We start from the raw sequence: 57671 nt of genomic DNA, 5'->3' as shown, positions 1-57671 counted from the left end.
CTCACCCTGGAGCTCGACGCGCACCCGCCCCGCGCCGTCGTCGCCGGCACCCACGTGTGGGTGCATCCCCTGTCGACCCGGCACGCCGAGGTGCTCCTGCTGCTGGCCCGCGCGGGGCAGGCGGGGATGGACGCGGCCGCGCTCAGCACGGCGCTCTACGGCCACGTCGGCAGCTTGGTGACGATCCGCGCCGAGGTCTCCCGGCTCCGCAAGGCGATCGGCGGGATTCTCCTGGCGCGGCCGTATCGGGTGGCGCCGGAGGTGGAGGTCGTGCTGCCGGACCTGACGACGAGCCCGTTCGCGGCGGCGTCGACGGCTCCGGCGGTGCGGGCGCTCGCCCGGGCCTGACCTTCCGCAGGGCTGCAACATCGCTGCAACCCTCGTCGGCGCGCAGCCCGGCGGGTGAACTGCTGGTGTGAGCGCAGTCACGAGGACCCCGGTGGTCGCCGGCTCTCGTTCCACCCAGCAGGAGGTCCGATGAAGGCAGCACGGTTCCACGGTCCCGGCGACATCCGCATCGACGACGTTCCCGAGCCGAAGGTCGGGCCCGGCCAGGTGAAGGTCGACGTCGAGTGGTGCGGCATCTGCGGCACCGACCTGCACGAGTACCTCGAGGGCCCGATCTTCATCCCGCCCAAGGGCTCGCCGCACCCGCTGACCGGCGAGGAGATGCCGGTGGTGATGGGCCACGAGTTCGCCGGCGTCGTCTCCGAGGTCGGGGCCGGGGTGACGAACGTGAAGGAGGGCGACCGGGTCGCCGTCGAGCCCTACGACGTCTGCGGTGAATGCTCCGCCTGCACGATCGGTCGCTACAACATCTGCCGCAAGCTCGGCTTCGTCGGGCTCGACGGCCAGCAGGGCGGCTTCGCGGAGAAGTGCGTGGTCGGTGCCCGCTGGGCGCACCCGTTGGGCGACATCCCGACCGACCTGGGCGCCCTGGTCGAGCCGTTGGCGGTCGCCTACCACGCGGTGCGGCTCTCCGGGATCAAGCCCGGCGACACCGCCGCGGTGTTCGGCTCCGGTCCGATCGGCCTCGTCACCACGGCCGCGCTGAAGGCCGCGGGCGCGTCGAAGGTGTTCGTCGTCGAACCGGCCGCCGTCCGCAAGGCCAAGGCCCCCGGTGCCGGCGCCGACGAGGTCCTCGACCCGACCGAGGTGAACGTGCCGGACGCGATCCGCGACCTCACCGGTGGCGCAGGTGCCGACGTGTCGTTCGAGTGCGCGGGTGTCGACGCCGTGCTCGGGTCCGCCGTCGCGTCGGTGCGTCCGGGCGGCACGGTCGTCAACGTCGCGATCTGGGGCCACAAGGCCGAGTTCGCGGTGAACGAACTGGTGTTCTCCGAGATCAACCTCATCGGCACGCTGGCCTACTGCGGCGACCACCCGGCGACGATCGGTCTCCTGCAGGACAAGAAGGTCGACGCCACGCAGTTCATCACCGGGCGGATCGCGCTGGACGACCTCGTCTCCAAGGGCTTCACGGAACTGATCGACAACAAAGAGGAGAACGTGAAGATCCTCGTCACCCCGAAGGATCTCGTATGAGCAACGTCGTAATCACCGGAGCTGGACGGGGGATCGGGCGCGGCATCGCGCTCCGGCTGGCCGGCGACGGTCACGCCGTCGCCGTCAGCGACGTCAACAAGGCCGGCGCCGAAGCGGTCGCCGAGGAGATCACCACGGCGGGTGGCCGGGCTCTCGCCGTCTCGACCGACGTCACCGACCGCGACGCCGTGTTCGCGCTCGTCGACCAGGCCGCCGACGAGCTGGGCAGTGTCGATGTCATGGTCGCCAACGCCGGGATCGCCCAGGTCAAGCCGCTCCTCGACGTGACACCCGACGACCTGCGGAAGATCTTCGACGTCAACGTCTTCGGCGTCGTCTACAGCATGCAGGCCGCGGCCGAGAAGATGATCGCCCAGGGCGACGGCGGCAAGATCATCAGTGCCGCGTCGATCGCCGCGCACGGCGGGTTCGACCTGCTCGGCCCCTACTGCGCGACCAAGTTCGGGGTCCGGGCGCTCACCCAGGCCGCCGCAAAGGAGCTGGCGAAGCACAAGATCACGGTCAACGCCTACTGCCCCGGAGTCGTCGACACCGACATGTGGGAGCTGATCGACGAACAGATGGGCCCGTACCTCGGCACGGCCAAGGGGGAGGCGAAGGCGCAGTTCGGCGCGGGCATCGCGCTCGGCCGCCTGCAGACGCCCGCCGACGTCGCCGCGCTCGTCTCCTACCTCGCAGGACCCGATTCGGACTACATGACCGGACAGTCGATCATCATCGACGGGGGGATGGTGTACTCGTGAGCTGTCGGCCACCGGCACGGTGACCTTGCCCCGGCCGTGCTGCTGCGCCACGCTCGACGGTGGGGCGCAGTCCGGGGGGATGCGTCCGGGGGACGGAGCGGGCGCATGCGGGCAGGACGATGGTGCGGGGTTCTCCCGGCGATGGTGGTCGCCGCACTTCTCGCCGGGTGCGGAGGCAGTGGCTCTTCCGCACCGCCTGCCGCCGCCGGGTCGTCCGCCGCGCTGTCGGTCATTCCGACGCCGGTTCCCACGCCGGAGGCCTGGACCGAGTCGGTGTGTGCCGCGCTCGTTCCGGTCATCTCCCGGCTCACCGCGGCTCCGGGACTCGACCTGAACGCTCCCGAGGCGACGAAGCAGGCGTACCTGACCTACCTCAACGAGGGCGTGGCGGTGACGGACCAGGCCCGGGCGCGGCTGGCGGTGGCCGGCGCCGCCCCGGTCCCCGACGGTGACGTGATCGCCGAGCAGGTCCGCGGCGAGGTCGCCGACCTGCGAGTGGACCTCACCGCCGCCCGCGACCAGGTCCAGCGCACCGATACCAGCAGTGCCGTGGCCATCGGCCGCGCAATCGTCGGTGTCTCCCGTGTGGTCGGCGCGCTGCTCAACGGCGCCCAGGTGGCTGCGACGATCAACCGCGACCCGACGCTCGCCGCCGCCTACACGGTGTCGCCGTCGTGTGCGCAGCTGCAGCGTTCGGGCGCACCCGCCACGGCACCCCCGACGGCGGCCGTCGTCCCGACCCGGTGACCCGCCCCGCCGTCAGCTCGTGATGTCCTTGCGCCCGAACCGCCACACCGCCGCGGCGAAGAACACCGCGGCGAAGGCGACGGCCGAGAACGCGCCCCGGGTCATGTCGCCCCAGTCGATCTGGTCGGCCAGCAGCCCGGCCCATGCCGTGCCGTAGTGGGTGGGCAGGTAGTCGCGAAGGTCGTCGAGCGCGGTGATCTGGTCGAGGATCTGCGAGACGATCGACGCCATCACCGCGCCTCCGACGGCGCCGAGCGGCGCGTCCGTCGACACCGACAGCAGCATCGCCAGGCCCGCGACCCAGCACAGGTGCACCGCCACGTAGAGCGCCCCGAGCAGCACGCGACCGGCTCCGGCGCCGAAGGGCAAGGACTCGCCGGTGGGACTCACCAGGTCGTTCGCCCCGTAGGCGAGGGTGCCCACCAACAGCGCCACGACCGGCAGCAGGAGCAGCGCGGCGAACGAGAGCAGGCCGGCGACGATCGCCTTCTGCCGCAGCAGGCGGGCTCGGGGGATCGGCGCGGCGAGGAGGTAGCGCAGGCTCGACCACGACGCCTCGGCCGCCACCGTGTCGCCGAAGAACAGCGCCACGACCACGACCAGCAGAAACCCGGCGGAGGCGAACAGCGCGAACACCGCGAAGTTCGCCCCGCTGCCCTTGGCGAGGTCGACGAGGTTCGGCGCTCCGCCGGGCGGCCCGTCGTCGCCCAGCTCGAACGCGATCCAGAGGATCACGGGCAGCAGGGCCACCAGCGCGAACGCCACCTGCGTGCGGCGACGGCGCAGCTGGCGGACCAGTTCGACGCGCACCGGCAGCGTGCGCCCCGGACGGTACGGAGCGTGCTCCACGAGCGCGAGGGCGCCGACGTGCCCGGCGACGGTCGACGGCTCCTGCACCGCGTCGCGTCGACCGCGCCTGCCTGCCGGCTTGCGCTCCCTGGAGGGCGGGTTGGTCATCGGTGCGGCTCCTCTCCCACGAGCTGCAGGAACGCGTCTTCGAGGCGCCGCCGCGGGCCGGCCGAGCGCACCTCGACCCCGGCGGTGACCAGCGCGCGGACGGCGGAGGCCCGGGGGGTGCCGTTGAGCTCGGCGTGCACCGCCTCGCCGTCGACGGCCACCGCGCGCACACCGTCCAGGCCACCGAGCACGACGGCAGCCCGGGCGGGCTCGTCGACGGTGAAGCTGGCCGCGCCGCCTCCGGCGATGATGTCGTCGACCGTCCCGGCGGCCACGACCGTGCCCTGGTGCATGACGACGACGTGCGAGCAGGTCTGCTCCACCTCGGCGAGCTGGTGGCTCGACACCAGCACCGTCCGCCCGGCCGCGGCGTAGCGCTGCAGGACCTCGCGCATGGCGTGGATCTGGGGCGGGTCGAGCCCGTTCGTCGGCTCGTCGAGCACCAGCAGCTCCGGCAGCCCGAGCATGGCCTGGGCGATCGCCAGGCGCTGGCGCATGCCCTGGCTGTAGGTCCCCACCCGGCGCCGCACCGAGCCGCCGAGCCCGGCGATCTCCAGGGCGTCGTCGAGATGCGCCTCCTCGTTCGGACGGCCGGTGGCGGCCCAGTAGAGCCGGAGGTTGTCCAGACCGGACAGGTGCGGCAGGAAGCCGGGGCCCTCGACGAACGCCCCGATCCGGGCCAGCACCGGCGCCCCGGCGCCCACGGGCTCGCCGAAGGCGCGGATCGACCCGGCCGTCGGCCGGATCAGGCCCATGAGCATGCGGAGCACGGTCGTCTTGCCGGCGCCGTTCGGACCGAGCAGGCCCAGCACCATGCCGCGCTCGACGTCGAAGGACACTCCGCGCACGGCCTTGAAGCCGCCGCGGTAGGTCTTGGCGAGGTCGCGGATCTCGAGCGGCCGGGGTGCGGGGAGACCGCTGCCGTCCGCGGTGCCGTCGGTCCCGTCGACCGGCGCCCCGTCCGGGCCGGACGGGGCCCTGTGGCCGACCCGACGGCGGTACAGCCGGGCGACCACGGTCGCGAGCAGCGCCGCGGCGAACACGCCGGCGATGCCCAGCAGCGGCCCCGCCGGCACCGTGTTCGCGGTGACGGCCTCGCCCGGAACGACGGGCACGGTGAGCGCCCCACCGGCTTCCGCTCCGCCGAGCCCGATTTGCCAGACCGCGGGCGTGGTGGTGCCGGCGAAGCCCTGGTCCGTGGTGCCCACCGACACCATCAGCCGGTTGCCCGCCTCGACCGGCGCGACGACGCCGGGCAGCGTGACGGCGACCTGCGCCGAGGAGCCGTCGGCAGGGACGGCGACCCGGACGGGAGAGACCGCGCCGCCGAGCAGCGTGCGGGTGCCGTCGGAGGCGATCTCGTAGACCTTCGCGAACAGCACCGCCTCGTCCGGGGCCGGCTGGCCCGGCACCCGGGCGATCGCCAGGTCGACCCGTGGGGCGCCGGCGACGAGCAGCGGGGCGGCGACGGGGGCGGTGCGGAACACGGCGGACTGCCCGGGGAGTTCGGCGGTGAAGGCGGCGACGCGGTTGCCAATGTTGCCCAGTGCCCCGCCCAGTCCGGGCAGCGAGGTGATCGCGGCGGGGTTGCCGCCGGCAGGCACCAGCGCGACCTGGGGATCGCCCTCCAGCGGGAGCGGCTCGGTGGAGACGGCCGGGGCCCCGCCGAGGCCCGGGTAGGCGGGCGCCTCCACCGTGCGGCTGGTGGGCGTGTCGCCGCCCGTGCGCACCCCGCTGGCGACCGTGTAGCCGAAGTCCGTGGCCGGAGGGTCGCCCTTGCCGGCGAGCCAGTGGTCGAACCACGTGCCGATCGCGTCGCGCACGCGCTGGTCCGGCGCGCCGCCGTCGTGACCGCCCGCGTACCAGAGCATGCGCACCGTGCCGCCGGCGGCGGCGATCTGGCGGGCGGTGGCGTCGGCCTGGTCCAGCCCGAACAGCGTGTCCGCCTCGCCCTGGACGACCAGCGTCGGCGCGGCGATCCGGTCCGTGACCGACGCGGGGGAGGAGCGGCGCAGGAGCTCCGCGGTGGCGGGGGAGAGCCGACCGGTGGTGGCGGCCTCGGTGTAGGCGGTACAGACGGCGGCGGTGAAGCGGCCGCAGGTGGCAGGCACGTTGGGTGCCGTGGGCGCGCCGGTGGGTGCTGGGGTCGCGGCTTCCTCCGCCGGATCCGGCGCTCCCTCGACCGCCCCGCCGGGGCCGCCTCCCGGGGCGAGACCGGCGGAGAAGAACACCCCGGCCCAGCCGCGCTTGAAGACCCCGTCCGGGGCGAAGGCGCCGCGGGCGGGTGTGTCGGCGGGCAGCGCCCCCGGTGCGGCGGCGGCGTTCGGGAACAGCGCCTGACCCAGGTCGTTCCAGGTGATCACGGGCGCCAGCGCGTCGATCCGGGAGTCGTAGCCGGCAAGCAGCAGCGCGAGCGCCCCGCCGTACGACCCGCCGGTGACGCCCGCCCGGGGATCACCCGGACCGTCTTGCACCACGTCGGGATTCGCGGCCAGCCGGTCGACCAGCGCGCGGGCGTCCGCCACCTCGAAGTCCGGGGAGTCGAGCGCGATCTGCCCGCCGCTGGCGCCGAAGCCGCGCGCCGTCCACGTGAGCACGACGAACCCGCGGTCGACCAGCGCCCGGGCGTCGGCGTCGACCGAGGCCTTCGTGCCGCCGAAGCCGTGCGCGACCAGGACCGCGGGCGCCGGGGTGGTCGCCGGCAGGTACAGCGTGGTGTCGAGGGGGATCGTGTCCGGCAGCCCGGGGCCGGCGGGCACCTCGACCGTCTCCTCGATCGTGCGGGTCGGCGTGGCGGCGTGCGCGGCTGTTCCCGGCGCGAGCAGGGCGCCGGTGGCGGCGAGGATCGTCGCGCCGAGCAGGGCGACCGGCAGCCGCAGGCGGGCAGCCCGGGTCCGCCTGCCGGTCGGGGATGTCATGACCGCGACGGTAGGGCAGTGCACCGACAGGTCCGCGCGGGCCTCAGCCGGTTCTCAGGGGCCCGGGACCCGGTGTACTCCGTCACCATGTGACTCCCCCCGCTGGCGTCGTCGTTGCCCTTCCGAGACAATGGAGTCACCGGAGGGGAGTATCCCGCCTGCGGTGACATCGTCAGCACGGTCTCCGCCCGCTCAGGGCGGGGTACCCGGTGTCACCGGTCGACCGAGACGTCGTTGTACGTTTTGTCCGCGTCGACGGGAGAGACCTCGGGCCGCTCGACGCCGCCCGAACGACCTCCTCCGGAAGGATTCCGCGTGAACGTGCCCCTGTGGCTCTGGTTGGCCACCATCGGTGGCCTGGCCGCCATCATCCTGGCCGACCTGTTCCTCGTCGACCACAAGCCGCATGCGGTCACCGCGCGCGAGGCCACCCGATGGGTGCTGTTCTACGTGGCTCTCGCCGTCGCGTTCGGCATCGGGCTGTGGTTCTTCGCCGGTGGCCAGTCCGCCGGGGAGTTCTTCGCCGGCTACATCACCGAGTACTCGCTGTCGGTCGACAACCTGTTCGTCTTCGTCATCATCATGGCGGCGTTCAAGGTCCCGGCCGTGCACCAGCACCGCGTGCTGCTCGTGGGCATCGTGATCGCGCTGGTGATGCGGGGCATCTTCATCGCGGTCGGCGCCGCGGCCATCCACGCCTTCAGCTGGGTGTTCTACATCTTCGCCGTCGTGCTGATCGTGACGGCGGTGAACCTGGCGCGGCAGGGCACCGAGCACGACGAGGAGTTCAAGGAGAACTTCGCGCTGCGGGGGCTGCGCCGGGTGTTGCCGGTGACGCCGGAGTTCCACGGTGCGCGCTCGTTCGTCAAGATCGACGGCAAGCGCTGGGTCACCCCGATGCTGGTGGTCATGTTCGCGATCGGGTCGACGGACCTGCTGTTCGCGCTCGACTCGATCCCCGCGATCTTCGGCCTGACCCAGGAGCCGTACCTGGTCTTCACCGCGAACGCCTTCGCGCTGATGGGGCTGCGGCAGCTCTACTTCCTGCTCGGCAGCCTCCTCACCAAGCTGGTGTACCTGTCCTACGGGCTGTCGGTCATCCTCGGCTTCATCGGCGTCAAGCTGGTGCTCGAGGCCCTGCACGAGAACAACCTGCCGTTCCTCAACGGCGGGGAGCCGGTTCCGGTGCCGACCATCGGGATCGCCGTCTCCCTCTCGGTGATCGTCGGCGTGCTGGCGATCACCACGGTGCTCAGCCTGCTCAAGGTGCGGCGCGACGCCGCGGCGGCCCCGGCGCCTGCTGCCGACGAGGTCGCCGACGACGACCGCCCGGCTCCCGCCGACGTGCCCACCACCGCCCCGGTGCCGGCGGGCGGCCGACCGGATTCCTCACACTCCTGACCGCTTCGGCGCCCGGGGCTGCAGGTGATGCAGCACCACCGCGTCCAACCGGCCGTCGACCGCCGCCGCCGTCATCCACGTGAACGTGGGTTGGCGGCGGCGGTCCGTCGGTGACCCCGGGTTGAGCAGCCGCAGGGTCGAGCCGTCCGCGCGCGTCGCGGTGGTGTCCCAGGGGATGTGGCTGTGCCCGAAGATCAGCACGTCGACGTCCGGGTACGCCGCCGCGCAGCGGCGCTCACGCCCGGCGGCGGCGCCGGTCTCGTGTACCACCGCGACCCGGACGCCCGCCAGCTCCACCCGGGCCACCTCGGGCAGCCGGGCCCGCAGCGGCGGCCCGTCGTTGTTGCCGTAGACGCCCACCAGCCGCGTGGCGCGCGCCTCGAGGGCGTCGAGCAGGTCGACCGAGACCCAGTCGCCGGCGTGCACGACCACGTCGGCCGCGTCGATCGCCGCCCACAGCGGCTCCGGCAGGTCACGCGCCCGACGCGGCAGGTGGGTGTCGGACGTCAGGACGAGCCGTGTCAGCTGACACCCAACAGGTCGACGACGAACACGAGCGTCTCACCCGGCTTGATGACGCCGCCCGCCCCGCGGTCGCCGTAGCCCAGGTGCGGCGGGATCACGAGCTTGCGCCGGCCGCCGACCTTCATGCCGGCCACGCCCTGGTCCCAGCCGCCGATGACGCGCCCGGCGCCGAGCGGGAAGCGGAACGGCGCGCCGCGGTTCCAGGAGGCGTCGAACTCCTCGCCGGTCGAGTGCGCGACGCCGACGTAGTGCACGGTCACGGTCTGCCCGGGGACTGCTTCGGGCCCGTCGCCTGCGGTGATCTCCTCGACGACCAGGTCCGTCGGGGGCGGCCCGTCGTAGGGGTCGACGTCGGGACGCTGGGGTGCGGTCACGGGAACCTCCGGGGAACGAGACGAACGGGCCGGGCCAGCCTGCCAGACCGGACGATGCCGCCCGTCACGGCGTGAGGCTCCGGGCGGGTGGGTAGCCGGATGTCGATGATGACGTGTGTGAGGCCAGTGCCGTGTGCCCGAACCGCTCCGAGGACGCGTTGAGCGCGACGGAGGAGCGGCAGGCGGGCACCGACCCGGACGAGTACACCCCTGATCCGCGGCGCTGGCGGGCCCTCTCGGTCACGCTCACCGCGGGATTCATGAGCCTGCTCGACGTCAGCATCGTGGCGGTCGCGCTGCCCTCGATGCGCGAGGGACTCGGGGCGTCGCCCGCCGCGATCCAGTGGGTGGTGTCGGGATACGCGTTGACGTTCGGACTCGCGCTGGTGCCGGCCGGCCGGCTCGGCGATGCCGTGGGGCGGCGGACGATGTTCCTCGCGGCGCTGGCGGGCTTCGTGGTGTGCAGCGCCGCGGCCGGAGCGGCGCAGACCGTCGGGATGCTCATCGCGGCCCGCCTCGCACAGGGCGTCGCGGCCGGGGCGCTCGCCCCGCAGAACTCGGCGCTCATCCAGCAGCTGTTCCGCGGCGCGGAGCGGGGGCGGGCCTTCGGCTTCTTCGGCGCCACGGTCGGGATCTCCACCGCAGCGGGCCCCGTCGTCGGCGGTCTCATCCTGGCGCTGGCCGGCGGCCCTGGCGGGTGGCGCTGGATCTTCTTCGTCAACGTACCCATCGGGATCCTCGCGCTCGTGCTCGCGGCCCGGCTCCTGCCCCGCGGAACGCCGGGGAAGCGGGGACACGTCGACGTCGCCGGGGTCGCGCTGCTCGGCGGCGGGGTCCTGGCCCTGATGCTGCCGCTCGTGCAGGCGGAGTCGGGCGGACTGTCGCGGCTGTGGTGGCTGTTCCTGGTCGGGGCCGTGCTGCTCGCCGCCTTCGGGTGGTGGGAGCGACGGGTCGTGCGCCGCGGCGGTGATCCGCTGCTGGACCCGCGCCTGGTCACGCAGACTCCCGGCTACGCCTCGGGGGCGGCGCTGGGCACCGTCTACTTCATCGGGTTCTCCGGGATCTGGCTGGTGTTCGCGCTGTTCTTCCAGACCGGGCTGGGCTGGACGCCGCTGCGGTCCGGGCTCGCGGTCACCCCGTTCGCGCTGGGGTCGGCGGTGTCAGCCGTGTTCGGCGGCCAGCTCGTCGACCGCTTCGGCAGGCGGCTGACGGTGATCGGACTGATCGGTGTGCTGCTGGGCATCGCGGCGGCGGCGGTCGTGCTGCGTCTGGCGCCGACCGAGTGGGTCTTCTGGGCCGTGGCGCCCGCGCTGCTCCTGGGCGGCGTCGGCGGCGGCCTCGTGATCTCGCCGAACGTGACGCTGACGCTGCGCGACGTCCCGGTGGAGATGGCGGGTTCGGCGGGCGGGGCGCTGCAGACCGGGCAGCGGTTCGGTGCGGCGATCGGCACGGCCACCCTGCCCGCGCTGTTCTACCTCGTGCTGGCGTCGACGGGGAACGACTTCCGGTCGGCGATCGCCGCCGCCCTCGCCGCTGCGGTGCTCGGCCTGGCGGCGGCCCTGGTCGTCGCCGTGATCGAGTGGCGACGCGAGGTGCACCGCGAGCGGCGCGAGGCCGCCGGCGACCACCCGGCTGAGCAGCACCCGTGATCGCTCACCCCGCGGCGGCCGGGGCGGCGAGGGCCAGGGCGTCGCGGAGGAACTCCACCTGCAGCAGGAGGAGGTTCTCCGCCACCACCTCCTGGGGCGTCATGTGGGTGACGCCGGACAGCGGCAACACGCTGTGCGGACGCCCGCCCGCGAGCAGCGCGGACGACAGCCGCAGGGTGTGCGCGGCCACCACGTTGTCGTCGGCCAACCCGTGCACCAGCAGCAGCGGACAGGTCAGCTTCGCGGCGTCCGGGAGCAGTGACGTCCGGGCGTAGGCGTCGGGGTGCGTGTCGGGACGGCCCAGGTACCGCTCCGTGTAGTGCGTGTCGTAGAGCGTCCAGTCGGTGACGGGCGCCCCGGCGACCGCCGCGTGGAAGACGTCCGGACGGCGCAGCACTGCGAGCGCGGCCAGGTAGCCGCCGAACGACCACCCGCGGATGCCCACGCGTGTCAGATCGAGATCGGGATGGTCCGCGGCGAGCGCATGCAGGGCGTCGACCTGGTCGTCCAGCACCGGCCCCGCCAGATCGCCCCACACCGCGCGCTCGAACGCCGGGCCCCGCGCCGGGGTGCCCCGGCCGTCGACGACAACGACGGCGAAGCCCTGCTCGGCGAACCACTGGCTGGTCAGATGGGCGCCACGAGCGGCGACGACGCGCTGGGCGTGCGGGCCGCCGTAGGGGTCCATGAGTACCGGCAGCGGCGTCCCCGGCCGGTGCCACGACGGCAGCAGCAGTGCGGTGCGCAGCCCCCGCTCGCCGCAGGTGTGCAGGGTGACGCGAGGCTGCAACCCGGGCGACTCGGCGTGCGAGGTGATGATGCGCTCGGCACCGCTCGCGGGCCGAACGGTCGTGAGCGTGCCGTCGGTGTCGAGCGACTGCCGCGTGACGACGAGCGTTCCGCCGGTCAGTCGACCGCCGTGCACCCCCGGCTCCGGCGTGAGACAGCGCAGCCCGTCGGCCGCGGACCAGGTCCACAGCGCGACGGAGACCGGGTCGTCCGAGGCGCTGAGCAACACCGTGTCGTCGTCGACGTCGAGCACGGCGCGGACCTGCAGCGTCGGCGGCGTGACCGGCTCGCCGTCGACCAGCAGGCGGCGTGCGTCGCCGTCGTCGGTGATCCACAGCAACGCGCCGGACGTGGTGCGGGCCGGCACTCCGGGGACGATCTCGACCCAGTCCGGGTCCGTGTCCTCGTGCACGAGGACCGTGGCCCCGGTCGCCGGGTCGACCCGCAGCACCCGCAGCGCGTGCTGGTCGCGGGGCTGCACGACGACGAGGAGCTCGTCGGCGGACCACACCACGTGGGCCAGGTACTCGTCCCGGACGGCGTCCCAGGCCACGTCGACCCGGATCCCGTCGAGCCCGACGACGACGAGCGAGACCCGTGCGTTGGGGGTGCCCGCGGCCGGATAGGCGACGACCGTCGGCTCCCGGTCGGGATTGGCGGGGTCCGCGATGTACCAGCGGCGCACCGGGGCGTCGTCGACCCGCGCGACCAGCAGCGATCGGCCGTCCGGAGACCACCAGTACCCCCGCATCCGGCTCATCTCCTCGGCCGCGACGAAGTCGGCGAGCCCGTAGGTGACGGTGTCCGATTCGGGGGTGGCGAGGGCGGTGGCGGAGCCGCTCGCGAGGTCGTGGACGTGCAGCGCGCCACCGCTGACGTAGGCGATGCGGGACCCCGTGGGGTCGGGACGGGGATCGACGACCGGGCCGGCGGACTCGAGAAGGCGCGGCGCCGCGCCGTCGGCGAGGTCGACCGCACACGGCCGGCCGGAGAGGGCGAAGGCAGCGATGGCACCCGCGCGGTCCGTGGCGTAGGCGACGATCCCGCCCGCCTGCTCGCGCGCCCGCTCGCGCCTGGCCCGCTCCTCGGGCGGCAGGTCCTCGTCGCCTCCGGTCTCGAGCGTGCGCGGGTCGGCGACCAGGCGTTCGGTACCCGTCAGCGGATCGAACGTCCACAGGCAGGTGACGGCGTCGGTCCCCCCGCGGGTGCGGAGGAACGTCACGCGCGTCCCGTCGGGGGAGATCGCGACGCCGCGGGGCGCGCCGAGCGTGAAGCGGCGGGTCCGGGCCTGCCGGCGGGGGAACGAGTCCGTCACGGTCGACAGTCTGCCTGCGACGGGCGGGGCGGCCGAGCTCCGGTTGTCGGGTGGCGGTATCCGGAGCGGGTCCGAGTCGTTCCTCCCTACGAGGGAGAGAGGTGAGCATCGATGATCACCATGTACCTGTCGGCCCGCTCGTTGGAGGCGGCCCGCGCCGTCGACCCGTACGTCTCGCCCGCCGCCGTGCACGCGGCGGTGGAGGTGGCGGTCGCGGAGCAGCTGCGGGCCGTCGCTGACCGGGGCCCGGACGAGATCCGCGCCCGCGCCGCGGCGATCGACCACGGCGCGGACGAGCGGCGTTGACGGAGGTCAGTCGACGCAGGTGACCCCGGCGGCGGAGATGCCGCTGGTGGGGGCGGCCGACGGTTCAGCGGACGCTGACGCGGTCGATGCCGCGGTGGGCGTCGGTCTCGTCGGCGGGCTGCTCGTCGGTGCCGCCGCAGTGTCGGTCGCGGCGATGGTGTCGCGGACGAAGGCGCGGACCTCGGCCGTGTCCACCTGCACGGCGATGCCGTCCACGGGCGTCTCGAGCGCCGGGGTGCCGGTCGGGATCGTGACGAAGCGGATGTCGCCACCGGACATCCGGCCGAACTGCACGACCAGCCTGTCCAGGTCCCACCCGCGGTCGAGCACGACGTTGCGGGTGACCGCGTCCACGAGGCGGCGGACCGCACCCGGGTCGGACAGCGTCCCGGTCGACAGCATCCGGCTCGCCATGCCGGCGAGGAACGCCTGCTGGCGGGCGATGCGGTCGAAGTCGCCGTCCTCCAGACCGTGGCGTTGCCGGACGAAGGCGAGCGCGTCCGGGCCACGGACCGTCTGCGGACCCGCGGGGAGGTCGACCCCCGACCGGACCTCGCGTTCGGGCCGCCGGAGGCAGACCGGCACGCCACCGATCGCCTCGGTCATCTCCACGAAACCGGCCAGGTTGATCTCGGCGTAGTGGTCGACGGGAAGTCGGGTGAACTTCTCGACCGTCTCGACCAGCGCACGACGCCCCGCGTCGCGCGACCGGCGGTCGAGCTCGGCACCGGTGACACCCTGCTTCTGGAGAGCGGCCTTGGCCACGTCGGTGGCGCGCCCGTACGCGGAGTTGATCTTGTGTGGGCCGCTGCCGTCGGCGAGAGTCACGAAGGAGTCGCGCGGGATCGAGATCGCGACGGCCCGCGCGTCCGGCCCGGCGGGCACGTGCAGCAGGATGATCGTGTCGGTGTGCAGCTGGCCCTCGTCCACACCGGCGCGCAGGGCCGCCAGCAGCTCCGCCGGGAGCGGGTTGCCCGACGCGTCGGTACGGCTGTCCAGCCCCACGAGGAGCGCGGTGAACGGCTGCTCGGGCTCAGGAGCGGCCGTCCGGGTCGTGATCACGTCGCTCGTGACGACGCGGTCGGTCAACGTGCGCTGGACCGACCAGCCGTAGCCGGTGCCGACCAGCAGGGCGAGCGACAGGCCCGCGGCGACCGTGCGCCCGAGCACCCCCGCGGCCAGGCGCACCACGCGGGCGGTTCCGCTCATCCGCACCCCGTCCCCGACGGACCGCCCGCGCGGAGGAGCACGACCGGTCCGAGGGGAATCGTCACCCGCGGAGCAGGGCGGACGCCACTCGAACCCGACGGCGACGCGCGGACAGGGGTCACCGCTTCATGATCGACCAGCACGAACGCCCGTGTCGATCACCGTCGAGTGATCGTTACCGACGTCCGTCACGCTCTGCTGCACCGGTTCGGCGGTGCTGGTCACACTCAGCGAGCTGACCTACGCTGCGGAACCACGGCATGCTCGCTGTGGGCACCGACTCGGCCGCGGCCGTGGACCACATCCCAACGACGGGAGGACACCGTGGCCGATCTCGTGCTCGGCGTCGACTGCAGCACCACAGCGTGCAAGGTCGTCGCCTGGGACCGTGCCGGCAAGGCGGTCGCCGAGGGCCGCGCCGACCTCGAGGAGATCCACCCCCAGCCCCTGTTCAGCGAGCAGAAGGCCGAGGGCTGGTGGGAGGGCACCTCCGCGGCGATCGCGCAGCTCATGCGCTCGATCGACGTCGACCGGGTGGCCGGGATCTGTATCACCCACCAACGTGAGTCCTTCGCTCCGGTCGACGAGGACAACCAGCCCCAGTACAACGCGATCCTGTGGGACGACGCGCGCTCCGAGGCCCAGCTGGCCGAGCTGGGCGAGCGCTTCGGCCACGACGACCTGCACCGGCGGACCGGCCGGGGGCCGTCGGTGACGCAGTCGTTCTCCAAGATCCTCTGGCTGGTGCAGAACCATCCCGACATCGCGCGCGACGCCTACAAGTTCATGGACGTCCACGGCTTCCTGGTCCAGCGGCTGACCGGGAAGTTCACCACCAGCCTGGCCTCGGCCGACTCCTTCGGGCTCATCGACGCCGAGCACGACGCCTGGGCCGAGGACCTCATCACCGGCATCGGGCTGCGTCCCGAGCAGTTCTGCGACACGGTCCGTCCGGGTGAGGTCATCGGCGAACTGACCGCCGAGGCCGCCCGCGCCACCGGGCTGCCCGCGGGGCTGCCGGTCGTGGCCGGGCTCGGGGACGGTCAGGCCGCGTGCCTCGGGGCCGGCGTGACGTCGCGCGACCGGGCCTACTTCAACCTCGGGACGGCCGTCACCGGTGGCCCGATCGAGCGTGAGTACGTCACCGACCCGTCCTTCCGGACCCTGTACGGCGGCGCCCCCGGGACCTATCTGCTCGAGAGCGTCCTGCGCGGCGGCATGGCCACCACGACCTGGTTCATGCGCCACTTCGGCGACACCGTCGACGGCAAGGCCGACTTCGACCACTACGAGGCCGCGGCCCGGAGAGTGGGGCCGGGGGCGGACGGGCTGGTCCTGGTGCCGTACTGGAACGCCGTGATGAACCCCTACCACGACAACTCCGCCAGCGGGATGATCGTCGGTTGGCGTCAGGAGCACGGCCGCGAGCAGCTGTTCCGCGCGGTCGAGGAGGGCATCTGCTTCGAGTTCAGGCTGGCCATGGAAGGCATCCAGGCCACCACCGGTGAGAACATCCGCGAGTACGTGATCCTCGGCGGCGGTTCCAACAGCGACCTGTGGTGCCAGATCGCGGCCGACGTCCTCGGTGCCACCGTGACCCGGGCCCACACCGTCGAGGCGACCAACCTAGGCGCGGGCATCCTGGGTGCCTACGGTGTCGGCTGGTACCCGTCGGTCGAGGAGGCCGCCTCGGCCATGACCGACACGGCGGAGAGCTTCCAGCCCGACGACAAGGCCAAGCAGCTGTACGACCGCCTGTTCGAGGAGGTCTACCGGCCGCTGTTCCCCGGCGTCCAGACCGCGCTGCAGCGCCTGTCCCGGCTCCGGGCCGAGCTGATGTAGCGCAGGCGCCGGCGACGTATCCCGCCGCGACCGTCGGGTAACCGGTGGTCGCCGCGGCCGACGCGATCGCGGCGGGCAGCCGCGTGTGGAGGCAGACGATGACCGCGACCGTCCCCGAGTTCCGCTACGACCCGGCCGACATGGCCGCGCTGCGGGGCAAGTTGCAGGCGCTGCCCGAGGCCGCCCGGTTCACGCGCTTCGAACTGGACCGGGTCGAGGTCGGGCCCGACGCCCTCCTGGCTCTGCCCGCCGTCCTCGACGACCTCGCACAGGGCCCGGGGCAGGTGCTGGTGGTGCAGGACGCGACCCCGATGCGCCGCGGGGACCAGGACCTCAAGGATCTCGTGCACCGACTGCTCGCCGACGCCGGCCGGGAGGTCCGCACGGTCGTCCTGGAGGCCGGCGAAGACGGGCAGGTCCACGCCGACGAGCACACCGTCGACCAGGTCTTCCACGAGCTGCGGCCGGGCCTGTCGGTCGTCTCCGTCGGCTCCGGGACCGTCACCGACGTCGCCAAGCACGCCGTCTTCCGGCACGACGAGTCGCACGAGCGGTTGCCGCTCGTGTTCATCGCGACCGCCAACACGATGGTCGCCTACACCGCCCGCATGGCCGTGATCGCGAAACACGGTGTGAAGCGCACCCACAAGTCCCGCCTGGCCGACGCACTCATCATGGACATCACGATCCTGCGCGACGCCCCGCCCGAGAGCGGGCTGGCCGGGATCGGCGACGCGGCGGCCATGTACGTCTCGTTCGGTGACTGGTGGCTCGGCAACCGTTTCGGGCTCGGCAACTACCTCGAGGCTTCGTCCGACCTGATCGGCGACGTCCGCACCCACCTGCTGCCCTACGCGAGCAGCATGGGGGAGCGCAGCCCGGCGGGGCTCGAGGTGCAGAGCCGACTGATGGTGCTCTGCGGGCTGAGCGCGACGATCGCCGGTGAGTCGGCCCCGCTGTCCGGGTACGAGCACGTGATCAGCCACATGCTGGACATGAGCGCCGCCCACTACGGCCGCCCGGTCGGCACCCACGGCGCCCAGGTGGGGATGGCGGTGCTGCCCTGCTCGGTCGCGTTCAACCTGCTCATCGACGAGCTCGACCCGGCCGACGTCGACGTCGACGCCTGCTACCCCGACCCCGACGCGATGCGGGCCGAGGTGTTGGCCGCGTTCGCGCCGCTCGACCCGACCAGGGCGATGGGCGAGGAGTGCTGGAGCGACTACGCCAAGAAGCTGTCCGGCTGGCGCGGGGCCCGGGCCGAGCTGGAATCGTTCCTGGCCGACTGGCCTGCGGAGCGGGACCGGCTGCGGGAGCTGGTGCCTCCGACCGAGGAGTGCGTGGAGGCTCTGGTGACCGCGGGTCTGCCGCTGCGCTTCGAGGAGCTGCCGACCCCGATCCCGGAGGAGCAGGCCCGCTGGGCGTTCGCCAACGCCCACCTGATGCGCAACCGGTTCTCCAGCGCGGACCTGCTGCACTTCCTCGGCCGGCTCGACGAGGGCTTCGTGGACCGGGTCTTCACCCGCATGCACGAGCTGACCGACCGGGCGAGGCCGCGCGGCTGACCGTGCGGCGACCGGACGGTCCGACGACGAACGACGAGGAGACGTGAAGCCATGGCCGTCGTGACGATCCTGGGCGCCGGGGCGATGGGCGCGGCCCTCACCACCCCCGCGTTGGCCGCCGGTAACGAGGTGCGGCTCTGGGGAACCTGGCTGGACGACGACATCCTCGCCGCGCTGCGGGCGGGTCGGCCGCACCCGCGCATCGACGTCCCGATCGACCAGGCGGCGGTGCTGTTCGACTCCGGCGACCTCGCCGCGGCGCTCGACGGTGCCGAGCTGGTGATCCTGGCGATCAGCTCCGACGGGGTGGTGGACGTGCTGCGCCGGGCGGCGCCGCACCTGCGTCCCGGACTGCCGCTGCTCGTCACCACCAAGGGGTTCGGATACGACCCCGACGGCAAGGTCGGCCTGCTGCCCCCGCTGCTGCGCGCCGTGATGCCCGGCGAGCTCGCCGACGGCTGCCCGATCGTGGCCATCGGCGGACCGTGCAAGGCCAACGAGGTGGCCGTCGGCCGGCCGACCGCCGCGGTGTTCGGCTGTGCCGACGTCGGCGTGGCCGAGCGCGCCGCTGCCCTGCTCGGCACCGAGGTGTACCGCCTCGCCACCACCGACGACGTCGACGGGATCGAGGCCTCGGCGGCGATGAAGAACGTCTACGCGATCGCGCTCGGGATCGCCGACGGGCTCGCCGAGACCGGCGGCGAGCCGTGGCACAACCTCAAGGCGGCCACCTTCGCCCAGGCCGCCACCGAGATGCAGCGGCTCGCGACCGCGCTCGGCGGCCGCGCCGAGACCGCGGTCGGGCTGGCCGGGGTGGGTGACCTCGAGGTCACCGGCCTGTCCGGGCGCAACAAGGTCTACGGCGCCCGGATCGGCAGGGGTGAGCCGGCCACGGCGGCGCTGGACGAGATGGTGGCGGCCGGCCAGACCGTGGAGGGTGTCGCCGCGGCGCGGTTCGCGGCCGAGCTGGCCGAGCAGCGGGCCCTCGACGGCCTGCCGCTCCTCGGCGCGATCACCGAGGTGCTCGCAGGCGCCGAAGAGCCGGCCGCACGCATCACAGCCGCCGTCCTCCCGGCCGGGCGGTAGGACCACGCAGCTCGCAAGGCGCGGGCGCGTGGGTCCGGTGTGGACGGGCGGTCGGCCGGCGGTGGGGTTGCCCGTTGGCCGGGGGAGACCGACGCATCGTCCGGCACACTGGTGCCGTACAGAGCCTCGGCCGACCAGGCCTGATCGAGTTCGCCGACCCCGAGCGGTGCGCAACCATCGGCGTGATCGTCGCGGCGCCTTCTGGATGGGAGCAGTGGTGTCGTTCCGGTACTACCTGTACGTCAGTGACAGCAAGATCGACATGCTGCTCGCGCAGATGGATCCCACCGTCACCCGCAAGCGCACCACCGAGGTGAGCCTGAACCTGTCGATCCTCGGCGGCAAGCACGCCTCGGAGACACCCGCGGGTGGTGATCGGACGGCTCGCCTGTCGCGGGTGATCCGCTACCTGGAGCAGTACGGCGACCTCGGCACCGTCGACGAGCCCGGTCAGTTCTTCTGGGGACTCATGCCGATGCGCTGGGGACCTTTTCCGACCGAGCCGACGCTCGTGTACTTCGGCGGTGCCACCGAACGCACCGTGACGGGCATGGGCGGCTCGGGCAATCACGTCCTCGGCGCCTCGCCGGCGGCCGCGCCTCCCATCCCCAGGTCACTGACCCCGTCGCTGCTCGCCGGGCTGCGCACCGATCCGGAGATCGGCGCGCTGGCCGAGGCCATCAGGAACGAGGATCAGGCGGAGCAGCGGGGTGTCGTGGCCGCCGTGCGCCGGGCCAACGAGGTCGTGCCGGGGCCGGAGCAGAACCTCGAGTTCGTCGCCAAGCGGCTGTTGTACGAGCCCGCCCCCACGCCCGGGGGCAGGAACGTGCTGCTCGGCAGCCCGCTGTACGTGGCGCTGGTGGACTAGATGTGGTCCCCGGGTGACGTGGTGCTCGGGGTGTACGAGGTCCGCGACGTCGTCAGCACCGGCGGCATGGGCCTGGTGTACCGGGTGTGGCACCGACAGTGGGAGATGGAGCTGGCGGTCAAGACCCCACGCGAGGAGCTGGTCGCCTCCCCGGCCGATGCCGAGCGGTTCGAGGCCGAGGCGGAGGCATGGGTCGGACTCGGCGCCCACCCGCACGTGGTGACCTGCGCCTACGTCCGGCGCGTCGACGGCACGCCCCGGGTGTTCGCAGAATGGGTCGACGGCGGCAGCCTGGCCGAGGCCGTCCGCGACCGTGCGCTCTACCGCGGCGACCACCGCTCGGCGGTCCGCCGGATCCTGGACCTGGCGATCCAGTGCGCCTGGGGTCTCGAGCACGCGCACGGCCGAGGCGTGGTGCACCAAGACGTCAAGCCCGCCAACGTCATGCTGGACCGGGGCGGCGCTGCCAAGGTCACCGACTTCGGTCTCGCCAACGGCCGCGTGCCCGGCGGCGGGCGGGAGCCCCTGGTCACGGTCAACGGGATGACCGTGGAGTACTGCTCGCCCGAACAGGCCCGGGGCGAGCGTCTCGGACCGGCGACCGATGTGTGGTCGTGGGCGGTGAGCGTGTTCGAGATGTTCGCGGGCAGGCCGCCGGTCATGTTCGGGCCCGCGGCGGCGGCCGAGTTCGCGGAGTTCCTCGGGACCGGCGCCGACGACCCGGCCGTCCCGCCGATGCCCCCGGGCCTCGTCGACCTGCTGCGGCGCTGTCTCGCCGAGGATCCCGGGGACCGCCCGACGACCTTCGGTGCGATCGCCGACGACCTGGCGGACGTCTACCGGGGCACGGTGTTCGAGCCGTACCCGCGTCACCGGCCCGACGAGGCCCCGCTGCTCGCCGACGCTCTGTCCAACCGCGCCCTCTCCCTGATGGACCTCGGGCACGCCGACCGGGCGGACCAGTTCTGGGAGGAGGCTCTGCGGGTCGACCCGTACCACCCGCACGCGACCTACAACCGAGGTCTGCGGAAGTGGCGACGGGGGCTGCAGACCGATCGGGAGCTGATCGCGGAACTGGACGCCGTCCGCCTGGGTCAGGCGAGCGATCGCACCGCCGACGTCCTGCTCGCGCTCGTGCACATCGAGCGTGGGGACAAGGAGTCCGCCCTCCGCCTGTTGCGGCATCTGCCGGACAGCCCGGAGGCCGCCGCCGCCCGAGAACTGCCGGATCGACGCGTCATGAGGATCCCCGGCCCGACCTTGTCCAGCGGAGCGCACCCGATCGCTCTGAGCGCCGACGGCCGGGTGGCCACGGTGACGCTCCGGCACCGGGAGGTGGAGGTCTGGTCGCTGGAGGCCGAGCGGGTCGTGCAGCGCCTCGTCGGCCACGAGGGCCACCTCTGGTCCGTGTCCCTGAGCGCCGACGGTCGGGTCGTCGCGTCCGCGGACGGGCGCGGGCAGGTGCGGGTCTGGGACACGATCACCGGCGAGTGCACCCGGGAGGTCGACCTGCCGCCGGAAGCGGTGCAGTCCGTCGCGGTCAGCCCCGACGGAACCGTCGTGGCCACCGCCGGTGCCGACGGATCCGTACGGATCCTCGGCGACACGGTGGACGTGGTCGACGCTGGTCCCGCGGGTCACGGACCTGGTCTCGGCGGGGCGATCGCGATCAGCGCGGACAACCGGCGGGTGGCCGTGTTCGACGGGTACACGTGGACGCTGCGGGTGCTGGATGCTCGCACCGGCGAGGTGCTCTGGACGGTCGGCCGTCTGCGGCTGCATTGTGCCATCAGCCCCACCGCCCGGTTCGCCCTCTCCGCCACGGAGGGCGACGAGATGCTCCTGCTGGACCTGACGACCTTCGAGGTGAGGCCGCTCGGCGGGGCCCAGTTGTGGAACAGGGGCTCCGGTTGGCTGGCGGTCAGCGACGACGGCCGCACCGCGGTGAACGCTGCCGACATCGTTCTCCGGAGCTGGCGGCTCGACGAGAACCGGTGCATGTTCAGCACCACCGTGGACTCGCACAACCCCATGGACGTCGCCCTGAGTGCCGACGGCCGCACCGTGCTGGCGGTCCTCGCCAGTCGCACCCCACGGGTACTCCACTCCACCGGAGTCGTCCACGTTCCCGAGCCGGGGCCGATCGCGCCGTGGAGCTACGCCCGCCCGCAACCGACCGACCGCATCGCCGGCGACGCGCTGGTGGCCGAGGAGAACCTCGACCTGGCCGGCGACCTCCTCGAGACCGGTCGACTCGCTGACGCCCGTCGCCAGCTGGACATCGTGCGCCGGATGCCCGCCTACCGTCGACATCCGCGGCTTCGGGCGCTGTGGCGGCGTGTGGGCACGTTCAGTGAACGAAGCACCTTCGCGGGTGTCTGGCCCACCCGCCGGTTTGACGACGTCATGAGTTCGGCGGTCACCCGGGACCTGCGCTTCGCCTTCGTCGACCTGTACCGGGGTGTACGCGTCCTCGACCTGCGTAGCGGTCAGATGGTGGACAGCCCGGACCGGCACGAGTTCCGGTTCGAGTTCACCACCGCCTGTTCCGACGACCGGCACCTGATCGCGGAGGACTCCGAACGCGCCGAGGTGCTGTGGGACCTCAAGACGGCCCGCCGGGCGGGCGTGATCGTGCGCGACGACAACGGCAACCCCACGCTGACGGTGGAGAACCCGGCCTTCGAGTTCTTGCGGCGAGACGGCATCAGCGTCCTGCGTAACCGGATGACGGGCCAGCGAGTGCACGGGTGGTCGGCGCGCACGGACGAGCGGGTCGTGCTGTGGGGGGACGTCGCTGTTCTGGTCAACAACGACGGTCGAATCCGAGTTCTGGACGCTCGTACGCTCACCGCCGGGCGCCAGGCGCGCATGCCCGCCGGAGAACTCGTCCGGATGCGGCTCACCCGCGCCGACGGCGCGGTCGAGACGACAGGCCAAGGGCCTGTCGTGGCCAGCTCCGACGGTCGGGTCGTCGTCGCCACGCGTGCGAACTTCTCGAACAGCGGGCTCGTGATGGTGTCCGTGGCCGGGTCGCCCGAGGTCGTGGCCAGGGTGGACGATGACAACGTGGTGTCCCTGGCGTTGACCGCCGACGGTGACCTGCTGCTGACCGCGTCCCGACGCGTGATCCGCCTGTGGCATGTGCCGACCGGCAAGCTGGTCACCGAGATCGAGTGCAGGCAGGACATCAACACGATCGGGATGTCCGCCGACGGGTGCGCCGTCCTGGCCGTGGTCGGCTATCGCGACATCCAGTGCTGGGAACTGGACTGGGACTACCAGACGCGCGTCTAGTGTCCTGCGCCGTTGATTCGGCGTAGAAGTCGTCCGAGTCGTTCGAGGATGTCCTCGGCGGTCCTGGTCCAGATGAACGGTCTGGGGTTGTCGTTCCAGGCCTTCACCCAGCCTCGGATGTCGGTTTCGAGTGCTTGGACGCTGCGATGGTCACCGCGCTGGAGCAGGTCTTCGGTGAGGTAGGCGAACCAGCGTTCGACCTGGTTGAGCCAGCTGGAGTAGGTCGGGGTGTGGTGCAGGGTGAAGCGGGGATGGCGGGCCAGCCATGTCTTGATCGCCGGGGTCTTGTGGGTGCCGTAGTTGTCGGCGATCAGGTGGACCTGTAGGTGCGCGGGGACCGTGGCGTCGATCTTGGTGAGGAACTTCTTGAACTCGACCGTGCGGTGCCGGCGGTGCAGCGAGGAGATCACGGTGCCGTCCGCGGTGTTGAACGCCGCGAACAGGCTGGTGGTCCCGTGGCGGACGTAGTCGTGGGTGGCACGCTCGGGCATGCCGGGCATCATCGGGAACGTCGGCTGGGACCGTGCCAGGGCCTGTACCTGTGACTTCTCGTCCACCGACAGCACGACTGCACCCTCGGGTGGGTTGAGGTAGAGCCCGACGACGTCGAAGACTTTCTCCACGAACAACGGGTCGTCTGACAGCTTGAACGTCTCGGCGCGGTGCGGCTTGAGTTCGAAGGTCTTCCAGATCCGTCCGATGCTCGAGCGCGACAACCCGGTCCGTTCGGCCATCTTCGCCCGCGACCAGTGCGTGGCGTTCGCCGGCGTGGACTCCAGCGTTGCCACGACAACGTCCTCGACTTGCTCGGCGGTGATCGACGATGGGCGCCCGGGCCGCGGATCATCGGCCAGCCCGTCGAGGCGGGCCTGCACGAACCGGGCCCGCCATTTACCGACCATCTGCACCGAGACTCCGAGGTCGTCGGCGACCGTGGTGTTCGACCGACCCTGCGCGCACGCCAGCACGATCCGAGAGCGCATCGCCAGCGCCTGCGCCGAGGTGGCCCGCCGCGCCCACCGCTGCAGCTGCTCGCGCTCCTCAGCGGTCAGTTCCAACACGGCTTTCGGACGTCCGGTACGGGCCATACCCCAGTCTAGGACTTACCCTGCGAAATACTGGCGCAGGACACTAGTTCTACTGTCCACGCAGGTTGAGTGCGGCGCCAGCAGCTCGGTGCGCTCGGATTCGGGGAGCTGGCGGCTACCAGCCGCGCCCGCGCCACTCGCCGAGGTGCGGGCGCTCCCGGCCGAGGGTGGTGTCGTCGCCGTGGCCCGGGTAGACCCACGTCTCGTCCGGCAGGGTGCCGAACACCCGCTCCTCGAGGTCGTTCATCAGCGACGCGAAGTCGTCGGGCGACCCGGTCTTCCCTGGGCCGCCGGGGAACAGCGAGTCGCCCGTGAAGATGTGGGGGCCGTCGTCGGCGCGGTACACCAGGGCGATCGAACCCGGGGTGTGCCCGCGGAGATGGATCACCTCCAGGGACACCTGGCCGACCGAGATCGTGTCGCCCTGCTCGACCGTGTCGTCGACCGCCACCGGCAGCTCGGGCGCGTCGAGGGGGTGCGCGATCTGACGGGTACCGAACTTGTCCGCCACGGCGCCGAGAGCCTGCCAGTGGTCGTAGTGGCGGTGCGTGGTGACCGTGGTGCGCAGCTGCGCACCGTCCGCCGAGCCGACCACCTCCGCGAGGCGGTCCGGCTCGTTCGCCGCGTCGATCAGCAACGCCTCGCCGGTCGTGGTGCACACGAGGAGGTAGGCGTTGTTGTCCATCGGTCCGACCGAGACCTTGGTGATCGTCAGTGCGCCGAGGTCGCGGCGGGCAGCGGCCCCGCCCGGATCCGTATGTCCGCTGTAGGTGTCGAGGACGTCCACGACCGCGGAGCGTACGGACTCCCGCCACGTCGTGGCGAGCCGTCGCCATCTGACGGAATCCATCGGGATTGACGATGCGTCCGGCCCCGAGCACGGTGGCCGCATGACCCGGACGGTGCCGGACCCGGCCGTCGACGCTGCGTCGTTCGCCGCCCTGTTCCGCACGATCTACCTCACCTACCACCGCCGTGACGGCCCGCGCAGCGGTCTGACCGGTGCCTCGCGTGCGGTGCTCGGCCACCTCGCCCACACCGGTCCCCTGACGATCGGGGAGGCGGCGCTGCACCTCGACCGGGCGCAGTCGGTCGTCAGCGAGATCGTCGACGGGCTGGAGCGGCGTGGCCTCCTCATCCGCGACCGCGATCCCGCGGACCGTCGCCGCACCCTCGTCTGGCTCACCCCCGCCGGGATCGAGGCCCTGCGGCGCGATGCGGAGGTGCTGTCCGAGGACGCGCTGGCCGCCGCGATCGCACGGATGACCGACTCCGACCGCACCTCTCTGCTCACCGGCGCCGCTGCACTCCTGGCCGCAGCGCCCCCGCCCCGGAAGGAAGCACCATGACCGATCCCACCTCGTGCGAGAGCTGCGGCATGCCGCTGGAGACCGGCCGCTACTGCACGCACTGCACCACCGACTCGGGCCGGTTGCAGCCGTTCGAGGAGCGTTTCGCGCGGATGGTGGCGTGGCAGGAGCGCCGCAACCCCGACCAGTCGCGGGCGGACGCCGAGGCGGCCACGCTGGCCTACCTCGCCGCCATGCCCGCCTGGCGTGACCACCCGCAGGTGACCGGCGGGGACTGAGGCGCGTCCAGCGGACGCGCCGTCGGGACGAGCGGGGGTCGGGAGCGCGCCGTTCGAACATGCGTGCGAAGCTAGCGGAGCGGTCCGACAGTTCCGTTCGTCCCTGTCGCGTCCGGCGCGCGGCATCGCTCGTCCGGCGCGAGCCGGTCGACGCGACGGAACTTGTCGGTGGCCGCGCTTAGCATGGAATGCGGGGCCGGACGCCATCCGTTCCCTCTGTTCGTGGTTCGGCCCGTGCCGCTCCCGAACTATCCCCAGCCTGATCCTGGAGGCTCCCCACCGTGGTCGACCGTTCCCCCGACGACCGTTTCAACGGTGCCGCGCGCCCTGTGCGTTCCTCGGAGGCCCCGCGTCTCGTCGTCCGCGGCGCGCGCGAGCACAACCTGCGCGGCGTCGATCTCGACCTGCCGCGCGACAGCCTGATCGTCTTCACCGGGTTGTCCGGTTCGGGGAAGTCCAGCCTCGCGTTCGACACGATCTTCGCCGAGGGCCAGCGCCGGTACGTCGAGTCGCTGAGCGCGTACGCCCGGCAGTTCCTCGGGCAGATGGACAAGCCGGACGTCGACTTCATCGAGGGCCTGTCCCCGGCGGTCTCGATCGACCAGAAGTCGACGAACCGCAACCCGCGCTCGACGGTCGGCACGATCACCGAGGTGCACGACTACCTGCGGTTGCTCTACGCCCGGGCCGGCGTGCCGCACTGCCCGGTCTGCGGGCACGTGATCGAGAAGCAGACGCCGCAGCAGATCGTGGACCAGGTGCTCGCCATGGCGGAGGGCAGCCGCTTCCAGGTGCTGGCTCCGGTGGTGCGCACCCGCAAGGGCGAGTTCGTCGACCTGTTCTCCACGCTGCAGACCCAGGGCTACTCTCGCGTGCTCGTCGACGGCACGGCGCACCAGCTCAGTGCGCCGCCCACGCTGAAGAAGCAGGAGAAGCACGACATCTCGGTGATCGTCGACCGCCTGGCGGTCAAGGCGAGCGCCAAGCAGCGGCTGACCGATTCGGTGGAGACGGCGCTGCGCCTCGCGGACGGGCTGGTCGTGCTCGACTTCGTCGACCTCCCGGACGACGACCCGCACCGCCAGCGTCGGTTCTCCGAGCGGATGGCGTGCCCGAACGGGCACCCGCTGACCCTCGACGACCTCGAGCCGCGCACGTTCTCCTTCAACTCGCCCTACGGCGCCTGCCCCGAGTGCACCGGCATCGGGATCAAGAAGGAGGTCGACCCGGACCTGGTGGTCCCGGACCCCGAGCTGAGCCTGGCCGACGGCGCCATCGCCCCGTGGGCGGGCGGCCAGTCCGCGGAGTACTTCGGCAGGCTCCTGGAAGGTCTGGCCTCCGCCGTCGGCTTCCGGACGGACGTGCCGTGGCGCCGACTGTCGGCGTCTGCACAGAAGGCGGTGCTGCACGGGACCACGGACCAGGTCCACGTCCGCTACCGGAACCGGTACGGCCGCGAGCGGTCGTACTACGCGAACTTCGAAGGTGTGATCCCGTTCCTCGACCGCCGTCTCGACCAGACGGACTCGGAGTACGCGCGGGAGAAGTACGAGGGCTACATGCGCGACGTGCCGTGCCCGGCCTGCAAGGGCGCACGGCTCAAGCCCGAGGTCCTGGCCGTCACGCTGGCGCACCGCGAGCAGGGCGACAAGTCGATCGCCGAGGTCTCGGCGATGTCGGTGGCCGACTGCTCGGAGTTCCTCGACGGGATGCTGCTCGACGCCCGCCAGGCCGCGATCGCCGGGCGGGTGCTCAAGGAGGTGCAGGCCCGGCTGGGCTTCCTGCTCGACGTCGGCCTGCACTACCTGTCGCTGGACCGGGCTGCCGGGACGTTGTCCGGAGGCGAGGCGCAGCGGATCCGGCTCGCCACGCAGATCGGATCCGGGCTGGTGGGCGTGCTCTACGTGCTCGACGAGCCGTCGATCGGGCTGCACCAGCGCGACAACCGCCGTCTGATCGAGACGCTGACGCGGCTGCGCGACATGGGCAACACCCTCATCGTCGTCGAGCACGACGAAGACACCATCCGCGCGGCCGACTGGGCGGTCGACATCGGACCGGGCGCGGGGGAGCACGGCGGCGAGGTGGTGCACAGCGGCACGGTCGCCGCGCTCGAGTCGCACGACACCTCGCTGACGGGCGCCTACCTGTCCGGACGTCGATCCATCCCCGTCCCGGTGCAACGCCGGCGGATCGACCCGAAGCGGAAGCTGTCGATCGTCGGGGCGCGCGAGCACAATCTGCGCAGCCTGGACGTCGACATCCCGCTCGGCTGCCTCGTCTCGATCACGGGCGTGTCGGGCTCCGGCAAGTCGACGCTGGTCAACGACATCCTGGCGACGGTGCTGGCGAACCGGCTGAACGGCGCGCGGCAGGTCCCGGGCCGACACACCCGCGTCACCGGCCTGGACAACCTGGACAAGCTGGTCCGGGTGGACCAGGGCCCGATCGGCCGCACCCCACGGAGCAACCCCGCCACCTACACGGGAGTGTGGGACCAGGTCCGCAAGCTGTTCGCCGCCACCACCGAGGCGAAGGTGCGCGGCTATCAGCCGGGTCGGTTCTCGTTCAACGTCAAGGGCGGCCGCTGCGAGGCCTGCTCCGGCGACGGCACGATCAAGATCGAGATGAACTTCCTGCCCGACGTCTACGTCCCGTGCGAGGTGTGCCACGGCGCCCGGTACAACCGGGAGACCCTCGAGGTGCACTACAAGGGCAAGACGGTCGCGGACGTGCTGGACATGCCGATCGAGGAGGCGGCGGAGTTCTTCGCGCCGATCACCTCGATCGCCCGCTACCTGCGCACGCTCGTCGACGTCGGCCTGGGTTACGTCCGGCTCGGGCAGCCGGCGCCCACGCTCTCGGGAGGCGAGGCGCAGCGCGTCAAGCTGGCCACCGAGCTGCAGAAGCGGTCCAACGGGCGGACGGTCTACATCCTCGACGAGCCGACCACGGGCCTGCACTTCGAAGACATTCGCAAGCTGCTCGACGTGATCAAGGGGCTGGTCGACAAGGGCAACTCGGTGATCGTCATCGAGCACAACCTGGACGTCATCAAGACCTCCGACTGGATCATCGACATGGGGCCGGAGGGCGGTTCGGGCGGCGGCACGGTCGTCGCGCAGGGCACGCCCGAAGAGGTCGCGGCGCACCCGACGAGCTATACGGGGCAGTTCCTGCGCGACCTGGTCACGCCGGAGGAAACCCCCGTCCGGCCCACGAGGCGCCGCAAGGTCGCTGCGGCGGGCTGACAGGAGGCAGGCTGACAGGGAGGTCAGTCCGGTAGCACTCCCAGTTGCTGCAGGAACGACAGCTGATCCCAGTAGAAGTGGCTGCTCGCGATCAATTCGTCACGGGCGGTGTGCAGGCCGACGTAGGGCACCGCGACGGCCTTACCCGTCGCCGGCATCTCACTCCCGTCGGGCATCGGCGACGGACCTGTGTTCGTTCCCTCGAACAGGGACTCCTCGACGAGCGTGGTCCCGTCCGTCACGACCTTCCGGGCCGTGATCCGGTTGTCGGGGAACGGGTCCGCGTTCTGCCTCCAGAACTCGCGCGCGCCGTCGTGCCCCGTGACGGTCGCGTCCGGGGTGACGATCTCGCAGTCCTCGGTGTAGAGAGCTACGTACGCGTCGCGGTCGTGCCGGTTCCATGCGTCGGTCGCCAGGTCGTTGAGTTCCGTGATTCCCATGACCGACCTCCTCCATCGCTGTGAGGCGCGTCACATTAGGGGACTGGCTCCTCTCGTACCAGCAGCCGATCGGCCGAAAACAGCGACGTACCCCTAGCCCGACCGCGGGTCGTCGCCCGCAGCGGTACCGCGACCGGCGGCGCGTTGCGGCGTCGCCTTCGCGCCCTTCGGTCCACCAGATCCCGCCGGGTACTCCTCCAGTGGCACCTCGTCGCGCTCCCACGCCTGCAGCACCGGCTCGACGATGCGCCAGAGTTCCTCGGCTTCGTCGCCGCGGATGGAGAGCGTGGGGTCGCCCTCGGCGATCTCCTTGAGCAGGAGGGCGTAGGGCGGCAGCTCCTGGGTCGGGAACTCGCTGTCGAGCGTCACGCGCTCGAGGTCGAACGGGTCGCCCTCGCCGTTGAGGTTGAGCTCGAGGGAGATCGCGTCGGGGGAGAGGGTGAAGCGCAGGACGTCCGCGCGGTCCCGGTCGTCGAAGGGCTCGTGCGGGACCGTCTTGAAGTACACGGCGATCTCGCGCCGCTCCTGGCCGATCGCCTTGCCGGTGCGCAGCCGGAACGGCGTGCCGCCCCAGCGCCAGTTCGAGACCCGGAAGGTCACCTCGGCGTAGGTCTCCGTACCCCGCGACGGGTCGACGCCCTCGGCGTCGGCGTAGGCCGGCAGGTCCTTCCCGCCGACTGTCCCCGCGGTGTAGCGGGCGCGGCGGGTGGCCTTCGCCATCTCCTCGGGCTTGGGCGGAACCACGGCCCGCAGGGCCTCGACCTTGCGGTCGCGCAGGTCCCGGTCGGTGATCGACCGGGGCGGGTCCATCGCGACCAGCGCGAGCATCTGCAGGAGATGGTTCTGGATCATGTCGCGCAGTGCGCCTGCGCGGTCGTAGTAGTTCGCGCGCCCCTCCAGGCCCAGCGACTCGTACCAGGTGATGTCCACCCGGCTGATGTGCTCGCTGTTCCAGACCGGCTCGAAGATGCGGTTGGCGAAACGCAGGCCGAGAACGTCGAGGACGGTCTGCTTCGCCAGGAAGTGGTCGATGCGGAAGACGTCGCGCTCGTCGAACGAGCGGGCGATCAGTGCGTTGAGTTCCTTCGCGTCGTCGAGGTCCGTACCGAACGGCTTCTCGACGACGAGCGTCGCGTGCGGGGGCAGCCCCGCCTCCGACAGAGCCTCGAGCGTGGGCCGGAACAGGACGTTCGGCAGGGCGAGGTAGACCGCCATGGGTGACGCGAGACCGTCGAGTGCCTTGCGCAGGGCGTCCGCGGACGTGACGTCGGCCTGCCGGTAGGACAGCCGCTCCAGGAAGGCCTCCGTCGCCTTCTCGTCCCGGTCCGGCAGGTGCGCGTCGAGCTTCTGGCGCGCGTGGTCACGGTAGGCGTCGTCGTCGCCCGCGTCGCGGTCCATGGCGACGACCTGCATCTCTGCGGGCAGCTGGCCGGCACCTGCGAGCCGGACGAGGGCCGGTAGGAGGAGGCGCCCGGTCATGTCACCGCGGGCGCCGAGGACGACGAGAGTCTTGAGCAGGTCGGGCACGGAGCCGTAGTTCCCCGTGCGTCGCCGGCCGAACCGGCGTCGCCCGGTCCCCGGCTCATGGCGTTCGGATGAGCTCAGCATGGTGGCTTTGCTGCACTCCGACCGCAGCAAAGCCACCATGCTGCAACCCGCTCACGCCGGCCGCGCCGACGCCGCGCCCGCCGCCGCGCGATCAGCGCAGCCGGTAGAAGCGGAAGAAGTCGTTCTCGATGTCGAGGATTTCGACATCGGCGAACCCGGCCTCCACCGCGTAGCGGCGCAGGGTGGACGGCCGCATCACCGTCCCCGTGCCCGCCGACGACCCGTGCGCCATGCCGTCGGCCAGGCAGCACACCAGGCTGTAGCCGTACATCAGCCGCTCCACGTCGTCGCCGGGGGCCGTGAACGTCTCCGCCACCCGCTCGTCCATCACCACGACGGCGCCGCTCCCACCGGCCAGCTTCCGCATCGCCGCCAGCACCCCGACCGGGTCGGGCAGGTCGTGGATGCACTCGAAGGCGAACACGGCGTCGTACGTGCCCCGGTCCACCGCCGCGACGTCGCCCGCATGGAACCGCACCCGGTCGTCGACGCCTGCCTCCCGGGCGTTGCGCCGCGCCGCCTCGATCGACGGCAGGTCGACGTCGTAGCCGTCGACCGTGGCGTCCGGGTAGGCCAGGGCGATGCCGATCGACGACCAGCCCAGCCCACAGCCCACGTCGGCCGCGCGCCCGCCCGCCCGCAGCGCGGCGTCGACGTCCGGGATCGCGGGCAGGTACTCGCGGCCGAGCGGACCGAGGAACAGGGGCCGGTTGGCGGCGGCCTGCCCCTCGCGGGCGTCCGGCCCGTGCTCGGCCCAGCTCACGCCGCCGCCGGTCCGGAAGGCGTTCGCCATCAACTCGGTCTGCTTGAGGCAGCCGACGACGAACTGGACGAAGGGAGCGAAGTGCGAGGGGTCGAGGGCGTCGGTCAGCGGCCCGACCTGCGGGGCCGGCAGTTCGTAGCGCCGAGCCAGCGCGTCGACGACCCGATCATCCGTCACGAGGATCCCGGTCACCGCCTGCTGTTCCAGCCACTCGCGGGCGTACCGCTCGGCGGTGCCGGTACGCGTCGCCAGCTCGATGGAGGTGAGGGGGCCCGTGGCGAGCGCCCGGTAGTAGCCCAGGCGGTCGCCGAGATAGACCGCCTGCAGGTCGAGGGCGCCGAGGATCGAGCCGAACAGGCGCTCGACGAAGGCGTCGGTCACGGCGGTGTCGGAAGGACCGGCCAGGGAAACGGGATGAACATCGGTGGTCATGGCGACGACGCTAGGAACGGGCGCCGTCGGACCGCTGTCAGCGCGCTGTCAGCTCGGCCGGGAGAACGCGGTGCCGGTCTCCAGGAGCGACTTGAGGTCGCTGAGCACCCACGGCCAGCCGCCACCACCCCCGCCCGGCTGGTCGTCGGCCTGGCCGCTGGTCATCACGGCGAGGTTCGGGGCGCCGGTGAGGTCGTGCGTGACCGTCAGCCGGGTGATGCCGTCGGTCTCGACGAGCTCGTAGGTCAGGCGGGTGAAGCCCTCGGCCTTGAGGCCGTCGTCCATGAGCATCCGCCAGGTCTGGACGAACCGCCTCGGCGGGTCGGACTCGACGACCTCGCCGTCGATGATCGGCCCGACACGCCGAACTCCTGCATGCCGGTGCCGGCGGTGGTGACGAAGGAACTGCCCGCCTGCAGGTCCGACTGCACGAACCCGCCGTAGCCGTACCGGTCGCTCCACTCGGGGCTCAGCAGGGCGTCCCACACCCGCTGCGCGGGAGCGGTGATGTAGACGCGGTGCACCTGGACGGTGCGGACGCCTGCCGTGTCGTTCGTCGGGGAGCCGGTCGCGGTGGTCATGTCTCGTCCTCCAGTTGCCTCTTCAGGTCGGCCAACGCCGAGACCTGCCGTTCGGTGTACTTGTCGATCCACCGGTCGTGGATCAGCCGGATCGGGACGGAGTTGAGGAAGTGCAGCTTCTCCCGGCCCTGGCGTCGGCTGACGACGAGACCGGCCTCTTCCAGCACCTTCAGGTGCTTCATCACCCCGAACCGCGTCATCTCCAGCTCGGACTCCAGCTCGGTGAGCGTGCGGCCGTCACGGGCGAAGAGCAGATCGAGCAGGAAGCGACGGGTCGGGTCGGCGAGGGCCTTGAAGACCCGGTCGTCGCTCCCGTCGTCCGTCACGCCCCAATTATGTGACCAAATGGTCACCTGTCAAGAAGCTGTCCGAACTGGGACGATGCGGGCGTGGTAGCGCTCGGCGTCCTCGGGCCGCTGCTGCTGGAAGGGGCGGCCGGTCCGGTCCGGATCGGCTCCGCCCGTCAGCGGCGGCTGCTCGCCGCGCTCACGGCGCACCTCGGGCGCTCCGTCGATGTCCTGCGCCTGGCCGACCTCGTCTGGGCGGACGACCTGCCCGCCGACCCGGCCGGCGCGGTGCAGACCAACGTCGCCCGGCTGCGCCGCGTACTGCCCGCCGCCCTCCGGCTGTCCACGACCCCCGAGGGCTACCGGCTGGACGCCGATCGGGCGGACGTCGACGTCACGGCCTTCGCCGACCACCTCGCCGCGGCAGCGGTCCTCGACGACCCGGCCGCGCGCTGCGTCCGTCTGGAGGCGGCGCTGGCGTTGTGGCGGGGGAGCCCCTACCCGGAGCTGGACCATCCCGAGCTGGTGCCCGAGGTCGCGCGGCTCGCCGCACTGCGGGCCGGGGCGGCCGAGCAGCACGCCACGGCGCTGCTGGCCGTGGGTCGGGTCGCGGAGGCCGTCGCGGAGCTCGAGGCGCTGGTGGCTGCGGAGCCGCTGCGGGAGGAGGTCGTCGGGGTCCTCATGCAGGCTCTGGTGGCCGCCGGGCGCCAGGGTGACGCACTCGCGACGTTCGCCCGCCTGCGCGCCCGGCTCGCCGACCAGCTCGGGCTCGACCCGTCGGCCCAGCTCCGTGAGCTGGAGCGGCGGGTGCTGCGCCAGGAGCTGCCCGTCGGTCCGGCGCCGGACACGCGTACCGGGGCGCGGCCGCCCCGGCTGCGGGTGCCGCTGAGTTCGTTCGTCGGCCGGGCAGTCGACGTCGCGCGCGTCGTCGAGGCCGTGCAACGGTGCCGGGTGGTGTCGCTGTGCGGGCCGGGTGGAGTGGGCAAGACGCGGCTGGCCCGGCACGTCGCCGCGACGATCGCCGACCGGTACGGCGACGGCGCCCTGCTCGTCGAGTTCGGCGAGGGCGGGGCCGCCGACGTCGTGCCGCTTCTCGCCGCTGCCCTGCGGCTCACCGACGGCCGCGCCGAGCGGAGCGGATCCGTGGTCGACGGCATCGTCGAGGTGCTCGCGGTCCGCCACCAGCTGGTGGTGCTGGACAACTGTGAGCACGTCTGCGACGAGGTCGCCGCGCTGGTGGAGGCGATCACGGCCGACGCCCCGCGCGTCGACCTGTTGCTCACCAGCCGCGAACCGGTGCGGGTCGACGGCGAGCAGGTGCTGCCGGTCGCGCCGTTGGAGCCGGACGCGGCGGCCCGGTTGCTCGTCGACCGGATGCGGGCCGGCGACCCCACCGTCGCACCCGACCCCGACGACGAGCTGGTCGCCGAGGTGTGCCGGCGACTCGACGGCCTGCCGCTCGCCCTCGAGCTGGCCGCCGCCCGCGCGCTCCCGCTGGGCCTGCCCGGTCTGCTCGGCGCCCTGGAGTCGTCGGAGGAGCCGTTCGGGGTGCTCCGCGGCGGACACCGGACCGCCTCGCCCCGGCACCGCTCCCTGCGGGACGTCGTGGCGTGGTCCCACGGTCTTCTCGACGAGGAGCAGCGGGCGCTCTTCGACCGGCTGTCGGTGTTCGCGGGACCGGTGGAACTCGCCGCAGTAGCCGCGGTCTGCGGAGACGCCGGTGCGCTCCCCGATCTCGTCGACCGTTCGCTCGTCGTCCGGCACCCGGGGGAGCCGGCGCGGTTCGGAATGCTCGAGACGCTGCGGGCGTTCGGTCGTTCCCGGCTGGCCGGCGACCCGGCTGCGGCCCGGCTGCGGGCCCGGCACGCGACGTGGGCGGCGCGGTTGGCCGACGAGGTGACCGCCGACCGCCGCAGCCCGGGTGAGATCGCGGCGATCCGCCGCTTTGACGCGCACCTGGCCGACCTGCGGCGCGCCCACGCCTGGCTCTGTGCCCACGGCCCTCACGACGAGTTGCTGCGCCTGACGATCCCCATCGCCGAGCTGTCCTACCTGCGGGGACGTGCCGACCTCGTCCTGCTCCTCGAGGAGACCCTCCGCACCGCCGGGGTGCTCGATCCCGGCCAGGAGCTCCGCGGCCGGAGCCACCCGCTGCTCGCCCGACTGCTCGGACAGCATGCGCACACCTGGTGGCAGCGGGGGAACCTCGACGTCGCCGAGCGACAGGCGCGGCGGGCCTTGGCGATCGCGGCCGGGTCCGGCGACGCCACCGCAGCCCGCGACGGACACGAGGCACTGGCGAACGTCCTCGGCTTCCGCGGCGACCTCGACGCCGCGCGGTGCCACGCCCTGCGCGCCCACGAGCTCGCCGTCGCCGCCGACGACACCGACACCCTCGCGATGGTCCTGGTTGACCTGGCGACCCAGTCGGCCTACGCCGGGCGCCACGACGACGCCGCCCGGTACGAGGCCGCGTTCGTCGCGCTCGTCGACCGGACCGGATCCGCGACCGGCCGAGCCTCCCTCGCCTACACCCGCGGTGAGTGCCTGGCCGAGCGCGGCGACCCGGACGCGGCGCGCCACCTGCAGGAGGCCGTCGCCGTGGCCGAGGAGGTCGAGCTGTGGTTCGTCGCCGGGATCGCCCGGCACACGCTGGTCACCTCCACGGCGCGGCTCGCCGAGGATCCGGCCGCGGTGGTGTCCACCTTCGGCCCCCTGATCGACCACTGGCACGGCTTCGGCTCGTGGACCCAGCTCTGGATGGTCGTCCGGGCGCTCGCCGAGACGCTGTCCCGCCTCGGCCGCCACCACGAGGCCACGCTGCTGCTCGGCGCCTTGGCCGCCAGTCCTCGGGCGTCGCAGGTGTACGGCTCCGACTCCCGGCGGATCGACGACGTCGAGGACGCTGCGCGCGCGGCACTCGGCGACGCCTTCGAGTCCTGCCGGGCCGAGGGCGCCGCGCTCGGCGACGTCGAGGCCGTCGCCCTCGCCCGCCGGCTCACCCGGTCCGCTCCGCTGCGATTCCCGGGCTGAGCATGCGGCCGGACCCGTTTCCGTACGGCCGGTAGGGGCTGGTAACCTACGGAATGCGACCACCCTGTCGCGCGTTTTACCAGGCGTCAGGGCGATCAAGTGGAGCCCCGGCTCCCACCCACCGCTCCACAAGCGGCCGGGTTCGGTCCGCAGTCCTGCCATGGCTATCGTCGCCGTGGCAGGGCCGCTGGGCCGTCGGGTCTCCGCTCCGTCGCACCAACGACGTCGAAACGAGGAGACCCCATCAGCACAGAGACGCGCATCAACGACCGTATTCGCGTTCCCGAGGTCCGCCTGGTCGGCCCGAACGGCGAGCAGGTCGGCATCGTGCGTATCGAAGACGCCCTGCGGCTGGCGCAGGAGGCCGAGCTCGACCTCGTCGAGGTCGCCGCCACCGCCCGCCCGCCCGTCTGCAAGCTCATGGACTACGGCAAGTTCAAGTACGAGAGCGCGCAGAAGGCCAGGGAGTCCCGCCGCAACCAGCAGCTCACCACGATCAAGGAGCAGAAGCTCCGGCCGAAGATCGACACCCACGACTACGAGACCAAGAAGCGCAACGTCGTGCGCTTCCTCGAGGGTGGCAACAAGGTCAAGGTCACGATCATGTTCCGCGGTCGCGAGCAGTCCCGCCCCGAGCTGGGGTTCCGGCTGCTGCAGCGGCTCGCCGAGGACGTGGCCGAGCTGGGCACGGTCGAGGCGGCGCCGAAGCAGGACGGGCGCAACATGACGATGGTGATCGCTCCGAACAAGAAGCCGGCCAAGCCGCGCGCCGCGGCCGTCGCGCAGACTGTGGACGCGCCCCAGGCCTGACCGGGCCGGGACGTTCCACGGGAACGCACCACCAGATCGACCTGCACCGAAGCACGCCAACTCTGGCGCCCCGTCACGGGGCGCCACCGGGGAACGGAACAGTCATGCCCAAGAACAAGACCCACAGCGGGACCGCGAAGCGCGTCAAGATCACCGGCACCGGCAAGCTGCGCCGCCAGCAGACGGGCCTGCGGCACCGGCTCGAGGTCAAGTCGAGCGCTCAGACCCGCCGTCAGACCGGGACGGTCGCGATCGCCCCGGCTGACGTCAAGCGGGTCAAGAAGCTCCTCGGTCGCTGAGCTGTGACCGATCCGGGCACGACGCGCCGGATCACGATTCCCCGCTGACCCCGGGGCGGCGGTCCGTTCCGCACCGCCGCCCCGACAAGAGACAGGAATTCCCATGGCACGCGTGAAGCGCGCGGTCAACGCTCAGAAGAAGCGTCGCACCACCCTCGAGCTGGCCAGCGGCTACCGCGGACAGCGCTCGCGGCTGTACCGCAAGGCGAAGGAGCAGATGCTCCACTCGCTCAACTACGCCTACCGCGACCGGCGCGCCAAGAAGGGCGACTTCCGGCAGCTGTGGATCACCCGCATCAACGCCGCGGCCCGCCAGAACGGCATGACCTACAACCGGTTCATCCAGGGCCTGAAGATCGCCGGTGTCGAGGTCGACCGCAAGATCCTCGCCGAGCTCGCCGTCAGCGAGCCCGCCGCGTTCGCCGCTCTCGTCGAGGTGGCACGGGCGAACGTGCCCGCCCAGGACGGGACCGCGGCCTGAGCACTCCGGCTCGCCGGCACCTGGAACCGCCCGGCACCGAACGCACCCCGCGCGTGGTCGCAGCACGCAAGCTGCTGCGCCGCACGGGTCGCGATCGGGCCGGGCGGTTCCTCGTCGAGGGCGCCCAGGCCGTCCGTGAGGCGCTCACCGCCGCCTCCGCGCGCGATCTGGCCGTGCACGACCTGTTCATTACGGCGACGGCCGCCCAGCGGCATCCCGAGCTGGTGACGGCGGCACACGCCGCCGGCGTCCGGGTCGTTCCGGTCACCGACGCCGCTGCCGACTCGCTCTCGGACACCGTCACCCCCCAGGGCCTCGTCGCGGTCTGCGACCTCCTCGACGTCCCCGTCCGGGTCGCGCTCGCCGGACCACCCGCCCTCGTCGCGGTGCTGGCCGGCGTGGCGGACCCGGGCAACGCCGGCACCGTCATCCGGGTGGCCGACGCCGCGGGCGCCGGAGCCGTGCTGCTCGCCGGCGACGCGGTGGACCCGCACAACGGCAAGGCCGTGCGCGCCTCCACCGGCAGCGTCTTCCACCTGCCGCTCGCCCGCGACCGCGATGCCGCCGCCGTGCTCGACGCCTGCCGAACCGCCGGGCTCACCCTGCTCGCGGCCGACGGCCGCGGCGAGCTCGACCTGCACGACCCCGCCGCCGACGGCGTGCTGGCCGGCCCGACGGCCTGGGTGTTCGGCAGCGAGGCGCACGGCCTCCCGCCGGATCTGGCGGCGGCCACGGACCACCGGGTGCGGGTTCCCATCCACGGCCTGGCGGAGAGCCTGAACCTGGCCACCGCGGCCGCGGTGTGCCTCTACGCCAGCGCACAGCGGCACTCGCGCGCCGGCGCAGCGTCGGCCGTGCTCCGCCGCGACAGTGCTCCGCAGGACAGGCGTTAGGGTGGCCGCGTTGGCCCCGTCCCGGAAGGTTGTCCGATCTCCATGCCCGAGAGCACCGACGCCGCGACCACCGACGCCGTGAGCGCCGACGCCGGGGCCCTGCTCAGGCCGGAGGCGCTCGACGACGCCGTGGCCGCCGCCCGCAAGGCGTTCGATGCCGCGACCGATCTCACCGCGCTCTCCACGGCCAAGCCCGCGCACCTCGGCGACCGTGCCCCCGTCCTGCTGGCCCGGCGTGCCCTCGGGTCGCTGCCCGGCCCCGAGCGGGCGGACGCCGGCCGGCGGGTGAACGCCGCCCGCACACAGGTGCAGGAGGCGTTCGACGCACGCCGCGTCGTGCTCGAGGCCGAGCGCGACGAGCGGGTGCTCGTCGAGGAGGCCGTCGACGTCACGCTGCCGTTCGACCGGACCCCGCGCGGCGCCCGGCACCCGATCACCCAGATCGGGGAGCGGATCGCGGACGTGTTCGTCGCGATGGGCTACGAGGTGGCCGAGGGGCCCGAGGTCGAGTCGTCGTGGCTGAACTTCGACGCGCTGAACTTCGGCAAGGACCACCCGGCGCGCACCATGCAGGACACCTTCTACCTCGGTGAGGGCGAGGGGTCAGGCCTCGTCCTGCGCACCCACACCTCCCCGGTGCAGATCCGCGCTCTCCTGGAGCGGCCGCTGCCCGTCTACGTCGTCTGCCCGGGCCGCACGTTCCGCACGGACGAGCTCGACGCCACCCACACGCCGGTGTTCCACCAGGTCGAGGGGCTGGCCGTGGACAAGGGCATCACGATGGCGCACCTCAAGGGCACCCTCGACGCCTTCGCCCGCGCCATGTTCGGCGAGACCTCCCGCACCCGCCTGCGCCCGTCGTTCTTCCCCTTCACCGAGCCGTCCGCCGAGGTGGACGTGTGGTTCCCGGAGAAGAAGGGCGGCGCGGGCTGGGTCGAGTGGGGCGGTTGCGGCATGGTCAACCCGAACGTCCTGCGGGCCTGCGGCATCGACACCGAGGTGTACTCCGGCTTCGCGTTCGGCATGGGCCTGGAGCGCACCCTCCAGTTCCGCAACGGCCTGCCCGACATGCGCGACATGGTCGAGGGCGACGTGCGCTTCAGCCGCGCCTTCGGCGTGTAGGTCCGGGCGTCCCACCAGACTTCTCAGGAGCGTTTCCGTGCGTGTTCCCCTGTCCTGGCTCGCCGCCCACGTCGACGGCCTGCCCACCGACGTCGACGCCGTCGGCGAGGCGTTCGTCCGGGTCGGTCTGGAGGTTGAGGACATCCACCGCGGCCCGGACCTGAAGGGCCCGCTGGTGGCCGGGCGGGTCCTGGAGATCGAGGAGCTGACCGGGCTCAAGAAGCCGATCCGGTGGTGCCAGGTCGACACCGGCGACCCCGACGGCCCGCGCGGCGTCATCTGCGGCGCCCGCAACTTCGCCGTCGGTGACCTCGTCGTGGTCGCCCTGCCCGGTGCGGTGCTGCCCGGCGGGTTCGCGATCTCGGCCCGCGAGACCTACGGGCACGTCTCCGACGGCATGATCGCGTCGGCGCGGGAGCTGGGTATCGGCAGCGACCACGCCGGGATCCTCGTGCTCCCACCGGGTGCAGCCGCGCCCGGTGAGGACGCGACGGTGCTGCTGGGCCTCGACGACCCGGTGGTCGAGCTCGCCGTCACGCCGGACCGCGGCTACTGCTTCTCGGTGCGCGGCCTCGCCCGCGAGCTCGCCGGTGCGTTCGACTCCGACTTCGTCGACCCCGCCGCCCGCGTCGAGGTGCCCGCCGCCGAGGGCGACGCATGGCCGGTCACGCTCGACGACCCGGCGTGCGCGCGGTTCGTGGCCCGCCGCGTCGAGGGCGTCGACCCGGCGGCGTCGAGCCCGTGGTGGCTGCAGCGCCGGCTGCTCGCCGCCGGGATGCGGCCCATCTCGCTGATCGTCGACGTCACCAACTACGTGATGTTCGAACTCGGCCAGCCGCTGCACGCCTACGACGCCGCCCGGCTCACCGGCGGCATCCACGTGCGCCGCGCCGCCGGCGGCGAGACCCTGACCACCCTCGACGACGTCGAGCGCCGCCTCGATCCCGACGACCTGCTCATCGTCGACGACTCCGGGCCGATCGGCCTCGCCGGCGTCATGGGCGGCGCCTCGACGGAGATCGGTCAGGCCGGCGAGGGCGGCACGATCGACGTCGTGCTGGAAGCCGCGCACTTCGGCCCGTACGTCATCGCCCGGGCCGCCCGCCGGCACAAGCTGCCGAGCGAGGCGTCGCGTCGCTTCGAGCGCGGCGTCGACCCGCAGCTGCCGCCGGTGGCCGCCGAACGGGCCGCACGGCTGCTCGTCGAGCACGGCGGCGGCACGATCGCCGCCGGCCGCACGGACGCCGGTGCCGCCCCCGCGCCGACACCGGTCCGCATGCCCCTGGAGCTGCCGGACCGCGTGGCCGGCGTGGCGTACGAGCGCGGTGCCACCGTGCGCCGGCTGCACCAGGTGGGCTGCAGCGTCGAGTTCGACACCGGGACCGACGGGCACGGCCTGGGATTCAGCACCGTCGTCGCCACCCCGCCCTCGTGGCGGCCGGACCTCGTGCAGGCCGCGGACCTGGTGGAGGAGGTGCTGCGCCTGCAGGGCTACGACACCATCCCGTCGATCCTGCCCCCCGCCCCACCCGGGCGCGGTCTCACCCCGGCCCAGCTGCGGCGCCGGGCCGTCTCCCGGGCGCTGGCCGAGACCGGCAGCGTCGAGGTGCTGCCGTTCCCCTTCGTCGGAGCGGCGGTCTGGGACGCGTTCGGCCTGCCCGCCGACGACGTCCGCCGCCGGACCGTGCCGGTGGTCAACCCGCTGGACGCCGACCGGCCGGCGTTGTCGACCACCCTGCTGCCCGGCCTGATCGACGCGCTCGTGCGCAACCGGGCCCGCGGCTTCTCCGACCTGGTCCTGCACACCGTCGAGCAGGTGGTGCTGCCGCACGCGAAGCCGGTCGCCATGCCGGACCCGGACGTCGCCGACCGGCCCACGGACGCCGAGGTCGCGCAGATCAAGGCGGCGCTGCCCGCCCAGCCGGTGCACGTCGGGGTCGTGCTCGCCGGCGACCGTGAGCGGCGGGGCTGGTGGGGTCCGGGGCGGCCGGCCCGGTGGGCGGACGCGATCGAGATCGGCCGGCTGGTGGGCGCCGCGGCGGGCGTCGAGCTGCGGGTTACGACGGCGTCGCTGCCGCCGTGGCACCCGGGACGGTGTGCTGCGCTGCGCGTCGGCGACTGGATCGTCGGTCACGCCGGTGAGCTGCACCCGAAGGTCGTGGAGGCACTCGATCTCCCGCCCCGCACCTGCGCGGTGGAGATCGACCTCGACGCGCTGCCCCTGCGCGACGACCGCCCGGCCCCGCGGGTGTCGCCCTATCCGCCGGTGTCCGTGGACGTCGCGCTCGTGGCGGCGGCGGACGTCCCGGCCGCCGAGCTGACCGAGGCCCTCGAGATCGGCGGCGGTGACCTCCTGGAGGAGGTGCGGCTCTTCGACGTCTACACCGGCCATCAGGTGGCGGACGGGCATCGCTCGCTGGCGTTCGCCCTGCGGTTCCGTGCCCCCGACCGGACCTTGACGAACGAGGAGGCCAACGCCGCTCGCGACGCCGCCGTGGCCGTGGCGGCGGACCGGTTCGGCGCGACCCTGCGCTGATCCGGGCCGGCCCGTTGCGCGGCGTGCACCCGGCCCGGAAGGCTCGCCCCGTGAGCACCGCGACATCGATCATCGCCGACACCGCGGCCGGCGCCGTACAGGGCGTCCGGACCGGCGGCGTCGTCGCCTTCCTGGGTGTCCCGTACGCCGCGGCTCCCGTGGGGGAGCGCCGCTTCCGGGCGCCCGAGCCGGTCGCGCCATGGGCTGGCGTACGGGACGCGGTCACCCACGGGCCGACGGCGCCCATGCCGGGATACCCGCCGCCGTTCGACGCGCTGCTGCCGAACCCCGTCGTTGCCGGCGACGAATACCTCAACCTGAGCGTGTGGACGCCGGACCCGGACGCACAGGGACTGCCGGTCCTCGTCTGGATCCACGGCGGGGCCTTCGTGAACGGGTCCAGCGCCGTGCCCCTCACCGATGGCTCCGCCTTCGCACGCGACGGTGTCGTCACGGTCGCGGTGAACTACCGGCTCGGTGCCGAGGGCTTCGCACTACTGCCCGACGCACCGCCCAACCGCGGCCTGCTCGACCAGGTCGCAGCGTTGGAGTGGGTGCGTGACAACGTGGCGGCCTTCGGGGGCGACCCGGACACGGTGACCGTTGCGGGCGAGTCGGCCGGGGCGATGAGCATCGGCGCACTGCTGGCGATGCCGCGCGCCGCCGGACTGTTCCGGCGGGCCGTGCTGCAGAGCGGCGCAGCGCATCACACGCTCTCGTCGTCCACAGCGAGTCGTGTCACCGACTTCGTCGCTGCGGAGCTGGGGGTGCCCGGGACCGCCGCGGCCTGGCGCGACGTGCCGTCGGAGCGGGTGCTGGCCGCCCAGAACGCGCTCGGACGCGTCCTTCAGCGCCCGGACCCGGCACGGTGGGGCGAGATCGTCGTCAACCTCATGCCCTTCGAGCCGGTGGTGGACGGCGAGGTATTGCCGGCGCCGCCGCCGCAGTCCATCGCCGCGGGATCGGCGGCCGGGGTGGACGTGCTGGTGGGCGCCAACCGCCACGAGTACCGGTTGTTCTTCGTGCCCACCGGGATCGCGGACAAGGCGGACGGGGCCATGCTCGCCGCGGTCGCTGCGGGCTACCGACTGCCGGAGGCCGCGCTGGCCCGCTACCGATCCGCATCGCCCGGAGCCGCGCCCGGCACGGTGCTCTCGGAGATCGCGACCGACTGGTTCTACCGGATGCCGGCGCTCCGGCTGGCCGAGTCCGTGCCGGGCAGCCATGTCTACGAGTTCGGCTGGGAGACCCCGGTCGGCGGCCTCGGCGCTTGTCACGGGCTCGAGGTGCCCTTCGTCTTCGACACGCTGGACGCCCCCGGAGTGCCCGCGCTGGTCGGTCCCGAACCGCCGCAGGCCCTCGCCGACGCCGTGCACCGGGCCTGGGTGGCGTTCGCGACCACCGGAGACCCCGGGTGGCCTGCCTACACGCCGGATCGGCGTGCCGTCGCCCGGTTCGGTTCGGGCACGGATCCGGCCGTGGAGGTGGTCGACGATCCGCGGGGTGACCTGCGGGCGCTGTGGGACGGCGTCCGCTGACGATCGGCACCACGGCGGCCCTCGATAGCATCGCGGGGTGCCCGACCGACCCCTGCCCGATCTCGACGGACCCGGGGTGGACGGGCCGGATGCCGGCGGCCTGGCGACCGGGCCCGTCGCCGAGCGTCCCGATCCGGCGGCGGTGGGAGAGCGCGCCGCGCTGATCGGCTCGATCGTCGCCTCGTCCGTGTCCGGCGTCCTGGCCGTGGTGTGGGGCGTGCTCAGCGGCGCGCGGATCATCCTGTTCGACGGTGCGTACGCGCTGATCGGGATCGGGATCGCCGCGTTGTCGCTGCGCATCGCCCACGCGGTCGCCGCGGGACCGACCCGCCGGTTCCCGTTCGGCCGCGACGGCCTGACCCCGCTGATGGTCGTGGGACAGGGCGTCGCGCTCGCGGCGACGCTGTTCTACGCCGGCACGGACGCGGTGACCGTGATCAGCGAGGGCGGGACCGCGGTCGCACCCGGCAACGTCGCCGCCTACGGCGCGGTGACCGGGCTGATCTCGTTGGCGGCAGCCTGGTGGCTGCGACGCAAGGCGCCGGGCTCGGATCTCGTCGACGCCGAGGCCCAGCAGTGGCGGGCGGACGCGATCCTCAGCGCGGTGATGGTGACCGGGGCGCTGGTCGGTTTCGGTCTCCTCGCCGCCGGTCGGGCGGACCTGGCCGACTACGTCGACCCGGTCCTCGTCCTGGTCGCCTGTGCGGTGCTGGTGCCCACCCCGCTGCGGCTGCTGCGCTCCGGCACCATCGAGCTGCTCGAGGGCGAGCCGCCCGCGGCGATCACCGATGCCGTGCACGCCACCGTCGACGAGGTGCGGCACCGCTTCGGCCTGGACGAGCCGATCGTCCGGCTGCACAAACTCGGCCGGAAGCTCTACGTCGAGGTCGACTTCGTCGTCGAGCCGGGGGAGTGGGACGTCAGCGAGGAGGACGACGTCCGCCGGGCCGTCGCCGCCGGTCTCGAACCGCTCGGACTGGACGTGTGGGCCTACGTGGAGCTCACGACGGACCGCGCACTGGTGGAGTGACCGGGCGGCGTCACGGCATGCTGTCGACCGGTGCGGGGCTCCGCCGCGCGACCTCCGCCCGGACCGTCGGCGCGACCTTCGTGCCGAGCAGTTCGATGGCCGTCATCACCGCGCGGTGCGGCACCGTGCCCAGCGCCAGCTGAACGAGGGCCCGGTCGTGGCCGAACACCTCGTGCTGGAAGAGGATCTTCTCCGCGACCTCCTCGGGATCGCCGAGGGTCAGGTGCCCGCGCAGCCCCGTCGCCGCGGTGAAGGCGCGCTTGTTCGTCGGGCCCCAGCCGCGCTCGGCCCCGATGCGGTCCATCACCTCGGCGTGGTGCGGGTAGTACGTGTCGGCCGCCGTCTCGTGGTCGGCGGCGACGAACCCGTGCGTGTTGATGCTCACCGGCAGGTGCCCGTGTCCGGCCCGGGACGCCGCCTCCCGGTACAGCGCCACCATGGGCGCGAACCGCTCCGGGATCCCACCGATGATCGCGAGCGCGAGCGGGAGGCCGAGCGTGCCGGCGCGGACCACGGAGGCCGGGCTGCCGCCCACGGCGATCCCGACCCGCAACCGCCAGGCTCGCCGGCTTTCACGATCGTCCGAATTCCCGTCGAGGGGCTTCGCCTGACGGCTGCGGCCGGCAGCGGGTCCTGCACGGGCCGCGGGTACACGGGCTGGTCGTCGAGCGCGGGACGGTGCCGGCCCGACCACGTCACGCGCTCGTGGGCCCGCACCGCGAGCAGCAGGTCGAGCTTCTCCGTGAACAGCGCGTCGTAGTCGCCGAGGTCGTAGCCGAACAGCGGGAACGACTCCACGAACGACCCGCGTCCCGCCATGATCTCCGCGCGCCCGTCCGACAGCAGGTCCAGCGTCGAGAACTGCTGGAAGACCCGCACGGGGTCGTCGCTGCTCAGCACGCTCACCGCGCTGGTCAACCGGATCCGGGACGAGCGCTCGGCGCCCGCGGCCAGGATCACGGCCGGTGCGGAGGAGGCGTAGTCACGGCGGTGGTGCTCGCCGACCCCGAACACGTCGAGGCCCACCTCGTCGGCCAGCGCGATCTCCTCGACGACCTCGCGCAGCCGCTGCGCCGGCCCCACACCGTCGGGGTCCAGGCTGACGTCGGCGAAGGTGTACACCCCGATCTCCACGCCGCCACCGTACGGCGGGATACGGGCTGTCATCGCGTCACAGGTGCTTGAGCGCCTCCTTCCTCGACAGCGGCGACAACGCCGGGTGCGCCGTGACGAACGTGCGGACCCACTCCGGGTCCGTGCGCGCGTACTGGCGCAACGCCCAGCCGATCCCCTTGCGGAGGAAGAAGTCGCCGTCGTCGAGGTTCGCCTCGATCGCCTCGGCGAGCAGCGCGAGGTCGGTCTGCTCGCGCGCGCCGAGCTGGCAGATCACCGCCGTGCGGCGCAGCCAGCGGTCCGGCGCCCGGATCCAGGTGCGGAGCACCGGCGTGACGGACGCCGGGTCGGCGCGCAGCGCGGGACCGACCACCCGGGAGGCGATCTCGTCGACGTGATCCCACCAGGCGCCGGTGACGATCCAGTGCCGGTGGACCGGCAGCCGGTCCGGCTCCGGGGCGAGCCGCCGGGCCAGTGCGGTGGCGACGTAGCGCTCCTCGCGGACCCGGGCCCCGTCCCACAGCACCTCGGCCGCGGCCCGGACGGCCGACCGGTCGGCCAGCAGCGGCCGCAGCTCCCGCAGCAACGTGCTGCGGGCCGGTGCTGCCACGCCGAGGAAGGGCATCGTGGACTTCATGTAAGCCTGCATGCCGGGCGCCGCCGTCGGGTCGGCTCTCGCCGCGAGGCCCGCGCGCGCCGCCTCGACGATCGCGTCGGCGTCGGGGATGCTCATGCGGGGCACCGTAGGCCGGGCCACCGACAGAACCCCTCTGTGTATTGATTTGCAGGGTCGTGCATACTCATCCACGTGCGGATCGCAGTGGCGGGAGCGAGCGGGTATGCGGGGGGCGAGCTCCTCCGGCTCCTGCTCGCTCATCCTGAGGCGGAGGTCGGGGCCCTGACGGCCGGAGGCAGCGCGGGCACGCGGCTGGGTGTGCATCAGCCGCACCTGCTGCCACTGGCCGACCGCGTCCTCGTGGACACCACGGCCGACACGCTAGCCGGGCACGACGTGGTCTTCCTCGCCCTGCCGCACGGCCGCTCCGCCGAACTCGCGGCGCAACTGGGCGACGACGTGCTCGTGGTCGACTGCGGAGCGGACCACCGGCTCACCGACCCGGCCGCGTGGACCCGCTGGTACGGCGGCGTCCACGCCGGCTCCTGGCCCTACGGGCTTCCCGAGCTCCCCGGTGCGCGCGAGGCCCTGCGCGGGGCACGCCGGATCGCCGTACCGGGCTGCTACCCGACCGCCTCGACGCTGGCGCTGTTCCCCGCGTTCGCCGCCGGGCTGGCCGAGCCCGAGGTGGTCGTCACCGCGGTGTCGGGCACGTCGGGCGCCGGAAAGGCGCTCAAGCCGCACCTGCTGGGCGCCGAGGTGATGGGGGCGCTGTCGGCCTACGGCGTCGGGGGTGCCCACCGGCACACACCCGAGATCGCCCAGAACCTGTCGGTGGTGGCCGGTAGGACGGTCGGCGTGAGCTTCACTCCGGTTCTGGCGCCGCTGCCGCGCGGCATCCTTGCCACCTGCACGGCGCGCACCGACGCGTCGGCCGCGGAGGTCGTCGAGGCGTACGCGAAGGCGTACGCGGACGAGCCCTTCGTGCACCTGCTGCCCGAGGGGACGTGGCCGACCACGGCCGCCACGCTCGGGGCGAACACCGTCCACATGCAGGTCACCGTCGATCCCGACGCCCGGCGGCTCGTCGCCGTCGCCGCGATCGACAACCTCACCAAGGGCACCGCCGGAGGCGCCGTGCAGTCGATGAACCTGGCCCTGGGACTGCCGGAGACCACCGGCCTGCCGCTGACGGGGGTGGCACCGTGACGCTGACGACGCCCCAGGGGTTCCGCGCCGCCGGCGTGGCGGCCGGGCTCAAGTCCACCGGCGCCCTCGACCTCGCCCTGGTCGTCAACGACGGCCCGGCGCACTCGGCCGCCGGCGTGTTCACCCGCAACAAGGTCAAGGCCGCTCCGGTGCTGTGGTCGCAGCAGGTGCTGACCACGGGGCGGCTGCGCGCCGTCGTCCTCAACTCCGGTGGGGCGAACGCCTGCACGGGGCCCGAGGGTTTCCAGACCGCGCACGCCACCGCAGAGAAGGCGGCCGAGGCACTCGGGTGCGCGCCCCTGGAGGTCGCGGTCTGTTCCACGGGGCTGATCGGCAAGCAACTCCCGCGGGAAGCCGTGCTCGCCGGCGTCGAGGCGGCCGCCGCGGCGCTCGGCGACGACGCGCTCTCGGCCCTGGCCGCCTCGACCGCGATCATGACCACGGACACCGTGGCCAAGCAGTCCGCCTACACGGACGTCACCGGTTGGAGCATCGGCGGCACCACTAAGGGCGCCGGCATGATCGCGCCGTCGATGGCCACGATGCTCACCGTGCTCACCACGGACGCCGTGGTGGACGCCCCGGTGCTCGACGAGGCGCTTCGCGCCGCCGTCCGGGTCAGCTTCGACCGGTTGGACGTCGACGGTTCCATGTCCACCAACGACACCGTGCTCGTGCTCGCCTCCGGTGCCTCCGGCGTGGCCGTCGACCCGAGCGCGTTCACCACCGCGCTGACGGCCCTCTGCCGCGACCTCGCCCAGCAGATGCAGGCCGACGCCGAGGGCGTCACCAAGCGGATCACCGTGCGGGTGACGGGCGCCGCGACGGAGGACGACGCCGTCACCGTCGCGCGCACGATCGCCCGCGACAGCCTGGTGAAGACCGCGATCTTCGGGTCCGACGCCAACTGGGGGCGCATCGCCGCCGCGGCCGGGTACGCCGACGCCGCCGTCGATCCGGACCGGCTCGACATCGTCATGAACGGCGTTCTGCTGTGCCGGGGCGGAGTGGCCGCGGGTGGCCGCACCGACGCCGACCTGTCGGGCAAGGAGGTGCTCGTCGAGGTCGACCTCGGGCTGGGCGCCGGCGCGGCGGACATCCTCACCACGGACCTGTCGCACGCGTACGTGGAGGAGAACAGTGCCTACCCCTCCTGACGGGCCTGCCCTCACCGACGTGCCTGCCCCTCCTGGCGGCACGGTGAGCCGGGCCCACGCCGGGGAGAAGGCGGCGGTGCTGGCCGAGGCGCTGCCCTGGTTGCAGCGGTTCCACGGGCGCGTCGTCGTCGTCAAGTACGGCGGCAACGCCATGATCGACGAGGAGCTCAAGCAGGCCTTCGCCCGCGACATGGTCTTCCTGCGGCTGGCCGGGATCCTCCCCGTGGTCGTACACGGCGGCGGCCCCCAGATCTCCGCGATGCTGGCCCGGCTGGGGCTACCCGCGGAGTTCCGCGGCGGCCTGCGCGTCACCACGCCCGAGACGATCGACGTCGTGCGGATGGTCCTGGTCGGTCAGGTCGGCCGCGAGCTGGTCGGGCTGATCAACCAGCACGGTCCGTACGCCGTCGGCCTGTCGGGGGAGGACGCGCACCTGTTCACCGCCGAGAAGCGCACCGCGCTCGTCGGCGGGGAGCCCGTCGACATCGGGCTGGTCGGCGACGTGGTGGCGGTCAACCCGGCCGCCGTGCTCGACATCGTCTCGGCCGGGCGCATCCCGGTGGTCGCGGGCGTCGCCCCGGACACGGCCGGCACGGTCTACAACATCAACGCCGACAGCGCCGCCGCCGCGCTGGCCGCCGCGCTCGGCGCGGCGAAGCTGGTGATCCTCACCGACGTCGCCGGGCTGTACGCGAACTACCCGGACCCCGACTCGATCATCAGCGCGCTCACCGCGGACGAGCTCGAACCGATGCTGCCGGGCCTGGAGTCGGGGATGGCGCCGAAGATGGAAGCCTGCCTGCGCGCGGTGCGCGGCGGTGTCCCCCAGGCCCACGTGATCGACGGGCGGGTGCCGCACTCGGTGCTGCTCGAGGTCTTCACCACCGAAGGAGTCGGAACGATGGTGGTTCCCTCATGACCGGGACGCCCACGACCTACCAGGAGCGCTGGAACGCCGCGCTCATGAACAACTATGGCACGCCCGCGCTCGAGCTCGTCACGGGCAGCGGTGCCGAGGTGTGGGACGCCCACGGCCGCCGCTACCTGGACCTGGTCTCCGGGGTCGCGGTGAACGCGCTGGGCCACGCCCATCCCGCCGTCGTCGCCGCCGTGACCGATCAGATCGGCCGGCTCGGGCACGTCTCGAACTTCTTCGTCCACGAGCCGGTGCTGAACCTGGCCGAGCGGTTGCAGGGCCTGCTGGAGGCACCCGACTCGCACGTGCTGTTCTGCAACTCCGGCGCCGAGGCGAACGAGACCGCCTTCAAGATCGCCCGTCGGACCGGGCGCCCGCACATCGTGGCCGCGCAGAACGCCTTCCACGGACGCACGATGGGCGCGTTGGCGCTCACCGGCCAGCAGCCGAAGCGAGCGCCGTTCGAGCCGCTGCCGGCGGGTGTGTCGCACGTGCCCTACGGCGACGTCGCCGCCCTGGACGCCGCGGTGGACGGCGACACGGCCGCCGTCGTGCTCGAACCGATCCTCGGCGAGGCCGGTGTGATCGTCCCGCCGGAGGGCTACCTGCGCGCCGCACGGGAGATCACCGCCGCCCGCGGGGCGCTCCTGGTGATCGACGAGGTGCAGACCGGCATCGGTCGCACCGGTGTCTGGTTCGCCCATCAGGCCGCCGGGATCGTGCCGGACGTCGTGACGCTCGCGAAGGGGCTCGGCGGCGGCCTGCCGATCGGGGCGTGCATCGGCATCGGGGACGCCGGCAGGCTGCTCGAGCCCGGTCAGCACGGCACGACCTTCGGTGGCAACCCGGTCTGCTGCGCGGCCGCCCTCGCCGTGCTCGACACGATCGTCGGCGAAGGCCTGCTCGAGCACGTCCAGCAGGTCGGCAAGGTGCTCACCACCGGCATCGAGGCGCTCGGCCACCCGCTGGTCACCGACGTCAGCGGGGCCGGGCTGATGATCGGCGTCGGACTCGCCTCGCCGGTCTCCGCGGCGGTCTCGTCGGCCGCCCGCGACGCGGGCTACCTGGTGAACAACGCGGTGCCGAACCGCATCCGGCTCATCCCGCCGCTGGTGCTGACCGAGGCACAGGCCACCGAGTTCCTCGACGTGCTGCCCGGCCTCCTCGACACCGACGCAGCATCGGCAGTGGGGGCGGTCTAGATGCCCGCCCGTCACCCCCTGCGCCACCTCCTGCGCGACGACGACCTCACGCAGGCCGAGCAGGCCGAGATCCTCGATCTCGCCGCCGCGCTGAAGGCCGAACCGTTCTCCCGGCGCCCGCTGGAGGGCCCACGCAGCGTGGCCGTGTTGTTCGACAAGAGCTCCACGCGCACCCGCCTGTCCTTCGAGACCGGCATCGCCCAGCTCGGGGGGACCCCGCTGATCGTCGACGCGGCCGCCAGTCAGATGGGGCGGGGCGAGTCCATCGGCGACACAGCGCGGGTGATCTCCCGCTACGTGGCGGCGATCGTGTGGCGGACCGGGGCGCAGGCGCGGATCGAGGAGATGGCCGCCTCGGCGACCGTCCCGGTCGTGAACGCGCTCACCGACGAGTTCCACCCCTGCCAGGTGCTCGCCGACCTGCAGACGATCCGCGAGCGGTTCGGGCGGCTGGCCGGACTGACCCTGACCTACCTCGGCGACGGCGCGAACAACATGGCGCACTCGCTCCTGCTCGGCGGGGTCACCGCCGGGCTGCACGTGCGCGTGTGCGCCCCGGACGGCTTCAGCCCGGACCCGGACGTGCTGCGCGACGCCAAGGCGCGCGCCCACGAGACCGGCGGCAGCGCCGCGCTGGTCGCCGACCCGCACGCCGCGGTCGAGGGCGCCGAGGTCGTCGTGACCGACACCTGGGTGTCGATGGGGCAGGAGTCCGACGGCCGCGACCGCACGGCCCCGTTCCGGCCCCTGCAGGTCAACGACGCGCTGCTCGACCGGGCCGCGCCCGACGTGATCGCGCTGCACTGCCTGCCCGCGCACCGCGGCGACGAGATCACGGACGAGGTGCTCGACGGCCCCCGCAGCGCGGCGTGGGACGAGGCGGAGAACCGGCTGCACGCCCAGAAGGCGCTCCTGACCTGGTTGCTGGCCCAGGTGCAGCGATGACCACCGGCACCACCAGCCGCGCCGCCCGCCAGGCACGGATCGTCGAGATCGTCTCGCGCGAGCAGGTCCGCAGCCAGACGGAGCTGCTCGGCCTGCTGGAGGCCGCGGGGATCGAGACCACCCAGGCCACGCTGTCCCGGGACCTCGACGAGCTGGGCGCCATCAAGCTGCGCGGCGCGGACGGCGGCATCCCCGTGTACGTGATCCCGGACGACGGCAGCCCGGTGCGCGGGGTCGAGGGCGGCACCGGCCGCCTGGCCAAGCTGCTCGGCGAACTGCTCGTGTCCAGCGACGCGAGCGGGAACCTCGCGGTGCTCCGCACCCCACCCGGCGCCGCGCACTACCTGGCCAGTGCGCTGGACCGCGCAGCGCTGCACGACGTCGTCGGCACGGTCGCGGGCGACGACACCCTGCTCGTGGTGGCCCGCGAGCCCTTGACGGGCGCGATGATCGCGGAGCGGCTCACGAACCTGAAGTCAGCCAAGATCGATCAGACAGTGATGAAGGGGTTGTAGGAGATGACGGACCGGGTCGTACTGGCCTACTCCGGGGGCTTGGACACCTCGGTGGGCATCGGCTGGATCGCCGAGGAGACCGGCGCGGAGGTCGTCGCCGTCGCGGTGGACGTCGGACAGGGTGGTGAAGACCTCGAGCAGATCCGCAAGCGGGCGCTCGCCTGCGGCGCCGTCGAGGCCGTGGTCGCCGATGCCCGCGACGAGTTCGCCGAGCAGTACTGCCTGCCGGCCCTGCAGGCGCAGGCCCTCTACATGGACCGGTACCCGCTGGTCTCCGCGCTGTCCCGGCCGCTGATCGTCAAGCATCTCGTGGGCGCGGCGAAGCAGTACGGCGCCACCACTGTCGCGCACGGCTGCACCGGCAAGGGCAACGACCAGGTCCGGTTCGAGGTCGGCATCCAGGCGCTCGCCCCCGAGCTGCGGTGCATCGCCCCGGTCCGCGACTTCGCCTGGACCCGCGAGAAGGCGATCCAGTACGCCGAGGACCACGACCTGCCGATCGAGACCAGCAAGCGGTCGCCGTACTCGATCGACCAGAACGTCTGGGGCCGCGCGGTGGAGACCGGGTTCCTGGAGGACATCTGGAACGCCCCGATCGAAGACGTCTACGCCTACACGCGGAACCCGGCGCAGCCGCGGGAGCCCGACGAGGTCGTCGTCCGGTTCGAGAACGGGGTCCCCGTCGCGATCGACGGGCATCGCGTCACGATGCTGCAGGCGATCCAGGAGCTCAACGCCCGCGCCGGCGCCCACGGGATCGGTCGGCTCGATATGGTCGAAGACCGGCTGGTCGGGATCAAGAGCCGCGAGGTGTACGAGGCTCCCGGCGCGATCGCCCTGCTCACCGCACACCAGGAGCTGGAGAGCGTCACCGTCGAGCGCGACCTCGCCCGGTTCAGGCGCACGGTCTCCCAGCGCTGGACGGAGCTGGTCTACGACGGGCTGTGGTTCTCCCCGCTGAAGGAGGCGCTCGACTCGTTCGTCGCGTCGAGCCAGGAGCACGTCACGGGCGAGGTGCGCATGACGCTGCACGGTGGCCGGGCCGTGCCGACGGGCCGCCGCTCGGACGCGTCGCTCTACGACTTCGGCCTCGCCACCTACGACGCGGGCGACACCTTCGACCAGGGTCTGGCGAAGGGCTTCGTCCAGCTGTGGGGCCTGCCCAGCAAGATCGCGGCGAGCCGCGCGCAGCGCGTGTCGGGGGTGGACCGGTGAGTGGTCTCTGGGGCGGGCGGTTCGCCTCCGGCCCGGCAGACGCGCTAACCGCCCTCTCGAAGTCCACGCACTTCGACTGGCGCCTCGCGCCGTACGACCTGCGTGCCTCGATGGCGCACGCCCGCGTGCTGCACCGCGCCGGGCTGCTCACCGACGACGAGCTGGCCGGGATGCTCTCGGCACTGGAGAAGCTCGACGCCGACGTCGCCTCGGGTGCGTTCGAGCCCGCGCCCGGCGACGAGGACGTGCACTCCGCCCTCGAGCGCGGCCTCGTCGAGCGCGCGGGTCCTGAGCTGGGCGGCAAGCTGCGCGCCGGCCGTTCGCGCAACGACCAGGTGGCGACGCTGTTCCGGATGTGGTTGCGCGACGCCGCCCGCCGGGTCGGCGCCGGGGTGTGCGAGGTTGTCGACGCCCTGCTCGCCCAGGCCACGTCACACCCGGACGCACCGATGCCCGGGCGCACACACCTGCAGCACGCCCAGCCGGTGCTGCTCGCGCACCACCTCGCCGCGCACGCGCACGCCCTCCTGCGCGACGTCGACCGGCTGCGCGACTGGGACCGCCGCACGGCGGTGTCGCCGTACGGGTCGGGCGCGCTGGCAGGGTCGTCGCTGGGGCTGGATCCGGAGGCGGTGGCCGCCGAGCTGGGGTTCTCCCAGTCGGCCGCCAACTCCATCGACGGCACGGCCGCGCGCGACTTCGCGGCGGAGGCGGCCTTCGTGCTCGCGATGGTGGCGGTCGACCTGTCGCGGATCGCCGAGGAGGTGATCCTCTGGGCGACCGCCGAGTTCTCCTACATCACCCTGGACGACGCGTTCTCGACCGGCAGCTCGATCATGCCGCAGAAGAAGAACCCGGACGTCGCCGAGCTGGCCCGCGGCAAGGCGGGCCGGCTGATCGGCAACCTCGCCGGGCTCCTCGCCACGCTCAAGGGCCTCCCGCTCGCCTACAACCGCGACCTGCAGGAGGACAAGGAGCCGTTGTTCGACTCGGTCGAGCAGCTGGAGCTGCTGCTTCCCGCGGTCGCCGGCATGGTGGCGACCCTGACGTTCCACACGGACCGGCTGGCCGCCCTGGCGCCGGCCGGATTCACCCTCGCGACCGACGTCGCGGAGTGGCTGGTCCGGCAGGGCGTGCCGTTCCGCGTGGCGCACGAGGCGGCGGGCGGCTGCGTCCGGGCGGCCGAGGGGCGCGGGGTCGGCCTGGAGGACCTGACGGACGCGGAGCTCGCCGCGGTGCACCCCGCCCTCACGCCCGAGGTCCGCACGGTGCTCACGGTCGAAGGATCGATCGCGGCCCGCGACGCTCGGGGCGGCACCGCCGGAGTGCGGGTCATGGAGCAGCTCGACGCGTTGCGGGCACAGGTGACGGAGGCGCGGCGCTGGACAGGATGACGGCGCCGCTCATCGACCGCGACGCGCTCGCCGTCGACGTCCCGGAGGCCGCGGTCCGCCTGCTGGGCTGCACGGTGGAGGCCGACACCCCTGACGGCACCGTCGCGGTCCGGCTCGTGGAGGTGGAGGCTTACCGCGGGGCCGACGACGCAGCGGCGCACTCCTTCCGCGGCCGCACCGCCCGCAACGCGGTGATGTTCGGCCCACCCGGACACCTCTACGTCTACTTCGTCTACGGCATGCACTTCTGCGCCAACGTGACCTGCCTGACCGACGGCGAGCCGGGCGCGGTGCTGCTGCGGGCCGGCGAGGTCACGTCGGACATCGGCGCCGCCTTCGCCCGCCGCCCGACGGCACGCCGCGCCGCCGACCTCGCGCGGGGTCCGGCCCGGCTGGCGGCGCTGCTCGGGCTGACCCGCGAGCACAACGGCCTCGACGTGACCGACGCGTCCTCGCCGGTACGGGTGCTCGCCGGACCACCGGTCGACCCGTCGTCCGTGTGCACCGGCCCGCGTGTCGGGGTCGCGGCCGCGCACGACACGCCCTGGCGGTTCTGGCTCGCCGGCTCACCTGCCGTGAGCCCGTACCGGCCCGGCCGGGGCGCCGGGACGAAGCCCGCGACCGGTGGGGGAGGATCGTCGGCGTGAGCACTGCGAACGCCAGCGGCCGTACGGGCGGCGACATCCTCGACGAGCTGGAGTGGCGCGGCCTGATCGCCCAGACCACGGACCGCGACGCGCTGCGGAGCGACCTCGCGTCGGGCGTCCTCACGTTGTACTGCGGATTCGACCCGACCGGGCCGAGCCTGCACGCAGGGCACCTCATCCCGTTGTTGACCCTGCGCCGCTTCCAGCAGGCGGGCGCCCGCCCGGTCGTCCTCGCCGGTGGCGCGACGGGGCAGATCGGCGATCCGCGCGACGTGGGGGAGCGCACCCTGCAGAGCACGGACACGGTCGCCGACTGGGTGCTCCGCATCCGCGGCCAGCTCGAACGGTTCGTCGAGTTCGACGGCTCGCCGACCGGTGCCGTCATCGCCAACAACCTCGACTGGACCGGCCCTCAGTCGGTCCTGGAGTTTCTGCGCGACGTCGGCAAGTACTTCTCGGTCAACGTCATGCTCGCGCGCGAGACGGTGAAGCGGCGTCTCGCCGCCGAGGGCATGTCGTACACCGAGTTCAGCTACCTGCTCCTGCAGAGCCAGGACTACCTGCACCTCTTCCGCCGCGAGGGATGCCGGCTCCAGATCGGCGGTTCGGACCAGTGGGGCAACATCGTGGGCGGGGTCGAGCTGATCCGGCGGGTCGAGGGCGCGACGGCCCACGCGCTCACCGTGCCGTTGATCACCGACTCCGAGGGGCGCAAGTTCGGCAAGTCCACCGGGGGCGGGAACATCTGGCTGGACCCGCAGATGACGTCTCCGTACGCGTGGTACCAGTACTTCGTCAACGTCGCGGACGCCGACGTCGGGCGCTACCTGCGGATGTTCACGTTCCTGCCGCCCGAGGAGATCGAGCAGCTGGAGAAGGACGTCGCGGAGCGGCCGCACCTGCGAGCCGCGCAGCGCCGCCTGGCGGGGGAGCTGACCACACTCGTCCACGGCGCTCACCAGACCGAGCAGGTGATCGCCGCGAGCCAGGCGCTCTTCGGCCGCGGCGACCTGCGCGATCTCGACGGCCCGACCATCGACGCCGCTCTCACCGAGGTCCCGCGTGCGTCGGTGAACCTCGACGAACACCCGACGATCGTCGATCTCCTCGTCGCCACCGGCCTGTCCGAGAGCCGCGGGGCTGCACGGCGCACGGTGACCGAGGGTGGTGCGTACGTCAACAACGTCAAGATCGCCGACGACCAGTGGGTGCCGGAGGCGGCCGACCTGTTGCACGGCCGCTGGCTCGTCGTCCGCCGCGGCAAGCGCAACATCGCCGGCGTCCGGGTCGATGACCGGCTGGTCGATTCCCAGTAGCGCTGACCAGCTCGGACACCCGTTAGGGACCCCCCAACGGAGCGTCCGTGACGCAGCGTGTACTGTCCTCCACGTCGCCAGGGCGGCAGCAAGACAGACCGGGACAGCTTCGCTGGCCCGTAGTCGGCCCCCGGAGTGCGACACCCCTCGGAGGTGCCCGCCCAGTGCGGTGTATCGTCGAGGTGTGGGACGGCAGGGGTTGACCCTGGTCACCGGACCACTTAGGGTGGGCGAGTTGCCCCGGATCTGATCCGGAGTGCTACTCTAGAAGTACAAGCCCCGACGGACCGCCTGACGGTGGGATGCCGGTGTGCGGGTGTCTTTTGAGAACTCAACAGTGTGTCGAGCTTGTTTGTTTGGAACTGGTGGTGTTGTGCCAGTTTTGATATGGCTCTTCAATATCTACGGCCCCGTCCGTGGTGGAGAGTTTTTTGGTTAGAGCCAGTTTTTGTTGGAGAGTTTGATCCTGGCTCAGGACGAACGCTGGCG

General features: G+C 72.7%; 51 protein-coding genes (1 of these 51 running past the window's edge). 34 read left to right on the top strand and 17 right to left on the bottom strand.

What is annotated here, in order from left to right; translation table 11 throughout:
- The 4 genes from RM445_RS10960 to RM445_RS10945 all read left to right on the top strand — a co-directional run.
- A protein-coding gene (locus tag RM445_RS10960; protein WP_311556073.1) for a GAF domain-containing protein crosses the window boundary here: on the top strand, positions 1–348 show its final stretch. The gene continues 903 nt to the left of window position 1, outside the view; the window shows 348 of its 1251 coding nt (coding positions 904–1251); the start codon falls outside the window, past its left edge; it ends in the stop codon at positions 346–348.
- Between the two features lie 129 nt (positions 349–477).
- Positions 478–1545 carry a 2,3-butanediol dehydrogenase gene (locus RM445_RS10955; protein ID WP_311556072.1) on the top strand — a complete coding sequence of 356 codons (1068 nt, stop codon included), beginning with the start codon at positions 478–480 and terminating at the stop codon, positions 1543–1545.
- Positions 1542–2309, top strand: a complete 768-nt coding sequence (locus tag RM445_RS10950) for an acetoin reductase (RefSeq protein ID WP_311556071.1) — start codon at positions 1542–1544, stop codon at positions 2307–2309. The genes RM445_RS10955 and RM445_RS10950 overlap by 4 nt, the downstream gene beginning before the upstream one ends.
- Positions 2310–2414: 105 nt before the next feature.
- Entirely contained in the window at positions 2415–3056 is a 642-nt protein-coding gene (locus RM445_RS10945; protein ID WP_311556070.1) for a hypothetical protein, read from the top strand.
- A gap of 12 nt (positions 3057–3068) precedes the next feature.
- Here the strand turns inward: RM445_RS10945 and RM445_RS10940 are convergent, their stop codons facing one another.
- Both RM445_RS10940 and RM445_RS10935 read right to left on the bottom strand, forming a co-directional pair.
- Positions 3069–4013 carry an ABC transporter permease gene (locus RM445_RS10940; protein ID WP_311556069.1) on the bottom strand — a complete coding sequence of 315 codons (945 nt, stop codon included), beginning with the start codon at positions 4011–4013 and terminating at the stop codon, positions 3069–3071.
- Positions 4010–6931, bottom strand: coding sequence for an alpha/beta fold hydrolase (locus RM445_RS10935; protein WP_311556068.1), 2922 nt, complete (start codon positions 6929–6931; stop codon positions 4010–4012). The genes RM445_RS10940 and RM445_RS10935 overlap by 4 nt, the downstream gene beginning before the upstream one ends.
- A 315-nt stretch (positions 6932–7246) precedes the next feature.
- Here RM445_RS10935 and RM445_RS10930 point away from each other — a divergent pair, with 315 nt between their 5' ends.
- Positions 7247–8332, top strand: coding sequence for a TerC family protein (locus tag RM445_RS10930; protein WP_311556067.1), 1086 nt, complete (start codon positions 7247–7249; stop codon positions 8330–8332).
- Here RM445_RS10930 and RM445_RS10925 read toward each other — a convergent pair.
- Positions 8321–8857: a metallophosphoesterase family protein gene (locus tag RM445_RS10925; RefSeq protein ID WP_311556251.1), complete on the bottom strand. Its 537-nt coding sequence runs from the start codon at positions 8855–8857 to the stop codon at positions 8321–8323. The two genes, RM445_RS10930 and RM445_RS10925, sit on opposite strands and share 12 nt — an antisense overlap.
- On the bottom strand, positions 8854–9231 hold the full coding sequence (locus RM445_RS10920; RefSeq protein ID WP_311556066.1) for an FKBP-type peptidyl-prolyl cis-trans isomerase: 378 nt from the start codon (positions 9229–9231) through the stop codon (positions 8854–8856). Before RM445_RS10920 ends, RM445_RS10925 begins: the two co-directional genes overlap by 4 nt.
- Before the next feature lie 158 nt (positions 9232–9389).
- Here RM445_RS10920 and RM445_RS10915 point away from each other — a divergent pair, with 158 nt between their 5' ends.
- Positions 9390–10880, top strand: a complete 1491-nt coding sequence (locus tag RM445_RS10915; protein WP_311556065.1) for an MFS transporter — start codon at positions 9390–9392, stop codon at positions 10878–10880.
- A gap of 4 nt (positions 10881–10884) precedes the next feature.
- Here RM445_RS10915 and RM445_RS10910 read toward each other — a convergent pair whose 3' ends face one another.
- Positions 10885–12984, bottom strand: a complete 2100-nt coding sequence (locus RM445_RS10910; RefSeq protein WP_311556064.1) for a S9 family peptidase — start codon at positions 12982–12984, stop codon at positions 10885–10887.
- Positions 12985–13095: 111 nt separating this feature from the next.
- Between RM445_RS10910 and RM445_RS10905 the strand changes: the two genes are divergently transcribed.
- On the top strand, positions 13096–13290 hold the full coding sequence (locus RM445_RS10905; RefSeq protein WP_311556063.1) for a hypothetical protein: 195 nt from the start codon (positions 13096–13098) through the stop codon (positions 13288–13290).
- A gap of 6 nt (positions 13291–13296) precedes the next feature.
- Here RM445_RS10905 and RM445_RS10900 read toward each other — a convergent pair whose 3' ends face one another.
- Complete coding sequence (locus RM445_RS10900) at positions 13297–14499, bottom strand: LCP family protein (protein ID WP_311556062.1); 1203 nt, start codon at positions 14497–14499, stop codon at positions 13297–13299.
- A gap of 324 nt (positions 14500–14823) precedes the next feature.
- Here RM445_RS10900 and RM445_RS10895 point away from each other — a divergent pair, with 324 nt between their 5' ends.
- The 5 genes from RM445_RS10895 to RM445_RS10875 all read left to right on the top strand — a co-directional run bounded on the left by RM445_RS10895 (position 14824) and on the right by RM445_RS10875 (position 23157).
- Positions 14824–16341 carry a xylulokinase gene (locus tag RM445_RS10895; protein WP_311556061.1) on the top strand — a complete coding sequence of 506 codons (1518 nt, stop codon included), beginning with the start codon at positions 14824–14826 and terminating at the stop codon, positions 16339–16341.
- A 98-nt stretch (positions 16342–16439) separates the two neighbouring features.
- A complete protein-coding gene (locus RM445_RS10890) occupies positions 16440–17906 on the top strand; it encodes an iron-containing alcohol dehydrogenase (RefSeq protein WP_311556060.1) in 1467 nt (488 codons plus the stop codon).
- Positions 17907–17957: 51 nt separating this feature from the next.
- A complete protein-coding gene (locus RM445_RS10885; RefSeq protein ID WP_311556059.1) occupies positions 17958–18992 on the top strand; it encodes an NAD(P)H-dependent glycerol-3-phosphate dehydrogenase in 1035 nt (344 codons plus the stop codon).
- Positions 18993–19209: 217 nt separating this feature from the next.
- Positions 19210–19860, top strand: coding sequence for a DUF7019 family protein (locus RM445_RS10880; protein WP_311556058.1), 651 nt, complete (start codon positions 19210–19212; stop codon positions 19858–19860).
- Entirely contained in the window at positions 19861–23157 is a 3297-nt protein-coding gene (locus RM445_RS10875) for a protein kinase domain-containing protein (RefSeq protein WP_311556057.1), read from the top strand.
- Here the strand turns inward: RM445_RS10875 and RM445_RS10870 are convergent.
- A complete protein-coding gene (locus tag RM445_RS10870) occupies positions 23154–24245 on the bottom strand; it encodes an IS630 family transposase (protein ID WP_311556056.1) in 1092 nt (363 codons plus the stop codon). The two genes, RM445_RS10875 and RM445_RS10870, sit on opposite strands and share 4 nt — an antisense overlap.
- Before the next feature lie 115 nt (positions 24246–24360).
- Positions 24361–25032 carry an MBL fold metallo-hydrolase gene (locus tag RM445_RS10865; protein WP_311556055.1) on the bottom strand — a complete coding sequence of 224 codons (672 nt, stop codon included), beginning with the start codon at positions 25030–25032 and terminating at the stop codon, positions 24361–24363.
- Positions 25033–25135: 103 nt separating this feature from the next.
- On the opposite strand from RM445_RS10865, the gene RM445_RS10860 reads away from it, so the two are divergent.
- The 3 genes from RM445_RS10860 (at position 25136) to uvrA (ending at position 29084) form a co-directional block, all read left to right on the top strand.
- Positions 25136–25594: a MarR family winged helix-turn-helix transcriptional regulator gene (locus tag RM445_RS10860; RefSeq protein ID WP_311556054.1), complete on the top strand. Its 459-nt coding sequence runs from the start codon at positions 25136–25138 to the stop codon at positions 25592–25594.
- A complete protein-coding gene (locus tag RM445_RS10855; protein ID WP_311556053.1) occupies positions 25591–25833 on the top strand; it encodes a zinc ribbon domain-containing protein in 243 nt (80 codons plus the stop codon). The genes RM445_RS10860 and RM445_RS10855 overlap by 4 nt, the downstream gene beginning before the upstream one ends.
- A 329-nt stretch (positions 25834–26162) precedes the next feature.
- Positions 26163–29084 (top strand): excinuclease ABC subunit UvrA, encoded by a 2922-nt coding sequence (gene uvrA / locus RM445_RS10850; RefSeq protein ID WP_311556052.1) that lies wholly within the window; start codon positions 26163–26165, stop codon positions 29082–29084.
- Positions 29085–29107: 23 nt separating this feature from the next.
- Here uvrA and RM445_RS10845 read toward each other — a convergent pair whose 3' ends face one another.
- The 6 genes from RM445_RS10845 to RM445_RS10820 all read right to left on the bottom strand — a co-directional run bounded on the left by RM445_RS10845 (position 29108) and on the right by RM445_RS10820 (position 33234).
- Complete coding sequence (locus RM445_RS10845; RefSeq protein WP_311556051.1) at positions 29108–29524, bottom strand: ester cyclase; 417 nt, start codon at positions 29522–29524, stop codon at positions 29108–29110.
- Between the two features lie 93 nt (positions 29525–29617).
- Positions 29618–31132 (bottom strand): glucose-6-phosphate dehydrogenase, encoded by a 1515-nt coding sequence (locus tag RM445_RS10840; protein ID WP_311556050.1) that lies wholly within the window; start codon positions 31130–31132, stop codon positions 29618–29620.
- Between the two features lie 91 nt (positions 31133–31223).
- The gene (locus RM445_RS10835) at positions 31224–32327 is read right to left on the bottom strand and encodes a class I SAM-dependent methyltransferase (protein WP_311556049.1); all 1104 of its coding nucleotides are present in this window, start codon (positions 32325–32327) and stop codon (positions 31224–31226) included.
- Between the two features lie 48 nt (positions 32328–32375).
- Complete coding sequence (locus tag RM445_RS10830; RefSeq protein ID WP_397469275.1) at positions 32376–32612, bottom strand: SRPBCC family protein; 237 nt, start codon at positions 32610–32612, stop codon at positions 32376–32378.
- Positions 32573–32908, bottom strand: coding sequence for an SRPBCC domain-containing protein (locus tag RM445_RS10825; protein WP_311556047.1), 336 nt, complete (start codon positions 32906–32908; stop codon positions 32573–32575). Before RM445_RS10825 ends, RM445_RS10830 begins: the two co-directional genes overlap by 40 nt.
- Complete coding sequence (locus RM445_RS10820) at positions 32905–33234, bottom strand: ArsR/SmtB family transcription factor (protein WP_311556046.1); 330 nt, start codon at positions 33232–33234, stop codon at positions 32905–32907. Before RM445_RS10820 ends, RM445_RS10825 begins: the two co-directional genes overlap by 4 nt.
- Positions 33235–33297: 63 nt before the next feature.
- Here RM445_RS10820 and RM445_RS10815 point away from each other — a divergent pair, with 63 nt between their 5' ends.
- From RM445_RS10815 to RM445_RS10775, 9 genes are all read left to right on the top strand, one after another.
- Positions 33298–36228, top strand: coding sequence for a BTAD domain-containing putative transcriptional regulator (locus tag RM445_RS10815; protein ID WP_311556045.1), 2931 nt, complete (start codon positions 33298–33300; stop codon positions 36226–36228).
- Positions 36229–36471: 243 nt separating this feature from the next.
- Complete coding sequence (gene infC, locus RM445_RS10810; protein ID WP_311556250.1) at positions 36472–37038, top strand: translation initiation factor IF-3; 567 nt, start codon at positions 36472–36474, stop codon at positions 37036–37038.
- A gap of 104 nt (positions 37039–37142) precedes the next feature.
- Positions 37143–37337: a 50S ribosomal protein L35 gene (rpmI, locus tag RM445_RS10805; RefSeq protein ID WP_311556044.1), complete on the top strand. Its 195-nt coding sequence runs from the start codon at positions 37143–37145 to the stop codon at positions 37335–37337.
- 103 nt (positions 37338–37440) lie between these two features.
- Entirely contained in the window at positions 37441–37818 is a 378-nt protein-coding gene (gene rplT / locus RM445_RS10800) for a 50S ribosomal protein L20 (RefSeq protein WP_311556043.1), read from the top strand.
- Between the two features lie 53 nt (positions 37819–37871).
- Positions 37872–38711, top strand: a complete 840-nt coding sequence (locus RM445_RS10795) for a TrmH family RNA methyltransferase (protein ID WP_311556042.1) — start codon at positions 37872–37874, stop codon at positions 38709–38711.
- A 42-nt stretch (positions 38712–38753) separates the two neighbouring features.
- Positions 38754–39833, top strand: coding sequence for a phenylalanine--tRNA ligase subunit alpha (pheS, locus tag RM445_RS10790; protein WP_311556041.1), 1080 nt, complete (start codon positions 38754–38756; stop codon positions 39831–39833).
- Positions 39834–39870: 37 nt separating this feature from the next.
- The gene (gene pheT, locus RM445_RS10785; RefSeq protein WP_311556040.1) at positions 39871–42369 is read left to right on the top strand and encodes a phenylalanine--tRNA ligase subunit beta; all 2499 of its coding nucleotides are present in this window, start codon (positions 39871–39873) and stop codon (positions 42367–42369) included.
- A 50-nt stretch (positions 42370–42419) separates the two neighbouring features.
- Positions 42420–43907: a carboxylesterase/lipase family protein gene (locus RM445_RS10780; RefSeq protein WP_311556039.1), complete on the top strand. Its 1488-nt coding sequence runs from the start codon at positions 42420–42422 to the stop codon at positions 43905–43907.
- Between the two features lie 37 nt (positions 43908–43944).
- Complete coding sequence (locus RM445_RS10775) at positions 43945–44937, top strand: cation diffusion facilitator family transporter (RefSeq protein ID WP_311556038.1); 993 nt, start codon at positions 43945–43947, stop codon at positions 44935–44937.
- Between the two features lie 10 nt (positions 44938–44947).
- Here RM445_RS10775 and RM445_RS10770 read toward each other — a convergent pair whose 3' ends face one another.
- The 3 genes from RM445_RS10770 to RM445_RS10760 are packed head-to-tail and all read right to left on the bottom strand — an operon-like array spanning position 44948 to position 46777.
- Positions 44948–45322, bottom strand: a complete 375-nt coding sequence (locus RM445_RS10770; protein WP_311556037.1) for a hypothetical protein — start codon at positions 45320–45322, stop codon at positions 44948–44950.
- A complete protein-coding gene (locus tag RM445_RS10765) occupies positions 45319–46071 on the bottom strand; it encodes an LLM class flavin-dependent oxidoreductase (RefSeq protein ID WP_311556036.1) in 753 nt (250 codons plus the stop codon). Before RM445_RS10765 ends, RM445_RS10770 begins: the two co-directional genes overlap by 4 nt.
- A 37-nt stretch (positions 46072–46108) precedes the next feature.
- Positions 46109–46777 carry a DNA alkylation repair protein gene (locus RM445_RS10760; RefSeq protein ID WP_311556249.1) on the bottom strand — a complete coding sequence of 223 codons (669 nt, stop codon included), beginning with the start codon at positions 46775–46777 and terminating at the stop codon, positions 46109–46111.
- A gap of 75 nt (positions 46778–46852) precedes the next feature.
- Here RM445_RS10760 and argC point away from each other — a divergent pair, with 75 nt between their 5' ends.
- Genes argC through tyrS form a run of 10 tightly spaced genes read left to right on the top strand, consistent with a single transcriptional unit; the run spans position 46853 to position 57182 of the window.
- Positions 46853–47875, top strand: coding sequence for an N-acetyl-gamma-glutamyl-phosphate reductase (gene argC / locus RM445_RS10755; protein WP_311556248.1), 1023 nt, complete (start codon positions 46853–46855; stop codon positions 47873–47875).
- Positions 47872–49032 (top strand): bifunctional glutamate N-acetyltransferase/amino-acid acetyltransferase ArgJ, encoded by a 1161-nt coding sequence (gene argJ / locus RM445_RS10750; RefSeq protein ID WP_311556035.1) that lies wholly within the window; start codon positions 47872–47874, stop codon positions 49030–49032. Before argC ends, argJ begins: the two co-directional genes overlap by 4 nt.
- Positions 49033–49051: 19 nt before the next feature.
- Entirely contained in the window at positions 49052–49951 is a 900-nt protein-coding gene (gene argB / locus RM445_RS10745) for an acetylglutamate kinase (protein ID WP_311556034.1), read from the top strand.
- Entirely contained in the window at positions 49948–51150 is a 1203-nt protein-coding gene (locus RM445_RS10740) for an acetylornithine transaminase (protein ID WP_311556033.1), read from the top strand. The genes argB and RM445_RS10740 overlap by 4 nt, the downstream gene beginning before the upstream one ends.
- On the top strand, positions 51151–52095 hold the full coding sequence (argF, locus tag RM445_RS10735; RefSeq protein ID WP_311556032.1) for an ornithine carbamoyltransferase: 945 nt from the start codon (positions 51151–51153) through the stop codon (positions 52093–52095). It abuts the gene before it with no gap.
- Complete coding sequence (locus RM445_RS10730) at positions 52092–52610, top strand: arginine repressor (RefSeq protein WP_311556031.1); 519 nt, start codon at positions 52092–52094, stop codon at positions 52608–52610. Before argF ends, RM445_RS10730 begins: the two co-directional genes overlap by 4 nt.
- A gap of 3 nt (positions 52611–52613) precedes the next feature.
- Entirely contained in the window at positions 52614–53825 is a 1212-nt protein-coding gene (locus RM445_RS10725) for an argininosuccinate synthase (RefSeq protein WP_311556030.1), read from the top strand.
- On the top strand, positions 53822–55219 hold the full coding sequence (argH, locus tag RM445_RS10720) for an argininosuccinate lyase (protein ID WP_311556029.1): 1398 nt from the start codon (positions 53822–53824) through the stop codon (positions 55217–55219). The genes RM445_RS10725 and argH overlap by 4 nt, the downstream gene beginning before the upstream one ends.
- Positions 55216–55866 (top strand): DNA-3-methyladenine glycosylase, encoded by a 651-nt coding sequence (locus RM445_RS10715; protein WP_311556028.1) that lies wholly within the window; start codon positions 55216–55218, stop codon positions 55864–55866. The genes argH and RM445_RS10715 overlap by 4 nt, the downstream gene beginning before the upstream one ends.
- Positions 55863–57182, top strand: a complete 1320-nt coding sequence (gene tyrS, locus RM445_RS10710; protein ID WP_311556027.1) for a tyrosine--tRNA ligase — start codon at positions 55863–55865, stop codon at positions 57180–57182. Before RM445_RS10715 ends, tyrS begins: the two co-directional genes overlap by 4 nt.
- Positions 57183–57671: the final 489 nt, after the last annotated feature.

The organism is Pseudonocardia charpentierae (assembly GCF_031845345.1).
In the GTDB taxonomy this organism is placed as follows: Bacteria; Actinomycetota; Actinomycetes; order Mycobacteriales; family Pseudonocardiaceae; genus Pseudonocardia; species Pseudonocardia charpentierae.
This window is presented reverse-complemented; position numbering and strand designations above follow the sequence as displayed.

Excerpts from the sequence above, each read along its gene's own strand:
- RM445_RS10955 (WP_311556072.1), top strand. The coding sequence starts at position 478 with ATGAAGGCAGCACGGTTCCACGGTCCCGGCGACATCCGCATCGACGAC.
- RM445_RS10950 (WP_311556071.1), top strand. The coding sequence starts at position 1,542 with ATGAGCAACGTCGTAATCACCGGAGCTGGACGGGGGATCGGGCGCGGC.
- RM445_RS10945 (WP_311556070.1), top strand. The coding sequence starts at position 2,415 with ATGCGGGCAGGACGATGGTGCGGGGTTCTCCCGGCGATGGTGGTCGCC.
- RM445_RS10940 (WP_311556069.1), bottom strand. The coding sequence starts at position 4,013 with ATGACCAACCCGCCCTCCAGGGAGCGCAAGCCGGCAGGCAGGCGCGGT.
- RM445_RS10935 (WP_311556068.1), bottom strand. The coding sequence starts at position 6,931 with ATGACATCCCCGACCGGCAGGCGGACCCGGGCTGCCCGCCTGCGGCTG.
- RM445_RS10905 (WP_311556063.1), top strand. The coding sequence starts at position 13,096 with ATGATCACCATGTACCTGTCGGCCCGCTCGTTGGAGGCGGCCCGCGCC.
- RM445_RS10900 (WP_311556062.1), bottom strand. The coding sequence starts at position 14,499 with ATGAGCGGAACCGCCCGCGTGGTGCGCCTGGCCGCGGGGGTGCTCGGG.
- RM445_RS10890 (WP_311556060.1), top strand. The coding sequence starts at position 16,440 with ATGACCGCGACCGTCCCCGAGTTCCGCTACGACCCGGCCGACATGGCC.
- RM445_RS10885 (WP_311556059.1), top strand. The coding sequence starts at position 17,958 with ATGGCCGTCGTGACGATCCTGGGCGCCGGGGCGATGGGCGCGGCCCTC.
- RM445_RS10875 (WP_311556057.1), top strand. The coding sequence starts at position 19,861 with ATGTGGTCCCCGGGTGACGTGGTGCTCGGGGTGTACGAGGTCCGCGAC.
- RM445_RS10870 (WP_311556056.1), bottom strand. The coding sequence starts at position 24,245 with ATGGCCCGTACCGGACGTCCGAAAGCCGTGTTGGAACTGACCGCTGAG.
- RM445_RS10860 (WP_311556054.1), top strand. The coding sequence starts at position 25,136 with ATGACCCGGACGGTGCCGGACCCGGCCGTCGACGCTGCGTCGTTCGCC.
- RM445_RS10855 (WP_311556053.1), top strand. The coding sequence starts at position 25,591 with ATGACCGATCCCACCTCGTGCGAGAGCTGCGGCATGCCGCTGGAGACC.
- RM445_RS10845 (WP_311556051.1), bottom strand. The coding sequence starts at position 29,524 with ATGGGAATCACGGAACTCAACGACCTGGCGACCGACGCATGGAACCGG.
- RM445_RS10840 (WP_311556050.1), bottom strand. The coding sequence starts at position 31,132 with ATGCTGAGCTCATCCGAACGCCATGAGCCGGGGACCGGGCGACGCCGG.
- RM445_RS10835 (WP_311556049.1), bottom strand. The coding sequence starts at position 32,327 with ATGACCACCGATGTTCATCCCGTTTCCCTGGCCGGTCCTTCCGACACC.
- RM445_RS10830 (WP_397469275.1), bottom strand. The coding sequence starts at position 32,612 with ATGGACGACGGCCTCAAGGCCGAGGGCTTCACCCGCCTGACCTACGAG.
- RM445_RS10825 (WP_311556047.1), bottom strand. The coding sequence starts at position 32,908 with ATGACCACCGCGACCGGCTCCCCGACGAACGACACGGCAGGCGTCCGC.
- rpmI (WP_311556044.1), top strand. The coding sequence starts at position 37,143 with ATGCCCAAGAACAAGACCCACAGCGGGACCGCGAAGCGCGTCAAGATC.
- rplT (WP_311556043.1), top strand. The coding sequence starts at position 37,441 with ATGGCACGCGTGAAGCGCGCGGTCAACGCTCAGAAGAAGCGTCGCACC.
- pheS (WP_311556041.1), top strand. The coding sequence starts at position 38,754 with ATGCCCGAGAGCACCGACGCCGCGACCACCGACGCCGTGAGCGCCGAC.
- RM445_RS10740 (WP_311556033.1), top strand. The coding sequence starts at position 49,948 with ATGACCGGGACGCCCACGACCTACCAGGAGCGCTGGAACGCCGCGCTC.
- argF (WP_311556032.1), top strand. The coding sequence starts at position 51,151 with ATGCCCGCCCGTCACCCCCTGCGCCACCTCCTGCGCGACGACGACCTC.
- RM445_RS10730 (WP_311556031.1), top strand. The coding sequence starts at position 52,092 with ATGACCACCGGCACCACCAGCCGCGCCGCCCGCCAGGCACGGATCGTC.
- RM445_RS10725 (WP_311556030.1), top strand. The coding sequence starts at position 52,614 with ATGACGGACCGGGTCGTACTGGCCTACTCCGGGGGCTTGGACACCTCG.
- RM445_RS10715 (WP_311556028.1), top strand. The coding sequence starts at position 55,216 with ATGACGGCGCCGCTCATCGACCGCGACGCGCTCGCCGTCGACGTCCCG.